At 44.1% G+C, this 42,867-nt stretch carries 38 protein-coding genes and 4 pseudogenes; 17 read left to right on the forward strand and 25 right to left on the reverse strand.

Annotation, left to right across the window (positions count from 1 at the left end; all coding sequences use genetic code 11):
* Positions 1-64: 64 nt before the first annotated feature.
* Positions 65-457, reverse strand: coding sequence for a helix-turn-helix domain-containing protein (locus tag F6K63_RS29175; protein ID WP_287313887.1), 393 nt, complete (start codon positions 455-457; stop codon positions 65-67).
* A 62-nt stretch (positions 458-519) separates the two neighbouring features.
* On the opposite strand from F6K63_RS29175, the gene F6K63_RS29180 reads away from it, so the two are divergent.
* Positions 520-702 (forward strand): hypothetical protein, encoded by a 183-nt coding sequence (locus F6K63_RS29180; protein ID WP_071106270.1) that lies wholly within the window; start codon positions 520-522, stop codon positions 700-702.
* A gap of 83 nt (positions 703-785) precedes the next feature.
* Here the strand turns inward: F6K63_RS29180 and F6K63_RS29185 are convergent, their stop codons facing one another.
* Both F6K63_RS29185 and F6K63_RS29190 read right to left on the reverse strand, forming a co-directional pair.
* Positions 786-1,052: a hypothetical protein gene (locus F6K63_RS29185; protein WP_271968897.1), complete on the reverse strand. Its 267-nt coding sequence runs from the start codon at positions 1,050-1,052 to the stop codon at positions 786-788.
* A gap of 289 nt (positions 1,053-1,341) precedes the next feature.
* On the reverse strand, positions 1,342-1,992 hold the full coding sequence (locus F6K63_RS29190; protein ID WP_071106268.1) for a Uma2 family endonuclease: 651 nt from the start codon (positions 1,990-1,992) through the stop codon (positions 1,342-1,344).
* A gap of 84 nt (positions 1,993-2,076) precedes the next feature.
* Here F6K63_RS29190 and F6K63_RS29195 point away from each other — a divergent pair, with 84 nt between their 5' ends.
* Positions 2,077-2,364 (forward strand): type II toxin-antitoxin system TacA family antitoxin, encoded by a 288-nt coding sequence (locus F6K63_RS29195; RefSeq protein ID WP_287313891.1) that lies wholly within the window; start codon positions 2,077-2,079, stop codon positions 2,362-2,364.
* A gap of 98 nt (positions 2,365-2,462) precedes the next feature.
* Here the strand turns inward: F6K63_RS29195 and F6K63_RS29200 are convergent, their stop codons facing one another.
* The 4 genes from F6K63_RS29200 to F6K63_RS29215 all read right to left on the reverse strand — a co-directional run bounded on the left by F6K63_RS29200 (position 2,463) and on the right by F6K63_RS29215 (position 5,987).
* Positions 2,463-4,007, reverse strand: coding sequence for a flavin monoamine oxidase family protein (locus F6K63_RS29200; RefSeq protein WP_287313893.1), 1,545 nt, complete (start codon positions 4,005-4,007; stop codon positions 2,463-2,465).
* Positions 4,008-4,312: 305 nt separating this feature from the next.
* Positions 4,313-5,059 carry a F0F1 ATP synthase subunit B gene (locus tag F6K63_RS29205; protein WP_287313895.1) on the reverse strand — a complete coding sequence of 249 codons (747 nt, stop codon included), beginning with the start codon at positions 5,057-5,059 and terminating at the stop codon, positions 4,313-4,315.
* On the reverse strand, positions 4,966-5,520 hold the full coding sequence (coaD, locus tag F6K63_RS29210; RefSeq protein WP_287313897.1) for a pantetheine-phosphate adenylyltransferase: 555 nt from the start codon (positions 5,518-5,520) through the stop codon (positions 4,966-4,968). Before coaD ends, F6K63_RS29205 begins: the two co-directional genes overlap by 94 nt.
* Before the next feature lie 233 nt (positions 5,521-5,753).
* Positions 5,754-5,987, reverse strand: a complete 234-nt coding sequence (locus F6K63_RS29215) for a hypothetical protein (protein ID WP_287313916.1) — start codon at positions 5,985-5,987, stop codon at positions 5,754-5,756.
* On the opposite strand from F6K63_RS29215, the gene smc reads away from it, so the two are divergent.
* Positions 5,884-9,987, forward strand: coding sequence for a chromosome segregation protein SMC (gene smc / locus F6K63_RS29220; RefSeq protein ID WP_287313914.1), 4,104 nt, complete (start codon positions 5,884-5,886; stop codon positions 9,985-9,987). The genes F6K63_RS29215 and smc overlap by 104 nt on opposite strands.
* A 321-nt stretch (positions 9,988-10,308) precedes the next feature.
* On the forward strand, positions 10,309-11,307 hold the full coding sequence (locus tag F6K63_RS29225) for a PRC-barrel domain-containing protein (RefSeq protein ID WP_071106263.1): 999 nt from the start codon (positions 10,309-10,311) through the stop codon (positions 11,305-11,307).
* A 1,160-nt stretch (positions 11,308-12,467) separates the two neighbouring features.
* Here the strand turns inward: F6K63_RS29225 and F6K63_RS29230 are convergent.
* Positions 12,468-13,052: a PAP/fibrillin family protein gene (locus F6K63_RS29230; protein WP_008188169.1), complete on the reverse strand. Its 585-nt coding sequence runs from the start codon at positions 13,050-13,052 to the stop codon at positions 12,468-12,470.
* Between the two features lie 73 nt (positions 13,053-13,125).
* On the opposite strand from F6K63_RS29230, the gene F6K63_RS29235 reads away from it, so the two are divergent.
* On the forward strand, positions 13,126-13,347 hold the full coding sequence (locus F6K63_RS29235; protein WP_008188170.1) for a DUF3134 domain-containing protein: 222 nt from the start codon (positions 13,126-13,128) through the stop codon (positions 13,345-13,347).
* Between the two features lie 481 nt (positions 13,348-13,828).
* On the opposite strand, the pseudogene F6K63_RS38075 reads toward F6K63_RS29235, so the two are convergent.
* The 6 genes and pseudogenes from F6K63_RS38075 to F6K63_RS29260 all read right to left on the reverse strand — a co-directional run.
* Positions 13,829-13,942, reverse strand: a pseudogene (locus tag F6K63_RS38075) (IS200/IS605 family transposase); the annotation flags it as partial.
* 124 nt (positions 13,943-14,066) lie between these two features.
* A pseudogene (locus F6K63_RS38080) lies at positions 14,067-14,300 on the reverse strand (type II toxin-antitoxin system HicB family antitoxin); the annotation flags it as partial.
* Positions 14,301-14,877: 577 nt separating this feature from the next.
* The gene (locus F6K63_RS29245; protein WP_008188172.1) at positions 14,878-15,624 is read right to left on the reverse strand and encodes a hypothetical protein; all 747 of its coding nucleotides are present in this window, start codon (positions 15,622-15,624) and stop codon (positions 14,878-14,880) included.
* Between the two features lie 153 nt (positions 15,625-15,777).
* Positions 15,778-16,515, reverse strand: a complete 738-nt coding sequence (locus F6K63_RS29250; protein ID WP_008188173.1) for a DUF3598 family protein — start codon at positions 16,513-16,515, stop codon at positions 15,778-15,780.
* 93 nt (positions 16,516-16,608) lie between these two features.
* On the reverse strand, positions 16,609-17,412 hold the full coding sequence (locus F6K63_RS29255; RefSeq protein ID WP_008188174.1) for a DUF3598 family protein: 804 nt from the start codon (positions 17,410-17,412) through the stop codon (positions 16,609-16,611).
* Positions 17,413-17,415: 3 nt separating this feature from the next.
* Positions 17,416-18,483, reverse strand: coding sequence for a VOC family protein (locus F6K63_RS29260; protein WP_287313900.1), 1,068 nt, complete (start codon positions 18,481-18,483; stop codon positions 17,416-17,418).
* An 823-nt stretch (positions 18,484-19,306) separates the two neighbouring features.
* Here F6K63_RS29260 and F6K63_RS29265 point away from each other — a divergent pair.
* On the forward strand, positions 19,307-19,588 hold the full coding sequence (locus F6K63_RS29265; protein WP_287313901.1) for a YiaA/YiaB family inner membrane protein: 282 nt from the start codon (positions 19,307-19,309) through the stop codon (positions 19,586-19,588).
* Between the two features lie 428 nt (positions 19,589-20,016).
* Here F6K63_RS29265 and F6K63_RS29270 read toward each other — a convergent pair whose 3' ends face one another.
* Positions 20,017-20,436, reverse strand: a complete 420-nt coding sequence (locus F6K63_RS29270; RefSeq protein ID WP_008188178.1) for a helix-turn-helix domain-containing protein — start codon at positions 20,434-20,436, stop codon at positions 20,017-20,019.
* Positions 20,437-20,714: 278 nt separating this feature from the next.
* Between F6K63_RS29270 and F6K63_RS29275 the strand changes: the two genes are divergently transcribed.
* A complete protein-coding gene (locus F6K63_RS29275; protein ID WP_287250309.1) occupies positions 20,715-20,981 on the forward strand; it encodes a hypothetical protein in 267 nt (88 codons plus the stop codon).
* Between the two features lie 171 nt (positions 20,982-21,152).
* Here F6K63_RS29275 and F6K63_RS29280 read toward each other — a convergent pair whose 3' ends face one another.
* A complete protein-coding gene (locus F6K63_RS29280; protein ID WP_287313902.1) occupies positions 21,153-21,410 on the reverse strand; it encodes a hypothetical protein in 258 nt (85 codons plus the stop codon).
* Positions 21,411-21,950: 540 nt separating this feature from the next.
* On the opposite strand from F6K63_RS29280, the gene F6K63_RS29285 reads away from it, so the two are divergent.
* The 3 genes from F6K63_RS29285 (at position 21,951) to F6K63_RS29295 (ending at position 26,791) form a co-directional block, all read left to right on the forward strand.
* Complete coding sequence (locus tag F6K63_RS29285; protein WP_287313903.1) at positions 21,951-22,334, forward strand: endonuclease domain-containing protein; 384 nt, start codon at positions 21,951-21,953, stop codon at positions 22,332-22,334.
* 1,002 nt (positions 22,335-23,336) lie between these two features.
* On the forward strand, positions 23,337-26,555 hold the full coding sequence (locus F6K63_RS29290) for an NACHT domain-containing protein (protein WP_287313904.1): 3,219 nt from the start codon (positions 23,337-23,339) through the stop codon (positions 26,553-26,555).
* Positions 26,528-26,791: a hypothetical protein gene (locus F6K63_RS29295; protein ID WP_287313905.1), complete on the forward strand. Its 264-nt coding sequence runs from the start codon at positions 26,528-26,530 to the stop codon at positions 26,789-26,791. Before F6K63_RS29290 ends, F6K63_RS29295 begins: the two co-directional genes overlap by 28 nt.
* A 113-nt stretch (positions 26,792-26,904) precedes the next feature.
* Here F6K63_RS29295 and F6K63_RS29300 read toward each other — a convergent pair whose 3' ends face one another.
* From F6K63_RS29300 to F6K63_RS29310, 3 genes are read right to left on the reverse strand one after another with little or no spacing between them, the layout of a single operon-like run.
* Positions 26,905-27,351 (reverse strand): ferredoxin, encoded by a 447-nt coding sequence (locus F6K63_RS29300; RefSeq protein ID WP_287313906.1) that lies wholly within the window; start codon positions 27,349-27,351, stop codon positions 26,905-26,907.
* Positions 27,351-27,737: a DUF1257 domain-containing protein gene (locus tag F6K63_RS29305; protein WP_287313908.1), complete on the reverse strand. Its 387-nt coding sequence runs from the start codon at positions 27,735-27,737 to the stop codon at positions 27,351-27,353. Before F6K63_RS29305 ends, F6K63_RS29300 begins: the two co-directional genes overlap by 1 nt.
* A gap of 39 nt (positions 27,738-27,776) precedes the next feature.
* Entirely contained in the window at positions 27,777-27,986 is a 210-nt protein-coding gene (locus F6K63_RS29310; RefSeq protein ID WP_287313915.1) for a DUF2997 domain-containing protein, read from the reverse strand.
* A 681-nt stretch (positions 27,987-28,667) separates the two neighbouring features.
* Here F6K63_RS29310 and bioU point away from each other — a divergent pair.
* Positions 28,668-29,708: a (S)-8-amino-7-oxononanoate synthase BioU gene (bioU, locus tag F6K63_RS29315; RefSeq protein WP_287313910.1), complete on the forward strand. Its 1,041-nt coding sequence runs from the start codon at positions 28,668-28,670 to the stop codon at positions 29,706-29,708.
* On the opposite strand, the gene F6K63_RS29320 is transcribed toward bioU, so the two are convergent.
* The 5 genes from F6K63_RS29320 to F6K63_RS29340 form a co-directional block, all read right to left on the reverse strand.
* Positions 29,701-29,823 carry a hypothetical protein gene (locus tag F6K63_RS29320; RefSeq protein ID WP_287313911.1) on the reverse strand — a complete coding sequence of 41 codons (123 nt, stop codon included), beginning with the start codon at positions 29,821-29,823 and terminating at the stop codon, positions 29,701-29,703. The genes bioU and F6K63_RS29320 overlap by 8 nt on opposite strands.
* A 183-nt stretch (positions 29,824-30,006) precedes the next feature.
* A complete protein-coding gene (locus tag F6K63_RS29325) occupies positions 30,007-30,603 on the reverse strand; it encodes a hypothetical protein (protein WP_287313912.1) in 597 nt (198 codons plus the stop codon).
* A gap of 135 nt (positions 30,604-30,738) precedes the next feature.
* Entirely contained in the window at positions 30,739-31,956 is a 1,218-nt protein-coding gene (locus tag F6K63_RS29330) for a type II secretion system F family protein (protein ID WP_287313913.1), read from the reverse strand.
* A gap of 255 nt (positions 31,957-32,211) precedes the next feature.
* On the reverse strand, positions 32,212-33,330 hold the full coding sequence (locus F6K63_RS29335; RefSeq protein WP_009149225.1) for a type IV pilus twitching motility protein PilT: 1,119 nt from the start codon (positions 33,328-33,330) through the stop codon (positions 32,212-32,214).
* A 98-nt stretch (positions 33,331-33,428) separates the two neighbouring features.
* Positions 33,429-35,435 (reverse strand): GspE/PulE family protein, encoded by a 2,007-nt coding sequence (locus F6K63_RS29340; protein WP_009149227.1) that lies wholly within the window; start codon positions 35,433-35,435, stop codon positions 33,429-33,431.
* Between the two features lie 588 nt (positions 35,436-36,023).
* Between F6K63_RS29340 and grpE the strand changes: the two genes are divergently transcribed.
* The 6 genes and pseudogenes from grpE to iscB form a co-directional block, all read left to right on the forward strand.
* A complete protein-coding gene (grpE, locus tag F6K63_RS29345; RefSeq protein ID WP_009149230.1) occupies positions 36,024-36,821 on the forward strand; it encodes a nucleotide exchange factor GrpE in 798 nt (265 codons plus the stop codon).
* 148 nt (positions 36,822-36,969) lie between these two features.
* Entirely contained in the window at positions 36,970-38,982 is a 2,013-nt protein-coding gene (gene dnaK, locus F6K63_RS29350) for a molecular chaperone DnaK (protein ID WP_009149231.1), read from the forward strand.
* Positions 38,983-39,471: 489 nt separating this feature from the next.
* Entirely contained in the window at positions 39,472-40,596 is a 1,125-nt protein-coding gene (gene dnaJ / locus F6K63_RS29355) for a molecular chaperone DnaJ (RefSeq protein WP_009149232.1), read from the forward strand.
* Positions 40,593-40,868, forward strand: a complete 276-nt coding sequence (locus F6K63_RS29360) for a sulfurtransferase TusA family protein (protein ID WP_009149233.1) — start codon at positions 40,593-40,595, stop codon at positions 40,866-40,868. The genes dnaJ and F6K63_RS29360 overlap by 4 nt, the downstream gene beginning before the upstream one ends.
* Positions 40,861-41,988 (forward strand): small ribosomal subunit biogenesis GTPase RsgA, encoded by a 1,128-nt coding sequence (rsgA, locus tag F6K63_RS29365; RefSeq protein ID WP_009149234.1) that lies wholly within the window; start codon positions 40,861-40,863, stop codon positions 41,986-41,988. Before F6K63_RS29360 ends, rsgA begins: the two co-directional genes overlap by 8 nt.
* A 250-nt stretch (positions 41,989-42,238) precedes the next feature.
* A pseudogene (gene iscB, locus F6K63_RS29370) lies at positions 42,239-42,643 on the forward strand (RNA-guided endonuclease IscB); the annotation flags it as partial.
* 18 nt (positions 42,644-42,661) lie between these two features.
* Here iscB and F6K63_RS29375 read toward each other — a convergent pair.
* Positions 42,662-42,867, reverse strand: a pseudogene (locus F6K63_RS29375) (IS4 family transposase); the annotation flags it as partial.

Raw genomic sequence — 42,867 nt, forward strand, 5'->3', positions numbered from 1 at the left:
TGTCGCTCGGATTTCACGAGGGTTGGTATTTCACCAACATGGTTATCAAGTTGTCAAGGTTCTGTTACCTTGCGGCTAATCCCCCATACCTTTTATTAGGTAAGGTTTCTAGCCAACGAGTCGCACGAATTTTTTTATACCAAGGACGTTGCTTCTTTAGCACAGGAAGAGCTGAGCTTTGAATCTCGTAAGCATTACGCCTAGGATTTTTCTGGCTCTTTTTCCATGGATAGCCAACAGAGCTCGATTTGCTTACCGAACAAGTAAGCGGGCACGCTTCTCCATCACTCCTGAGATCGCAGAAATTCCCCAGTTTTGGAGATCTGGCTTGCTCATAGGAATCATTCCTGTCTCTCAACAAATAATTATATTGAGCTAACAACATGTCTAGCCATTCAACCATGGTGGCTTTTTGCTGAGGACTAGGCTTGAGTTTGTAGACATAACCCAGTTGCATAGAATCGACCTCTTGGCTGTGCTATCTTAATTATATATTACCTAAATTAAGATGACAATAAAATGGTAAAACAAAAATCTAGAATAGTAGGACGTCCCTGTCTTTATGAGGAACCAAAAACAACACACACCATCAAGGCAACAAATACAGCTTGGAACGGATTAAAGCAGTTAGCAGCTAAAGCAGACTTGAGTTTGTCTGAGTATCTAGAATCACTTGGGAGAACCGGTGTATTACCTGGTTGATAAATTGTAGCTTACGCCATTTGAGAAGGAAAATTCATCCCGGAGACAAAACCTTAGGATAGTGGAGCCTTAATCAAAAAGTTTTAACCAAAGGTGCGCTTTCCGTTCGCCGTAGGCGACGCTTTCGGCAAAGCCGACGCTGCGCTTTCCGTAGGCGAATTTAATTCGCCTACGGAAAACGCACCATTACGGTCTTGGGGCTTTCCCCCATGAGCAACTGCATCAAGACAATGATCTTGCTCAGGATCGAAGAATTTATAGACTTTGATATCTTCATTTGCTAGCTTAACCAGACTATGCTTTTCCAATATTTCCTGAATCATAAGACGATACTGAATTAACTTATCCACTGCAAAATTACCTCCTGATTTGGATCATATAGCAATAGGTGTATTTGAGATTCTTGAATCGTTTTTTGTGCGAAAGCTTGAGATGAATGCTGCGTAAGTATTCAGCCGTCAGCCGTCAGCCGTCAGCAGTGAACTTATTTTATTCAAAAGCACCTCGAGTAGCACCATCTGTAGCGCATAAAATGTTGGCCTAGCCTGACCTACGGCCAATAGCTGATAGCTGATAGCTGATAGCTGATAGCTGATAGCTGATAGCTGAATGCTTACAATGCTGCTGGCTAACGTTTTCCTACAAAGCCAGGTTGAAAATCTGCTGTGCGGATAACTTGAACTGGGGAAAAGTCGGGGAAACAATGGGAGTATTTCCCGTAAAGGGCGTCATCTGATATTCGTCGTCAACCAAACTACAAACAAAAAATGTGGGTTGCTTGGGGTTGCCGATAAACTTTCTCGCCCCCAATGCGGCATAATCTATAATCCAATATTCTTCGATCCCCATCTCTTCTCTTCGAGACGCTACGCGAACATAATCTCTAAGTTTATTGTAGTAATCGTCACGCCAATTAGTTGAAACAACCTCGACGATTAATTTGACGGAATCAGGATTTTGAATAATTGATTCGCTTTCCCACCGAGATTCCGCCCCCATAACGTCTTGGTTCAAAACGATGATGTCCGGTTCATAACCTGAGTTTTCCCGTTTTGGTTTAACAATTGACTCTCTAGGAATAGTCCAAATGCCTCCTTTGCCTATCTGCCTGATAACTATCAATAGTTGCTCGATCAGGGAACCAGTTAGATTTGAATGTTTCCCCTTTGGCTTGGGCATTTCGATAATTACTCCATCATATAGTTCGTACCGGACTTCTGAGTTTTCGGGATACCAGCTGATAAATTCATCAAAGCTGTATAATTTGGCTTCGGCTTTGGCTTGACTCATATATCGTTCTTCTTGAAGCTGAAATCTCTGGTGACAAAATGACACCATTCTGTTATAGTGAAAGAAAGTGAGGAATAAATTCAGATGGCAAGTACCACCCCTAATGATACTCGCGTGACAGCTAGGCTTCCTGCATCGGTCAAAGATACTTTACAAAAGGCTGCGGATTTAACGGGGGCAACCTTAAATCAATTTATGGTTCAGGCTCAGGTTAAAGAAGCCCAAAAAGTGATTAATACAGAACAGGTGATTCACTTATCACCCCAAGATGCGGATAGAATTTTTAGTCTGATTGAAAATCCGCCTGCCCCTAATAAGCATTTACAAGAAGCTATCCAACGTCATCAGGCTTTTTTCAGTGAAAAAGATTGAAATTATCGCTTATTATGAGCGATACGGATTTGAAGGAACTAAAAATCATCCATTATTGTTGTTTTTACCTTTATCTAGTTTAGATAGTGCTTGAGAAGCTAAATCTCAAAAATAGAACTTTCCAGAAGATCGATAACTGCTGAAACCGCTGTTTGCACCGCTCCTTGAACTGAAGCATGATTAATTGCCAAGTGTTCCCCTGCAAAGAAAACACGAGGATTATCTACTGGATAAGCTTGACCGAGTAATGGTTGATATTTCTCCCGATCCCCTGGAGCAAAATAGGCATAAGAACCAGAACCAGACTGATTATCTTCATCCCAGATACTATGAATACTATCATCAGTATATTGTTTAATCTCAGGATGCAGTTGGGAAACTTCCTCTAAGGTTAAATCAGTTTTAGCTGTTTCCTCTAAAATCCTAAATTTACTGGAATTATCTTCCCAGCGATAAGCAGCAGTTAAAACTGATGGCTGATAAGAAATATCCTTATCTTTAGCAATAAAGTGAGGTTGAGAAAGCTTTGTTGAGTCTAATTGAGCATTATCAGAAGGATACCAACACTTTTCTATATTTAAATCCGTAAAGCTACCACCCCCATAGACATGATCGGCAAATTCCCAAGGACGAGCGGTACAGTGTAATAGAGTTTTACTGGCACTGTAATACCCCAAATTGTTAATCGCTTGCCGTTGTTGATTGGGTAAACTAGGGTCAAAATCAATCTGAGCGAGAGCAGTAGCAGGAATAGTACAGATAATATAGTCAAATTCTGCCATTTGTTGCTTATCCAGCTTATTCCAGACCAGCCGAACCCCTCTATCGGTCATTTCTATAGTTGTTACTCTGGCTTCAGTCTGGATTATGCCCGATATGCTTTTAACCAAAGCCTTAATTAACGTTTCCAGTCCTCCGATTAGTTCATATTGCTCTACTCGATGCCAAGCAAAGAAATCAATTAAACCATTTAACAGAGAGACTTTGTCGTAATGAATTGCTCCAGTAGCATGACCGAGTAACTCAAAAGCATCGGCAGAAAGATGACTGCGAAAATAGTCGGTAACCGTTAGGGTATCCCATTTTCTAACTTGGTCACTGGTAAAAGTGGGCGCAAATAACTCCCATTTCTCTTTTTCAGTCAAAGAATCGATTAATTCTTCCAATAACTGGTCGTAAATTACCCCAGGGTCTTGTTGCTCATCAGGGGTTAAATTGTAAACAGCAAACAACTCTTGGTAATTATCTAAACGAGTTTTATTACCCCGTAGATAATAAAAAGCGGCGGGATTGTAATTAATAAAAGGTCTTTTTGGTAAATTAAATTTATCGATATAGTGTAAAGTGCAGCCATGACTAGTAGGAATTCGCATTGCGCCTAATTCCCCATAAGTGCCATCACTAAAATAATGAGTCTTAATTCTTCCTCCGAGGCGAGAATCAGCTTCTAATACAGTAACTTGATGGTTGAGTTGACTCAGTTCGTAAGCACTTACGAGTCCTGCAATTCCTCCACCGATAATCCCAATTCGTTTACGAGTACCACCCTGATCGTAGGGACTAAGGGAACCAGGATGACGATACAGGCGCTCAAAGGAAAAAGGTCGCTCTAACTCTTGTGTATGACGGTAAGGGTTAAACATCGAGGGTTATTCTAAATTAGCTCTTAAAGTGATTCTCCCTCAAAAATGCGTTCGCGTAGCGTGACCTACGGTCAATCGCTTTTAGCGTGGCCTACGGCCAATCCCGTAGCGGCTCTTTAACAACCGAATAAATTAAATATGGCAATTATAATAACGATTATCGAAAATTATTATCCTTTTAATGCAAAAGGCAAAAGGCAATATAAAAGAGGGTTTTCAGGTAATAAGCGTCAAAAAAGACTGTACCTAATAAGTGCTATAAATGCCCTTAGTTCTTAGTTAATCCTTAATCCTTAATCCTTCGTTCATCCTTTTTTTGACTTCGATGGCATTTTAAGTGAGCGTGAACCCCCCTTAGCATTGTCTTTCTTACCATTGTCTTTCTTACCATTGTCTTTCTTGCCAGAGTTTTGGGGTTTGACAGGAGCATTGAGTTGCTGACGTCCGTTGCGAATTACTCTAAGCATGTCACTGAGGTGCTGCTCAATATTGTAGAGCACTCCGTCAGCGTAGGCATCTGCCCCATTTTGAATTTCCTCACACTCCGCTAGGGTCATTTGGCGCATTTGCTCCAGTTCCTGCTGGGCTTTGCGGCGCATCTGCTCAAGCTCCGATGCCGTTTGCTTGTGCATCGCCTCACACTCTTTTTGAACTTGTTGGCTGATTTGTTGGGCTTCGTGTTCTGCTTGCTGAATAATACCTAGTTCATCTAATATCATTTCAGCACGCCGCTGAGCTGTCTCAATGATTTCTTGAGCATACTGTTCAGCTTGCTGGATAATTGCATCGTGTTCTTCAATTATTCTAGTAGCTTGTTGAAAAGCTAAGGGCAAATTTTCCCGCACCAAGTCGAGTTGAGCTAGCAACAGTTCTTCATCAATCAGGGTGCGCCGGGTAAAGGGGATGTGGGGGCTATCGAAGATTATGTCCTCGATATAGTTAAATTGCCCCTGAATATCTATGTCTCCTGATCCAGGATTAAAGGATTCAGTAGGGTTTGGGGGTTTGTTTTGCTCGGGTGGGTCGTACCGGGATGATTCTTGGCGTAACATCGGTATATATCTAAGGCAACCTGTTGGGGGACAAGATGATCGACGGAGCCGCCAAATTTGGCAATCTCTTTGACTACGCTACTACTCAAGAAACTATATTCGTTAGAGGTGGCGAGAAAAACCGTTTCGATTTCATCCCAGAGGGTATGATTGGTATGAGCCATCTGGAGTTCCTTCTCAAAGTCAGAAAGCACCCTTAACCCTCGCAAAAGTACTTGAGCTTTCTTCAGTTTGGCATATTCCACAGTTAAACCAGTAAAACTGTCCACTTCAACATTAGGTAAGTCTTGGGTGCAAAGTTTAATCTGCTCGACTCGCTCAAGCACTGTAAACAAGGGAGATTTATTTGGATTGCGCAGCACCGTGACAATCACCTTATCAAAGAGTCTACAGCCACGCTGGATGATGTCAAGGTGTCCTAGGGTAATGGGATCGAAGCTGCCTGGATAGATTGCAATCACGACGCAAGTATTACCAATTGGTTCAAGGAGTGATTATATAGGTTGTTTAATGGCCATGACATACTCAACTAATAGTTAAGCAATGAGTTGTTAACTCATTGGTGATTAGTCCCTAGTCATTAGTTATTGGTGATTAGTTTTTTTTGATATAGTATATAGCATTTTAATTCCAGCCCCACACTGTCCCCCCTCCGTCCCCCCATCAATTCCATCTGTTAACCCATTTATATCTTTTAACCCATCCGTTGCGCCATCTGCCTATTGCCCATGCTACGCTGATCAGCAATGTGTTCACTACGCACACTCTGTGTGACCACCCGGTTAACCTCAACCGATGAAACGCCTATGGTACACATCAAGCGAGTGGAACTCTCGCGGTTCAAATCCTTCGGCGGCACTACAAAAATCCCCCTCCTGGAAGGATTTACCGTAATTTCTGGGCCAAACGGGTCAGGCAAATCCAACATCCTTGATGCTCTTCTATTTTGTCTTGGTATCGCCAGTTCCAAAGGAATGCGAGCTGAACGCCTTCCTGATTTAGTTAACCACAATAAAGAACATCGAGGCACTGTCGAAGCGAGTGTCACAGTTACCTTTGACTTATCTGACTTCAATAACTACGACGAGTTACAGGTTAGCAAGTTGGACGAACCGTTACAGGTTAGCAAGTTGGACGAACCGTTACAGGTTAGCAAGTTGGACGAACCGTTACAGGTTAGCAAGTTACAGGTTGTTCGCGAAGCGTGGCCTTTTGGCCAAGGTTCAGAAAATAACCTTCAACCCAATAACCTTCAACCCAATAACCTTCAACCCAATAACCTTCAACCCAATAACCTTCAACCAGATAACCTTCAACCCAATAACCTTCAACCCAATAACCTTCAACCCAATAACCTTCAACCAGATAACCTTCAACCCAATAACCTTCAACCCAATAACCTTCAACCCAATAACCTTCAACCCAATAACCTTCAACCCAATAACCTTCAACCCAATAACCTTCAACCAGATAACCTTCAACCCAATAACCTTCAACCAAATAACCTTCAACCAGATAACCTTCAACCCAATAACCTTCAACCAGATAACCTTCAACCCAATAACCTTCAACCCAATAACCTTCAACCGTCAACTGATCTAGAATGGAGTGTGACCCGACGGCTGCGAGTCACTAAACAAGGTAATTACAGTTCCCAGTACTACATCAATGGTGAACCCTCTACTGTTACTAAACTTCATGAACAACTCAACCGCCTGCGGGTTTACCCAGAAGGCTACAATGTTGTCCAGCAAGGAGACGTCACTAGCATTATTTCAATGAAATCCCGAGAAAGGCGGGAGATTATTGACGAATTAGCTGGAGTTGCTGCCTTTGACCGCAAAATTACCCAAACTAAACAAACCCTTGCCACTGTCAAAGAGCGAGAAGAACGCTGCCGAATTATTGAACAAGAACTGACGGCTCAACGCGATCGCTTAGCTGCTGACCGTGCTAAAGCTGAGAAATATCAAAAACTCCGTGCTGAACTCCAACAAAAGCAACAGTGGGAAATTGTTCTAAAATGGCGATTGCTCCAGAAGCAAGTATCCCAACTCCAACAGCAAATTGATGCTGATAATACAAAAAAAGCCCAGCTTATTGCTCAGATTACTAGCATTGAGGAACAAATCAACCAAACTACCACTGAACTTGACCAACTCAATGCTCGGGTCAAAGCCTTAGGAGAAGAAGAGCAAATTGCGATCGCATCCACCCTTGCCACTCAACAAGCCGAACAACGTCAATTACAAACCCGACAGCAGGAACTAACTGAGAACCTACAAAATGCTGCTGTCAATCTCCAACATACACAACAGACAATTCAACAAGTCGAGCAAACCCTGCAACAGTTGATCGCAGAAAAAACTGATCTAGAGATATTGTCTAAAACCTCCTTACAAGTGGCAAGGGATGAGGCCCAAGCTGCTCTCAACCAAAGCCGAGAACAAGCCAATGCGATCGCAGCCGCTAGTGATGCCTGGGTACAACAACAAACCACCCTCACCAAGCAGATCGATACCCTACTCAAAACCATCAACCCCCAACGCACCGAGCAAGCTCAACTCCAAGAGCGTCAGAATCAGCTAAATCGGCAAATCGAAGAGCAAACCCAGCAACTGCAAACCTTAGAACCAGAAATCGCCACCAAGCAAACCCAAGCTTTGGGATTAGACACCCAATTAAGCACTTATTCCCAACAAGTCCAGTCTCTCGCCCAATCCCTAGGGAATACCGAACAACAACTACAAATCCAACAACAAACCCAAACTCGCCTGGTCGGGGAACAACGGCAAAAACAACGGCAACTCGATAAACTAGAAGCCCAAGCCCAAGCTCAACAAGAAGCCCAAGGGACTTATGCTACTAAAGTTATCCTAGAAAGTAGCATAGTGGGGGTTTGTGGATTAGTCGCCCAATTGGGTAGAGTTGAACCCCGCTATCAGCTAGCCCTAGAAATTGCTGCTGGCGCACGCCTCGGGAATTTAGTGGTAGAAGATGATAGTGTCGCAGCGGCTGGGATCGAACTCCTCAAACAAAAACGCGCTGGCAGAGCTACCTTCTTACCTCTGACCAAAATCCAACCTAGGCAATTTAGCGAAACGGTTGTGCTACGGTATGCTAAGGGCTTTGTTGACTACGCCATTAGGCTAATTGATTGCGACCCCCGTTACCAAAAAGTCTTTGCCTATATATTTGGGTCTACAGTAGTCTTTGAAACTCTCAATGATGCCCGTACCTACTTGGGTAAACACCGCATCGTTACCCTAGATGGTGAAATCTTGGAAATAAGCGGTGCCATGACTGGTGGTAGCATCAGTCACCGTTCGGGATTGCACTTTGGGACCAGTGACAGTATGGAGTCTGCTGAAATCCGTAGCTTACGAACCCGATTAGCGGAAATTGAACAGATTTTACACCATTGCGAGGCATTGATTACTACCGAATCTGCCTCGGTCAAACAAATTACCCAGGAATTGACAGAAACTAGGGCAAAACACTCGGAAACCAAATTACGTTTGGAACAGTTACAAAGGGAGATTGAGCAATCTCAGACCAATCAAGCCCAAATGCGATCGCATCTGGGTAAAAACAACCAAGAACTCTCAGCCGCTACTCAACGACTAGAAAAAATAGCGATAGAGTTACCCCAACAAGAATCCCAACTTGCCGACTTACGGCAACAACTCGCTCAACTCGAGGAGTCTCAAACTCATAACGAGTGGCAAGAGATTCAGAACACCATTAAAACCCAAGAAGCTCAGTTGCGTGAGTGTGAACAAGCCTTGAGAAATACCGAGAAACAGCTACAACACAAGGAGAATCAGCAGCAGCGCCTCAGGGATAAACTTACCGAAGGCCACCGCCAAATAACAGACTATCAAACCCAAATCGAATCTTGGCAACAGCAGCAATCAGCAATTAACACTCAGTTAGAGACACTCACCGAGCAAATTACCCAAACTACAGTTGCCTTACGCCAGTTAGAGGAGAAATTGGGGCAAGAGAAACAAAAACGCGATCGCACCGAGCAACACCTACAGAGACTGCGCCAACAACACCAAGAAACCTCTTGGCAACAGCAAAAACTCCAAGAAACCCAGTCTGCTAGAGCAGAAAAACTTGCTAGTCTCCAAACTCAACTCCAAGACCAAGCTGCTGAATTACCAGACCCAATACCAGAAATACCTCAAATTGTCAAAAAAAATTCCCCCTCTAGTGATAAAAAAAGCTCAGAGGTAATTACCTTGGACTCCCTAGCTGCTCAACTAGAACAACTACAAAAGGAACTGCGCAACGGACAGAAACGTCTACAGGCTATGGAACCCGTGAATATGCTGGCCTTAGAAGAATATGACCGAACTCAAACTCGCCTCCAGGAACTGTCTGAGAAACTGGAAACCATAGCTGGTGAACGGACTGAACTGTTGCTAAGGATAGAAAACTTTACCACCTTGAGATACCGTGCTTTCAAAGAAGCCTTTGATGCAGTCAATGAAAATTTTCAAGCCATCTTTGCTGAACTGTCCGATGGGGATGGTTATTTACAACTCGATGATCCAGAGGACCCCTTTAGCGGTGGACTCAACCTGGTGGCGCACCCCAAAGGTAAACCGGTGCGGCGGCTAGCATCTATGTCAGGAGGAGAAAAATCCCTCACAGCCCTTAGCTTTATCTTTGCCCTACAACGTTACCGCCCCTCGCCATTTTATGCTTTTGATGAAGTCGATATGTTTTTGGACGGGGCAAATGTCCAGCGATTAGCTAAAATGATCAAACAACAGGCTAAACTTGCGCAATTTATTGTAGTAAGCTTACGCCGTCCTATGATTGAGTCTGCTCAACGCACCATTGGTGTTACCCAAGCCAGGGGAGCATACACTCAAGTATTGGGTTTAAAACTATCACCCAAAAGTACGGTTAACTAGATAAAATCCCATTCATCAAATCCATTATTATTGTAAGCATTCAGCCCAAGGCTCATCAGCTATAAGCCGTTCATGATTGATTTTGGAGAGAACCGACCCACGAACCCCTCGTCCGAAGGGCGTCCTGTACGAAAAAAAAACCGATGTTCAGAAGTTGTATATAACCTCTGTAGTCTGTTGATCAACCTAAGGGTTGCATAACCAATGCTGAAAGCTGAAAGCTGATAGCTGAATGCTCAGGTATTAATGCTCAGGTATTAATGCTCAGGTATTATTTATTTTTAATCCATCAGGAGTATAGCTCAGGAAAAGCGAGATATAATGACAACGGAACAAATTCGTCCACGCTCCGATATCTTAAATACTCAGGTAATTACCCGTGACAATGGTAAGCGCCTCGGAGTCGTCAAGGAACTGTTGGTAGATATAGACAGACGGCAGGTTGTGGCACTGGGTCTGCGAGATAACCTCCTGGCAGTAGCCGGTATGCCAAAGTACATGCTCCTGAGCAGCATTCGGCAATTTGGTGATGTCATCCTGGTAGATGATCAAGACGTTATCGAAGATATTGATGTCGATGCCTATAGTACCCTGATTAACAGCGAAGTGATCACCGAAACCGGTGAACTCTTAGGTCGGGTTAGAGGCTTCAAGTTCAATGTTGAAGATGGCACCGTTTCCGCCCTAATCATTGCATCAATAGGGTTACCCCAAATACCCGACCAGGTGATTAGTACTTATGAGCTACCCATTGATGAAATTGTCAGCAGTGGTCCAGACCGATTAATTGTATTTGAGGAAGCTCAAGAGCATCTGGTCCAGTTAACCGTCGGGGTCTTAGAACGTATGGGGATTGGCAGACCCCCTTGGGAAAAGGACACAGAAGACCCCTACTATACCCCAACGGCTAGACCAGAAAATCAACTGGGAACGGGGATTCCAATACGTACTCCTATCTCTCAGACAGTAGAGAATGCCAACCGAGCCCAAGATGCCTGGGATGACGATTGGCAAGAGCCAGAACTAGAGCCGATCAGACGAGAAGCACCAGTCCCGAAGAAGTATGTCGAAGCCAGATTAGAAGAAGATAACTGGAGCGATGAACGGGAAGAGTCCCCTCAGCCAGTGCGCTACGAGCAGCCAGTCTATAGCTCACCTGAGCCTTCCTATGGTAAAACCAACACCCAGGACTATGACAAGTACGAAGTGGAGGGTGATGCCTGGGATGATGACCGCTCCCCAGAGCCTTACAAAGCACCGCGAGTCAATATTCCTGAGAAAAAGAAAGCTCCAGAATACGAAGAAGAGGCTGGTTACTAGAGGACGCACAAGTCGAAAGCCCCGCGTTTTTAAACCGGGTCAGAAGTTACCGCAAGAATAGGGCAGCCTTTACGATTGGTCGGCTATGAGCAAAAGGGTTAAAACTTTATAATTAAGGCTGCCCTATTCTAAGGTTTCGTCTCCGGGATGAAGACTCGCAGCGACTTTAGTCGCCAAAAGGTTGACGATACGTTAGCGCCATAGTAAAATCTAAATATGGGTACAGGCTGAAAAACCGAGGCACAACCGGGTCAGAGACCCGCAATTGTTTGACCTTAAAGTAGTAATGCCCGGAGGGCAGGGAAAATCCTCCTTAAAAACCCAATCATCAACTACCAATTGGTGTGTGAACCCAGCAAGATCACAACTTCAGAAAATAATGGTACGGCGGGGCACGCCGAAACCAAGTGAAACAGAGGAGCAACGGACTCTATAAGGCACTTCTCAAAAAAGTAGCTAAACGCCTAAGGAGACTAGCCCGCTGGGTCTTTCGTGAACTGAACTAAGATTTTAGTCTTGACGGGATTTCGGTTTAGATATTGCCATTTGGACACGGAGGTTTAAGGCCGGTCGTAGATCTAGGAATCCCCGTCTTTTTAAAGCGGGGAGTGTCAATAATTAATGACCATAGTTGAGGGTTGTTTGTTGAGGGTTGTTTGTTGAGGGTTGTTTGTTGACTGTTCATGCTTAATCGTAGATTTGAGCACCCAGTGGATAACTCGTTGACGGTCAACCCTGGCCTTTCGGCCACGCGATCGCTGAAAGCGGGACTTCGTCCATCGCGTTCAACCCTGGCCTTTCGGCCACGCTACGCGAACAACTCGCTTCAATTCAAAATTATCAATTCAAAATTAAAAAATACCCCACGAATGAATTCGGGGGCTTGTATCCGTTGAAACAATTAAAAATTAGAAAGCTATTCATTTTGAATTTTGAATTTTTCATTTTGAATTCAAAAATGGTCAGTCGATACAGGCAAAGGTAGTTGTTGTTAGAAAATAGGTCTATCCTTGATCAATAAAGAACTAGAGAATTCCGATTTGGCTTTTGTTTCAGGATTTTGACAGAAGAGGGATATAGCGTTTCTCCTAGTTATGAGGTACAGTCAATTTTCGCAACCCCTACTCCCTACTCCCTACTCCCTACTCCCTACTCCCTACTCATTTCTTGGTTAACACAAACAAACTCCCCTGATTCCCCCGTCCAATGCGCAGGTCATCATCAAGATAGGTGATCTCTAACCAACCCTGTTGATTGTCCCTATTGATGGGAAAGTCAATAGCTGGAAACCTTTTGCCAGCTTCGATTTGCTCAATGAAATCATTGGCAGAGCTATAACTCAGGAAGCTTTGTAGACCAATGATAGACCTCTCGAAGCTAACATTAACCCGGCATTGAGATACTGGCTCGAAACTAGCACAAACACTGACAACACCTTCGAGATAAGGAATACCAGATAATTCAGCTATGTTGTAAATTTTAGTATCTGAAGTACGAACACATTGGTAGATTTGACCCAGTTGTACCAAGGGAAATCCGTCAAGATTCAAAAGTTCTTGACTCGTAGTATATAGCAGACGCCAGTTACCATCTAGCAAGTCTTGCGCCTCAAGGGGTCGAGGGGTAGGGTTTCTCCCTTCCAGTTGAGTAACTGCTGCGAGTATTGCTGTTTTATCGGTTTTGCTTGCTAATAGACCACGATTCTTTCCTGCGATCGCTTCTAAGAGTTCCGCCTTGCCAATCATAATATTTCCTCTAGCTGACTGCTAGACTCAAAGTTAAAGGTTTTCACCTCGTCCATATTAGCTGAAGAAGTCTATGTACAATCCTGCTCTACGTGAAATACATCGTGATCAACTCGCTGAGGTTATTCCCCTTAAGCAAGAAACTTCCCTTTTAGATTGGTTAGAGTCTAATAATCGCCTGATCCCACGGGAGAATTTAGAGGAAGAAAATCCCCTAGGTGATGACGTAGAAATCTCTGAACTGATGGGGGTAGAGGACAGTAACTACGAGGAGGAAGAAGAAAATTTGGGTTAACACTAACTAGTTTTTCGTAAGCATTCAGCTGTCAGCTATCAGCTAATGCGCTACAGATGGTACTACTTGAGGTGCTAGCAGGCGATTTAACTGCACGGGGTCGGATGAGTAAAACGAGCAGGGATTTTCAAGCAGCCGTACCAGCACCCCCTATGCTTGTTTACTACCTCCCGTTGATTAGCATGATACCATTAGGCTGATAGCTGAATGCTTACAGTTTTACCCAATATTTTTAGCCCAATTGCAATCAGAAATGATTCAGAATGAGACCGTTGCTGAATCATTTCTGAAATCCTAAAAATCTAGGTAGCAGGAAACCCCGCGTCTTTAGACCGGGTCAGAAGTTACCGTAAGAAGAGTGGAGCCTTATTTCATGAGTTTTAACCCTTCAATGCAACCGCCTGTCGCCTATAAAGGCTCCACTCTTCTGAGGTTTCGTCTCCGGGAGGAATGCTCCACAGTGGCTAAAGCCACTTAGGGTTCAACCATGGTGAGGGTCGGTAATATATCTCTGGATAGTTTCAGTGCTGACTTTTCCCGCTGTCGAAAAAAAGTAGGGCAGTTCCTGTAGGGTGGGCAGTGCTTGAAACAGATACATTTGCTGGCAAAGGGCAAAAAAGGTAAGCACTGCCCACCCTACGATTAATCTTGAAAGCAGTTCCTGTAGGGTGGGCAGTGCTTGAAACAGATACATTTGCTGGCAAAGGGCAAAGGTAAGCACTGCCCACCCTACGATTAATCTTGAAAGGCTTTTCCGGTTCTATCCCTTTGAGTTGACAAAGCTCTAGGTAATCATCCACTGCTTCGTGAAAACTGGCGCGAAGAGATTCAACATCCTGACCTTCATAACTGATTAGCCTACGAATATACTCTACTTTCCCGTATAAAATCTCATCTTGGTCGTTGTAATTGACTGAGCCAAGGTATTCCTTGTATTTCACCAAGTTATTCATTTATTTAAAATGTAAACATAGATCTTGTCGGGTGGGCAAATGGGCATCATCGCTGATGAAATTATCAAATTCTCAAAATTTGCCCACCCTACCCCTACCTGATACATCTTGATACCAAGTTGCGGTCAAACGTACAACTTTATCTTCCCCCAATCTCCCTATCTCCCAATCTCCCTATCTCCCAATATCCCTATCTCCTTATCCAACCAATCTACTATCTTTGAATGCAACTCGGTATGAGTCACAATCTCGGTACATTCATCCCAAAAACTCACCCATGAGCGTACAAACCAATGTATAGCAGAAGTCAGAAGTCAGAAGTCAGAAGTCAAACTCTTGCGCTTCTTGATGCAGTCGCTCATGGGGGAAACCCCCAAGACCGCGCTGCATCGCTTACTTAGGTTTGAGACTTTTCTCATGTCCTAACTGCCCTGGCGACTGCTATAAAAACTGGACGGTGCGCGCCTCCAAGGCCGTGAGGGATTGCTCACGGCCTTGGGTCGCACCGCTATGTCTTCGCTCTTTTCCCTTGGCTTATTTCACAGGACCGATGTACTTTTGTATTCCTTAATCTAGATTAACTTTTTTTGTTGCTAATATCTGCTGCTTCATTAAACGTATAATTATCCCAAACATTTGTGCCATCAGCTCCAGGTTTTTGAAAGACATAGGGGCGGTTAGGCATCGATTTAAAATAGTCTTTCTCAAACCAATAACCTTTTTGTTTAGCTTCTTGAATTTGGATAGCCCCAGTATTTTCATCAATTACAATTAAGTGTCCAGTGAGTCCATAAATTACTTTTTCTGGAAAAATATTACGACGAGAAACTGTATGATATGGCGGTTTCATAATCCCACGATAAAATTGATCCCGTTGTTGAGGTGGAATACCTGCCATTGCGTCTTTTAATGCTCTTTCTGTGGAATCAGTTCGATATAAATCAGCTAATTTAATCGGATCTGTTTCAGCTTCATGATGATTTCTTTTTTGATTTTCTAAGACAATCTCCCAAGGCACAAATATGGTTTCTATTTCACAAATATGGGTTTGTAATTGTTTGAGAATTTCTGCTTCATTATTTCCAGGGGGATCATTGAGCAGCTTTAACATTATTAAAACAATCCGCTCTCCTTTATTAATTGTCTCACTGTTTTTGATTTTATCAAAAATTTTTTGTATTCTTTCTTTGCTAGCTGAAGGAATATTTTGTTGTAACCCATCCCAATCAACATTACTATCCAAGGAAAGGTAACGTTCTTCCAGCATAGTTGCTATTTTCATCCAAATATCATATCGGGGATCGACAAACTTATTTAAATTCATTAACTCAATAAACCTCTAGTAAAGGTAACAGAGAGTAGGGAACAAAAATTATCACAATTCATTTAGTATCCCTATTTTATTTTTCTTCAAAAACATTCAGGATGATGCCTAAATAATGCCACATCCAAATCCTTAGATATTATTCTCTATAGTTTAAAGGTGAAATAGTTCGAGCGTCAAGCCAGAAAAGGCTCCATAATTATCATAGTTAACCCTAAGTTGTTGCAGTTGGGAATCTGTCACTAGCCAATTTGCAGCAATGTTAAAGGAGGTACCAATATTCACTTGTTCAGGACAACTCAGAGAAATACCATCAGGAAAAAAGAACATTTTATTTCCTGCCAAAGGCCAGTGCAGTTGAGTTGCTATTGGCTCAGAAACCTTTAAATCTGGGGTCATGGTAACAGCAGTTCCTTGCCAGTTACCACTCAGATTTCTCTCAGGTAAGAGATTGATTTCCTTTGACCAATATTTACTGGGAAAACCGGCTGCATCTTCACGGATACTTACTGCCCTCATCAAACTGCCATTACTATCATAAATAAGGGCAACACTATGTCTTATATCTTCATGTTTTAATAACAATTCGTGTGGCAATACCGCACCTGATTCTAACTGTTTACCTGACAATACAGCTGCACCTTGTTCAAAGAAAAATCCTCTCATTGACTGTTTATCATACTGCCAATTTTTTTCTTCTATCCTGCCGTCAGCATATATATAACGATTAGTGTGATAAATTTCTGTTTGTTCTGGATTACTGCGGAAGCTTCTCAAACTTTGAAATGATTCTTTTACCTCTCCTTCAGGAGAATACCTTGTCCAAATACCATGCCAATCCCGCAAATGGTTTACCGTGAAATTTTTCCAGTTTTGCTCTTTTAAATCCATATCATTTACCAAAAAAAATCTTGATTATTTGCTCATTATATCTAGACAGCCTGATCTCAGATGAATAATCTTTATGAAGTATTGGAAAATATCTTAGGGATTCCCTCCAGCATCCGACAGGTAAAATTCTTCCAAAGTCAAGCTATACAAAGCTCCAGATTCATCATACTTGACCCTTAGTTGTTGTAAATCAGAGGGGGTAATCAGCCAATTTGCCGCAATGTTAAAGGAGGTACCAATATTCACTTGTTCAGGACAACTCAGAGAAATACCATCAGGAAAAAAGAACATTTTATTTCCTGCCAAAGGCCAGTGCAGTTGAGTTGCTATTGGCTCAGAAACCTTTAAATCTGGGGTCATGGTAACAGAAGTTCCTTGCCAGTTACCACTCAGATTTCTCTCAGGTAAGAGATTGATTTCCTTTGACCAATATTTACTGGGAAAACCGGCTGCATCTTCACGGATACTCACTGTCCGCATCAAACTGCCATTACTATCATAAAGAATGGCAACACTATGTCTTATATCTTCATGTTTTAAGAACAATTCAGCCGGTTGAAACACCGAACCAGGTTCTAACTGTTTAGCTGACCATGTAGCTGCACCTTGTTCAAAGAAAAATGATCTCATTGACGGAAATGCTGGGTGAACAATTCCATCAGGTAACACCTTATCCTGTTTATTGGAGTGCCATTTTTTTTCTTCTATCCTACCGTCAGCGTATATATAACGATTAGTGTGATAAATTTCTGTTTGTTCTGGATTGCTGCGGAAGCTTCTCAGACTTTGAAATGATTCTATTATCTCTCCTTCAGGAGAATACCTTGTCCAAATACCATGCCAGTCACGCAAATGGTTGGCCGTGAAATTTTTCCAGTTTTGTTCTTTTAAATCCATTTTTTATCCCTCCACTAAAGTCCAAAAATAGCCATCAGGTGCAATAAATGAGAAACTTTTATCACCAAATTCGTTCTCAGATACCTGTGTTACCTCAGTTGCTTCGCTAGTACTAACACGCTGGTAATATCCCTCAATATCGCTTACATTCATGGTATATAAACAAACTCCTAAAGAGCCAGGACGAGAGTAAGCAAGTTTGTTTATTAAACTACCTTCAAACCGCAAAAATTCAAAGTTTCCAGAACGATTTTGGGTTTTATCTTTAGTATAATTCCGAGGAGCATTAAAGTAATACTTCAGCATCCGTTCCCCATTTTCTGGTCCTTTTAGCTCCAGGATGCGGCGAGAAGCTTCAACATATTTACTTTCAGAATTATTCGTACTACGACGCAAACCAAGCACTTGGTCGTAAAAATCTAACTTTTCATGCTCGCAGTCAACAATCAGTCCCGCGTGAACGAACTCCGAAGCTTTGAAGTGAGAATCAGGATTGACAATGCCCGAATTGGGGCGAGTATAATCATGGCGCTCAAAAAGAACTTGTCGGGTTAACGGCTGGATGAGAACCATTTCATGTACACAAGGATTAGCTTGTATAAACGGCTGGAATGACTCGGGACGATAAATCAAATTTCTCTGGGGTGGAACATAGTATACAGGTAAGCCAGCAGCGATCGCATCTTCGGCATGATTGGCAATATTAAACACATCTAAAGATAAACTAGTTCCCCAACGGCTACCCACCGCTTTTAAAGGAGTCAGTCCCAATCCTTCGTTAACTGGTTTGTCCCACACCATTAAGCGGAGCAAACTTCTATCTGTAACTTGATTATGAAGGCGATGCGATCGCAAACTGGAATTGACACCATATAACCGATTTGCTTCCGTTGCACTGAGAGTACCAGATTGTCCTACACTAAAGCCAAACTGTTGCCAATATTCGATCAGAGCTGCTTCATCCTCTGCTGTTGCACCGATGGCGAGTTCGTATAAACCACTAATGGATGGAGCGTCTTCTTCTGCTGTTGGTAATGATTCATTAGCCATGTTACTTTGAGGGTTTTCCATCTTTTTCTAGGTTATGTGATGAAAGTCAAAGGGCGAAAAGTGAGAAAATTTCTCCCCCTTGTTATAGTGGCCGATTCCGCTAATAATTGGCCAGGCTAAACCCATGGAATTTTCTTTGACAAATTATCTTTTGTATGTATCTTAGCTCAAAGGGGGTTCGCGAAGCGGCTCTTTTGGAGCATCGCATCTACCATCAGCTTACCTTCAGTCCCACCCAAAGAATCCGTTGCGCACTCCACACTGTTAATGCGATTCGGGCAAAGCCCGACGCTGCGCGAACGCATCTACAAGCTTACTCAAGGATCCCACTGACAGAAATCCGTTGCGCAGTCCACTCTGTTTCACTAAAATTCTCCAAGACCGATAATGTCTGCTCGTCAGCCGTCAGCGGTCAGCATATTTTATTCAAAAGCACCTCAACTAGCCTCGCCTACGGCCAATGGCTGATAGCTGATCGCACCTCAAGTAGCGTGCCCGTAGCCCATAGGCTGATAGCTGAACGCGCACGCGTGCGCGTAGCGCATATGCTGACATAACCTCTTTTATTCTACTAGGTACGCTTACCGAAAAGCTGAATAAGTGAAGGTTTTACGAGATTTTGCTAATATTTACTCCATTTTAAGCACTACTTTAGTATGCCGAGCCAAAAACTGTCATTGCTCTCAACAACGTTTTCCAGAGCTTTACTATTAGTTACTCCATTTCAACCTCTACTCTAGTATGCAGATCCAAAAACTGTCATTGCTCTCAACTTACCAGATAATAGGCTTTGTATCATCAAAATTAAATTAATTACTATTATCCCATTTAAAGGTTGAGTAAAATGCAAGAACGATTTAGTAACCAAACCCATAGTACAGGTTGGATAATTCAGTCTTGGGCGTCTTTCGTTATTTCCATTTTTGCTATGGCTATTGGCATTGCCAATTTGCCAGCAGATAACTGGATCAAAGGCTACTTAGGTATCGGTTTACTTTTCTCTGTTGGCTCTAGCATCAACATCGCGAAAACTACAAGAGATATCCATGAATCCAAAAAACTAACCTCGAAAGTTGAAGAAGCTAGAGTTGAAAAACTACTGACTGACCACAACTCTCTGCACTAATATCAAGTGCATCAGCTATCAGCTATCAGCTATCAGTTATTACCTATAAGCTATCAGTCATTAATCGTAGGGTGGGCAGTGCCTACCAACGTGGTTTGCAAGCTTCATTATCTGTCTGCTGCACTGCCCACCCTACATGAACCTATCAGTAGGGTGGGCAGTGCCTACCAACGTGGTTTGCAAGCTTCATTATCTGTCTGCTGCACTGCCCACCCTACATGAACCTATCAGCTATCAGCTATCAGCTATCAGCTATCAGCTATCAGTTATCGGCTATTGGCCGTAGGCTAAGCTACACCGAACAGCTTTTGAATAAAATAAGCTGACCACTGATGGCTGACCACTGATGGCTGACCACTGATGGCTGACCGCTGACCGCTAACCGCTGACCACTGACCACTGACCACTGACCACTGACCGCTGACCGCTTAAGCGATTACCTTAAAATCAGAAATCGTCTCAATCCATACCCGTGCTCCACACTTTAGGGGATCATCTGGGCGATACATGACCCGACAAGGGCCATTGACTTCGACAGTATGACCGTAAGTATTGTTAGAGCCTCGTTTTACCGTAATCACTGGATTGCGTTCGCCGCTGTTGTGATTTTGGCGAATCACTTTCTGATTAACGTGGATGACGGCCTTCGTGTAATTTGTACGCTTTGACCAATTCCGCTTCGGTCCGCGAGTACCAGGGGTAACCACGGGCATGCCATCAAATAAAGGAATCACCCAAGTTCTACCGACTTTATAAGCTCCTTTAACTCTGCCCTTGCTCAACAGGAAACGGACGCGAGTGGCAGAGATACCTAGTAATTCAGCAGCTTGTGCGGTAGAAATCATCATGGCGGTAAAACCATTGCTTTAAAGATATTATTTATATTAACACGATGTTTTAGAAGATGCAAGGGAGTGGAGAGGGTGCAAAGGGTTGTAAGCGTGGAAGGTCAGAAAAACTATTGCATTGTTATAACGGGTGATATGGGCTATGTAGTTGATGTGGGAGGTTAGAAAAAACTATTGCAGCGATGCAATTAACTTTGATCCGGTGGGTGGAATGGGCAGCAGGGGTGTAAAATGTATTAAGTGTTTACAATGTATTAAGGGTGGAATAGGTATCAGGGGTGGAATGGGCATCTTGCCCGTTTCATTTCCGGGCGGGCTGTCCCAAGAATGGCTACGAGGCGGTCAGAGCGGATCCTTGGGTGGTGCGTTACGGGGCGACTTCAGGGGCGAAGAGGTTGAACATGAGGACAAGCCCGCCCCTAACACACCCTACGCAACTGCCCGATTCCCGATTCCCGATTCCCGATTCCCGATTCCCTACTCCCTGTTCCCTGTTCCCTGTTCCCTGTTCCCTCAACAAAAAAATTCGGTCAAGTTTTGGTTAATTCCAATGCTTGACCGAATTATTTTTTGTAATAGTCAACAACCCTAGAGTCCTTGACTATGTGTTCACCAAATCAACAACATACAAACTTAGGTCTTAGACTTCAGACTTCGTAATTTCTCCTGAGTTTTGACCTGTAGCCAGGGATGCAAATCCCTGGCAATTTGCTATCTTAATCTACCAACAGATGTCGAATCAAAATACTGATCACCTCACCAGGATTTCCGGTAGGTTGAGGAGTGCTCCACTCATGAACTTGGGCGTAGCCACGGCTATAAAGATTATAGATTGTGACCCGCACGGTTTTGGGAGAACCGATCAATATATGTTTGATTTGCTCCCGTCCTGGCTGGGGTTGGCCAGATAATTCAGGGAGATTAGGATTGTTGGGATTATACTCAAAATTTGGTAGAAAGTTTTCGATGTCCATAATGTTTTTTGCTGTTGTATTTGCGACATTTTTATATTAATAAATAATTTTTAATTTTGTCAAGTATTTTTAAGTATTTTTTATAAAGGGGGTATAAAGATGAAATTTTTAATTAGTTTTTTTTTGTTTTTTTTGGTTAATTAAAAATAGCGATCGCATTAAAATTGAGACCGTAATCATGCGATCGCTTAGCGGCTGATATCATCGCCTTTTTTTAGGGATTATGAATTAGGGATTATGAATTAGAGTAATGGTGTTAGATTGGGGGAGTCCTTTCCCGTAGTGCCTCCTACATACCATCGCTTTCCATAGCATTTCTTTACCAAGGGGGAAAGTGCGGAAATCGATCTAGAAAGTCCCCCTTATTAAGGGGGATAATGGGGGATCTAAACCCGGAAGCAGATCCGAAAAGCTCGATCCTCCCAGCCCGCCGTGATCATTGGGTAAAGTCGGAAAATCGATCTAGAAAGTCCCCCTTATTAAGGGGGATAATGGGGGATCTAAACCCATGCAAAAAACCACAAAATCGATTAGTTTTAAATGTGCGATCGCCAACAAAGACAATTCCATATTCCTTATAATTACAAGTTAGTAAGCAGAGCTAGAGAATTAAGGAAAACTATGACACCAGCCGAGAAAAAGCTGTGGTCTTGCTATTTGAAAAATTTTCAGTTTAGAGTCTTGCGACAAAGACCAATAGCGAATTTTATTGTTGACTTTTATTGTGCTGCTTTAAAATTAGTTATTGAAGTTGATGGGGATTCTCATTATACAGAATCTGGCCAAGCTTATGACGAAGAAAGAACTCACATTCTTGAAGGTTATGGATTAAAAGTAATTCGATTTACCAATGATGAAGTATTGCATAATTTTGAAGCAGTGTGCGATCGGATCAGCAGTGAGCTTCCCCCTAGCACAACCTAGAGCTGTTTCAAAATTCAATAAGTTGCGGCTCTTTGGTGAGTATCAAATTTTTTTAGGGATTAGGATAATAGAGTTAGATTGGGGGAGTGGAATCGCGCTTTTTATACCATTTTCTAGTGCGATCCCCCCCTGCCCCCCTTATTAAGGGGGGAGTCCGGAAATCGATCTAGTTTGTGCCCCTTCCGCCCAAATAACCAAAGGGGGGAGTAAGCTCTTTCTCTCCCATTTCCTCACTCGATCCCCCCCTGCCCCCCTTATTAAGGGGGGAGTCCGGAAATCGATCTAGTTTCTCTCCCTTCCGCCCAAATAACTAAGGGCGGAGTAAACTCTTTCTCTCCCATTTCCTCACTCGATCCCCCCCTGCCCCCCTTAATAAGGGGGGAGTCCGGAAATCGATCTAGTTTCTCTCCCTTCCGCCCAAATAACTAAGGGCGGAGTAAACTCAAAGAGTTCCCTTTCCTAACTCGATCCCCCCCTGCCCCCCTTATTAAGGGGGGAGTCCGGAAATCGATCTAGTTTCTCTCCCTTCCGCCCAAATAACTAAGGGCGGAGTAAACTCAAAGAGTTCCCTTTCCTAACTCGATCCCCCCCTGCCCCCCTTATTAAGGGGGGAGTCCGGAAATCGATCTAGTTTGTGCCCCTTATTAAGGCAGACCAAGGGCGGAGTAAACTCTTTCTCTCCCATTTCCTAACTCGATCCCCCCCTGCCCCCCTTAATAAGGGGGGAGTCCGGAAATCGATCTAGTTTCTCTCCCTTCCGCCCAAATAACTAAGGGCGGAGTAAACTCAAAGAGTTCCCTTTCCTAACTCGATCCCCCCCTGCCCCCCTTATTAAGGGGGGAGTCCGGAAATCGATCTAGAAAGTCCCCCTTCCGCCCAAAGAACTAAGGGGGGAGTCCGGAAATTGATCTAGAAAGTCCCCCTTATTAAGGGGGATTTAGGGGGATCAAATCTCCCTAAATTGCTATAATTAAACTAATCGAACATAACTACCTATAAATTATGGCAGCATTGTCCCTTTTGGCTAGTTTAGAACTATCGAAAATCGTGTCACCGTTGTTAGGTATTATTGCGGGACAAGCAGGGAAGCATATAATTAAATCTCTGACTAAAAGCGATATCGAAAAAGCCATCAAAGCGGGAGCAGAAGCCGTTGATCAATGGGACAAACAACTGGATAGTCAACAGCGCTTATTTTTTCACGCTCCCCCGGATGGCTGGAATGGAGTTAATCGGTTTTTGAACGACTATTTTACTCATTCTGCTGTTGTGGCGGAATTACAGAAACCCTTACTTAATCAAGGTAAGCCAGACCGGGATATTTTAAGCACCGTATTTCAACAACAAGCTGAAGCCAAGACTATTAAACTAAATCAAGACAGTCTCAAGCCTTGGATAGAGACATTTATTAATGCTTATTTTCAGCACACGGATACTTATCTTAAATTTCAGGTAGCTAAACAGGATTATTGTGAGCAGTTAGCCAACTGGTTTGATGATGTCAAATTTGCTGGCATTGCTGTGCCTGGGCAAGAAGTAGAAAAATCGGAGAAGTTAGCCCAGATTTTCGTAATGCCAGATGTCGTGGAAGACGTATCAACTGCTGGCGCTTGGGAGCGGGAGTTGTTAGCAGCCGGTAGTGGGGAAAAGCCAGAAAGGCTGCTATTGGAAAAGACAACTGGCCGGAAATTCTTGGCTCAGCAGTTATTGAGCCAAAGTCAGTCGAGAAGAGTGGTAATCCTGGGTGCGCCAGGCTCTGGTAAAACCACCTTGATGAGCTATTTTGCGGTAATATTAGCTCAGCAAAATCCTGACATTTTGGGATTAGATGGTGATACCGACTGGCTACCGATTTTAATCAGGATGCGAGATTTTGCCAGACATCTCGATAAAAGCCTGATCGACTATGCTCGGATATTTGCGGAAAACACCATGTCAGTGAAACCGTTACCAGTGGGATTTTTCGAGCATTGGTTATCTGATGGTAGAGCCTTGATATTGCTGGATGGTTTGGATGAAGTAGCAGAAGAGGCTAAACGCCATGATGTAGTCAAGCGCATCGAGAATTTTTTAGGACAGTTTAACAGAAATCGCGCTATTATTACATCTAGACCGGCTGGTTATCGGCGCGACTTTTTCCGCACTGAGGAATTTCCCCACTATCAAATCCAACCCTTTGATGACCAAAAGATTTCGGCATTTATTGAGAACTGGTATAACAGTCGCTTTCAAGACCAAGCAGAAGCCAAAAGGCGCAAGGAGAGTTTAGGAAAGGCGCTGAATGATAATGACCGGATTACCTTGTTGGCACGGAATCCCTTATTGTTGACAATTATTGCATTAATCCATCGGTATCAAGCGGTATTGCCCAAAGAACGGTTTGAGCTTTATAATTGTGCAGTCAAAACCTTGTTAACCTCTTGGGATGCTAACAAAGAAATTAGCAATAAGGGACTATTTAAGTATCTAGATTTGTATGATTTGCGCCGATTGATGGAATTGCTGGCTTATTGGATTCATAGCCAAGGAAATAGTGAAGATAACGAAGTCGGCACCATTCTTAATAAAGATGATTTGATTGCTCAGTTGAGTAAACAGATTAAAATATTGAAGCAGGTGCAGTTATATCAAGCAAAGGAAGAAGCAGAAGCATTTGTAACCTTGATTCGCGATCGCACCGGTTTATTGAATGAGCAGGGGCAAGATTGTTATGCTTTTGTCCATAAGACATTTCAGGAATATTTGTGTGCTCAAGAGATTAACTATCAAGCAGAGGATGAGTATGATTTTAGTATTATTTTGAATCATATTCGGGAGCATTTACATGACTCCCACTGGCGCGAAGTGTTATTATTGCTAATAGCACAACAAAAACCGAAAAATGCCGCGAGGGCGATTCGAGCGGTTTTGAATAATAATAGTAACTATAAGGATTGGTTACAGCGTGATTTGTTGTTTGCTGGTAAATGTTTGGCGGAAAACCCTAAGAATTTGCGTAGTGCTGACGGTGAGTTAGTGCAAGAGATTTTAGAGGGGTTGCTTGAGTTAGAGGTGAGTAGTGAGGAGCGGGTTGGCGATAAGATTCGCGAGCAGGTTTATCAGATAATTTGTAGTTTGTATGACACGGATTTTCAAGCACAAGCTCTGGAGATGTTGAAGGAGCGAACAGATTTAATTGATGAGACACGATTGCTGAAGTATCGACACGAGTTAGGGGAAAAGGATCAGGTAATTACAATATTGTTGGCGCGACTAAAGGATGCAAATTCTATTGTTCGTCGGGAGGCCGCCGATGCCTTGGGTCAATTGGGCAACAACTCAGAAACAGTAGTCAACGCTCTCCTAACACGGCATCAGGATCCCGATATTGATGTCCGTCAGAAGACAGCCATAGCTTTGGGGAATTTGGGCAACAGTTCAGAAACGGTAGTCAACGCCCTACTACCGCTGCTTCAGGATGATGGTTCTCTTGTACGTGGGTGGGTAGCCGTGTTCTTAGGCCAATTGGGCAACAGTTCAGAAACGGTAGTCAATGTTCTACTACCACTGCTTCAGGATCACGATTCTGCTGTACGTAGTGGCGTAGCCTTTGCCTTGGGGAATTTGGGCAACAGCTCAAAAACGGTAGTCAACGCCCTCCTACCACTGCTTCAGGATCACGATTATCATGTGCGTGGGTGGGCAGCCAATGCCTTGGGAAAATTGGGCAACAACTCAGAAACGGTAGTCAATGCCCTAATAGCACTGCTTCAGGATTATGAGTCTTATGTGCGTAGCAAGGCAGCCAATGCCTTGGTTGAATTAGCCAACAGCTCAGAAACCCTAGTCAACGCCCTACTAGTACAGCTTCAGGATCCCGAGTCTTCTGTGCGTTCGTGGGGAGCCAATGCCTTGGGAAAATTGGGCAACAACTCAGAAACTGTAATAAACGCCCTCATAGCAAAGCTTCAGGATGAGCATTCTGATGTACGTGGGTGGGCAGCTGATGCCTTGAGCAGATTGGGCAACAGCTCAGAAACCGTAGTCAACACCCTCCTAGCAAGGCTTCAGGATGAGGATTCTTATGTGCGTGGGAAGGCAGCCGAAGCCTTGGGCAACTTGGGCAAAACATCCAATCATATCCTCCCTACTATCATGGAATGGATTGAACAACATCAGGATTCCGACTATGTGGGCAGTGGTATTGATGCGCTGTGGGATTTGGTCGTAGGAAGGGAGTAGGGAGTCGGGAGTCGGGAGTAGTAAGAAAGAGAGCCAAAGAGTTTTTGATATTATTAGAAATAAAGATCTGTTTATGCTATAATTTAATATTGTGCATTTTTATGGTATTGTTGTTGTTGGATGCGATCAAGGATGCGATCGCATTTCGCAATTCCCAATTCCCAATTCCCAATTCCCGATTCCCGATTCCCGATTCCCGATTCCCGATTCCCGATTCCCGATTCCCGATTCCCTAAAATCCAACCATTGCGATAAAACAACACAAAACCCCCAACGGCACTAAGCCATCGAGGATTAATTACTATTAAAAGCGATTGACCCTAGGCCACGCTACGCGATCGCATTAAGCCTAGGTTCGTTTTTTCCTACGCTTTCTTGCCAGCTTCCTCTCCTTAATTTTGGCAGCAACAATACTGCGGTCAATGGGCAATCCCGCTCTAGGAATTACCTGATATTGTCGCTCGTCTTCTAGATTTTTAAGCTTAGTGTAATCAACCCAGTGGATACAATCTACTGGACAAGTGTCTATCGCTTCTTGTATCACGTCTTCTGGGTCGCCATCTTGCCGAAAAACCCGGGATCTACCGTAGTCGGCTTCCATGTAAAATGTGTTGCGAGCGACGTGGGCGCAGTGTTTACAGCCAATGCAGGTAATTTCATCAACGTAAACACCTTTTTGTCGCAGAATACCCCCTAGCTCTGGCTCAAAACCAGAACGCTCTGGAGCATCTCGAAAGACACCCCCTAACTCTGGTTCCAAACCCGAACGCTCTGGCGTCGGTGAGAACTCAGACATTACGCACTCCAGCGTTGTACGACTAAACGAATTGAACCATCTTTATTATCTTGTTGCTCAGCAACCTCAAAGCCTTGCTTAGCAGTTTCCTTAATTACTGTGTTGTAAGCGTAACGCTGGGTTACCCGTTGTAGGAAACCATCTACAGACCAAGGCTGTTGCCAATACTGAAAATCAGCAACTAGTTCGTAGGCGTTACCATTCCAACTAAAACCGATGTCGTAGTCATTCTCTTGCTCAATCACTACTTCAGCAGTGCGAGTTTGACCTTTATAACCGCGCACAGGGCTAGGACCAGATTCCCAATCAATCCCTAAGTCATTTAAAGCAGTTTCTAAGGATGAACGGTTACGGATTTGGGTTTTGATAGTGCTGAAATGAGACATTTTTGGTAATAAAACGAATTTACTAACTGGAACACAAATTTACCAATGGCTAACCGTAGCTTGAGCTGTGGCTGTTGCCGATAGTTCAAGCTTTTGGTCGAAGTAATCTGATGTTTGCTCAACAGATACGACTCGTCCTAGCTGAGCTTCAATAGCAGCTGTTACCTCTGCGCAAGATGCTCCGATGATCCCAGTGACTTTTTCCTGGACTCGACCATCTGGATAAATGACAAACTCTAATGTTTCCATAGTCGCCTTAGTGCTCGGTTTATCCCTATTTGCAGGTTGTGGCACCGGTTGTTGCACCAGTCCAGGAGTATCTAAATCCTGGATTGATATCACTGATCACTGACCAGTGCTATAGCTGGTTACTAATCAAATGATAATAATTCAGATCATGGCGCAAACAACATTAACATAAGTTTATAGTAAATCGAGTGTTTACTTTAATATTTTGTTAGTTTCTCGTAACTTTAGGTAATAGTCAAGGGGTGTTATAACCCAAAAATGGTTTGTTAACACAAATATAGGGGTTTTTAATTAAGGAACTTCTCAGCAGGGACTAAAGCCCTGGGCCACGCTAGGCGAACGGGAGCAGTGAAGTTAGAAGAGGAACCCACCCCTAACCCCTTCCAGGAGGGGAAGTGAGGGAAGTTGGAAAAAATCCTGTGTACCTCATTAAGCTATAAACGGCTATATATAAACCTAGGGGACTAGGCCAGGGTAAGCCAAAAAAAATTGAGCCAAATGTGATACTGGTCAAGGATTATGACTATATAACGCCAAGATTTTTCAGCACTATTGCATGATTATATCAATAATATTGATAATAATTCCTCTTTATTGATTTTTGCCCTTACCTTGGGGACTGGGCAAAGTATGAAGTATGAAGTATGAATTATTAAAGTTCGGCTAAACAGTCTAAAAGTTATGAGTGAAACGCAAGTCAGAGGTGTAAATAACCCCAAAACCGCCAATCCCAATGGATTAGAGCGAATACGAGTAGGGGTTTTAGGCTTTGGGGGATTAGGTCAAGCCGCTACCAGAGTCTTAGCTCCTAAGGGAGAAATGCTTTGGGTCGCAGCAGCTGACCGGAAAGGTTATGTTTATGACGCGGCTGGCTTAAATCCTGAGCGTTGTATCCAGACCTACCAATCCCAAGGTTCATTAGGTTATGTAGAACCAGGTGGCACCTTAAGTAGCAACAGTATCGAAGAGTTAATCCAAAACGCGACAGTAGATGGATATTTCCTAGCACTGCCAAATTTACCGAATACCTTTATGGCATCGGTAGTTAAGCAATTTATTCAATCGGGTTGGCAGGGAGTGTTAGTAGATGCTCTCAAGCGCACTAGTGCTGTAGAACAACTGTTGCAACTCCAAGATGAATTGCAAGCTGCTGGAATTACCTATATGACTGGCTGCGGTGCTACACCAGGACTATTGACCGCTGCTGCTGCGATCGCATCTCAAAGCTATGCCGAGATTCACAGTGTCAAGATTACCTTTGGGGTAGGGATTGCTAACTGGGAAGCCTATCGAGCAACAATTCGAGAAGATATTGCTCACCTTCCTGGTTACGATGTAGAACGAGCCAAAGCCATGAGTGATGCTGAAGTCGAAGCCTTATTAGATCAAACCGATGGCATCCTCAGCCTAGAGAATATGGAACATGCTGATGATGTGATGCTTGAACTAGCAGGGATTTGCTCACGCGATCGCGTTTCTGTTGGTGGTGTCGTTGATACCCGCAATCCTAAAAAACCCCTCAGTACGAATGTCCAAATCACAGGTCGCACCTTTGAGGGTAAGATTTCCACTCACACCTTTACCCTTGGTGATGAAACCAGCATGGCTGCTAATGTCTGTGGTCCCGCCTTTGGCTATCTAAAAGCAGGAGTTTCCCTACATCACAAAGGGATTTATGGTCTATTGACTGCTGCTGAAGTCATGCCGCAGTTTGTCAAATAGTCATTGGTTTTAGGGAATCGGGAATCGGGAGTCGGGAGTCGGGAATCGGGAATCGGGAATCGGGAGTCGGGAGTCGGGAATAGTGCGTAGGGTGCGTTAGGGGCGGACTTGCCATGATTTTCCGCTTCTTCGCCCGGGTTGGGATAGTCCGCCCCGTAACGCACCACCTTTGGGCGAGCCCTCTTCTGTCTATAGCTCTAAAAAACGCTATACTGAAATAATTTCCTGATAATTACCCTTAATAAATATCTCCCCATCTCCCAAACTCCCCACCTCCCTATCTCCCCAAATTATTAAACTAAGCTGGTGGACTTTTGCTGGAGCAGCTGTCTGATGTTTCCTCCTGTTCCAGACTAATAGCATCGGTCGTTTGCAGCACAAATGGTAGACTAGCCCCTAGTAAGCCTCGCTGAATCCGTTGGGGTGTCTCTGGAAAAACCACAAACAAAGGATAGATACGATTTACGCCATCACTGAGAATGTGTTGATAGCCAGGAGGCATTAGCCATTCATAGTCTTTGTCTAGTAACACTTGGGTCTGACGCCAGCGACTGAGCAAATCAGAAAAGTCTTCATGGGGGCGATGGATAAATAGAACAATCTCGATCTCCATCTTGACTTTCCATTCGGGATCACACATTACCATAGCTAGATCACAGGGTAAACCTACGGCTTCGGTGATCGTGCCATGGCTAACGCTTTTATGCCCTAAGGAGGATGGCGAGTGACGAATTCTCACCACTGGCAAGGGAATGGTGATCACACACTCATTAGGTCGGCGCATACTAGGAATCATTTCCAGGTAAGGTCGATAGGATTTAAGGAGTGCGATCGCACCATCATGGTTACTATACTCTGCTAGCCAAGCTTCGTAATCAGATTTCTGAACAGGCATCGAATTAAGCTGTTGCGCATTTAAATTGGATATTATTCAGTTACAAAAAAACCGTCAAACCCTATCCCATTCTCCTATTCCCCCCTTAATAAGGGGGGTTAGGGGGGATCCCTAAGAATTTAAATGAAGACCAGCTTAGCCCATAGTTTCAAACACTTTAAACATTGGTAAATACATAGATACCAAGATCACACCAACCATGCCTCCCAAAACCACAATCATAATTGGTTCCAAGATACTAGTTAGTGCTTTAACCGCTTGCTCCACTTCATCTTCATAGAAGTCAGCAACTTTCATCACCATAGAATCCAACTCACCCGTCTCTTCTCCAATACTAATCATTTGAATTGCTAAAGGAGGAAAAATGTTTTCTCGTTGTAAAGCCAGGCTAATCATCCCACCCTGTTGAATCTCATTTTTAGCTGAGTTAATAGCATTAGAAATTACCTGGTTACCCGCTGTATCTCTTACAATATCTAAGGAATTCAGGATCGGAACTCCCGAACGAGTTAATGAGCCAAACACTCGGCAAAAGCGAGCTACAGAGCCTTTTTCATTCAACTCACCAAACAGAGGTATTTTCAACTGCAATGCATCAATCTGTAACTTACCCATGGGGGTTTTATAGTAATATTTAAAAGCTGTAACTAATACAATTATAACAGCAATGGGAATCAATACTTTCCAACTTCTGAGGATGCCGCTCAACCATAACATAAACTTAGTTAAAGCTGGCAATTCCGTTCCTAAATCTTGAAATATCCCAGCAAAGATTGGGATCAGAAACATCGTCATTGCCAGAAAAACCAGTAGAGCTAAGAATCCTACCACACTAGGGTAAGCCATAGCTGATTTGATTTGGTTTTGCAGCCGATTCATATCTTCCAGCAGCTTAGCTAATCGGTTGAGCACTTCATCAAGGACACCCCCAACCTCCCCAGCTTGAACCATACTCACGTAAAGATTATCAAAACAATCTGGATGCTTACGCATAGCATCCGATAGATTAGTTCCTTGTTGTACCTCAGCACTGATGTTCATCAAAGCCTTTTTCAGCTTAGGATTAGAACACTGTTCCCCTAATACCCCAAGACAGCGGACGATAGCCACACCAGCATTAACCATAGCGGCAAACTGACGAGAAAAGACCGCTTTGTCTTTGATCGTGACATTGGTAAATTTTTCGGAAAGGTCTGAGAGGCTAAAGCTAACATCTAAGCTTTTCTTGACGCTGCCAACAGCAGAATACCGATTTTCTAGGATGCTGCGGGCTTGTTCAGGAGTAGCAGCTTCAATTTTTTGTTTTTTGGATTTGCCTGATTTGTCCCGAACTTGAGCAATAAAAGTAGGCATGGCTTTTTTCTAGATTAAGTCTAATCGCAAATTTTATCGATCCAGTCCCTGCTTTCTCTAGACTAGCGGTAAGCCGTTGGCCGTTGGCCACGCTTCGCGAACAGCCCTCAGCCGTCAGCTTAAAATAAACATCGATTGGGATAATTTAATATTAAGAGATTTTAGAGAATTGAAAGTCTGGGGAAAAGCCGATCAAAGCCTATGCTGATACGCGACACGCTGATACGCGACACGCTGATAGCTGATAGCTTACGACTAGCGGGTTGCCTTTGCTCTAGCGCCCTTAGCATTCATCCCTCCAGAACCAGCAAGGATACGTTGCAATTCGTCTGGTTTAGAACTTTTGCCAACTGCTGCTTCCAAAGAGATCAAGCCAGATTTCACCTGATAAGCTAAAGCTTGTTCCAGGGTCTGCATTCCCAATTTCATACCGGTTTGGATAGCAGAGTACACTTGAGACGTTTTTCCTTCCCGGATCAGGTTAGAAATAGCAGGTGTCACTACCATGATTTCCTGAGCCATCGTCCGACCAAACTCACCGGGTTTAGGGTTTTTCTTCGGTACTAGACATTGACTAAAGACTGCAATCAAAGAGTTAGACAGCTGAGCTCGGATTTGAGCTTGCTGTCCAGATGGGAACACATCAATGATCCTGTCTACAGTTTGAGCAGCTGAGTTAGTGTGTAGCGTTGCAAATACCAAGTGACCGGTTTCAGCTGCGGAAATAGCAAGAGCAATTGTTTCCATATCCCGCATTTCACCCACCAAAATCACATCCGGGTCTTCCCGCAGTGCCCCCTTCAGGGCATTGGCAAAGCTCTTGGTATCTTCACCTTTTTGACGTTGGTGAATCAAGCTCTTGATGTTAGGAAACACATATTCTATCGGGTCTTCCACTGTCAGAATATGTTCTGCCCGAGTGCGGTTAATTAAGTCAATCATGGCTGCTAGGGTAGTGGTTTTCCCAGAACCCGTGGGTCCGGTGACCAATACCATTCCCCTTGGTCGTTCACTCATCGAGCGCACCACATCCGGTAAACCCAATTTGTCAAAGTTAGGAATCTTGGAAGACAACGCCCTCAAGCAAGCCGCATAGCAACCCCGTTCTTTGTAAACATTGACACGGAAGCGAGCCAACCCCTTGACACCATAGGAACAATCAAGTTCCCAGTTTTGCTCCAATTCCTTACGCTGTGAATTGTTAAGCATACTGAAAATCAATCGCTGACAGGCTTGAGGGTTCAGGGATTCGTCATCAATGGGTTGGAGTTTACCACTGACGCGGAAGTAGACTGGCGCACCCGCTTGGATGTGCATATCTGACCCCCCCATCTCAATCATCTGCTCCATCAAGTCTTCAATCATCAGTTCCATAATCTTCTCTGCCTTAAAAACGTCAGTAGTCGTTAGTGATTAGTCATTACTCAAAATAAAATAGCCAATTGTTCATTAACAATGGACTAATAACTAAATTAATTTTGAAAACGGGGTGTCATACAGTAAGGACAGTCTAGCCACTCCGCCTGTAATTGAGCTGAGCAAGTGCCACAGGTCAGAGAACTCTTGCGTTTAGCTTTAATTTCTGTCTCTAAGCCGGAATCAGTAAAGGTTACTCGTTCGACTTCTTCAAAGGTGGTGTAACCTTCCTGTACCAAATTCAAGCTATAGGCTAATATGGTGATCATCCCTTCCTCTACAGCAGCTTCCTTAATCCTTTCCGTGGGGGCACCTTGGTTGATTAAGGCTTGCAGGTTCTCAGAGACGCGCATAACTTCATAAACACCAACCCTTCCTTTGTAACCAATACCATTACAGGTTTGACACAGTGTACCAAGTGCCCTAGCTTCAACGATTTGCTCTGGTGTCAGGGTATTGGCGCGATAGATGGTAATCTCCCCATCCCTAGAGGCGGACAGACCATAGCGCGCTAGTTCTGCCGAACTTGGTTGGTAAGAAATGCGGCAATTGGAACAAACACGCCGCATCAATCGTTGAGCCAACACTCCCAGCAAGGCACCGGAAACCATGAAGGGTTCAACACCCATTTCATCTAAACGAGCGATCGCACCAGCCGCATCATTAGTGTGTAGAGTAGTCAAGACTAAGTGACCAGTCAAAGCTGCTTCAATCGCCGTTTTGGCTGTTTCTTTGTCTCGGGTCTCACCCACCAGAATCACGTCCGGGTCTTGGCGCAGAAAGGCTCGTAGAATTGAGGCAAAATCCATGCCTTTTTCCCGGATAACTTGCACTTGGGTAATCCCAGGTAACGAATACTCAATCGGGTCTTCTGCAGTACTGATATTCACCCCAGGGTCATTACGTTCTGCCAGAATTGAATACAAGGTGGTTGATTTCCCCGATCCCGTTGGACCCGTCACCAAGATTAATCCAAAGGGACGCTTAGCCATTTCCCTGACCAATTCTAAGGTGTCTGGGTCTGTGATCAACTTATCCAACCCCAACTGGGTGGATTCGTTATCTAGGATCCGCAGAACCACCTTTTCCCCATAACGACTGGGCAAGGTATTGACCCTAAAGTCAACTTTTCGCCCCTGGAACATACGCCGAATTTTACCGTCTTGGGGTAAGCGTCTTTCCGCAATGTCGAGATCTGCCATGATTTTGAAACGAGCCGCCACCGCTGTATGTATTCGCTGTGGTAAGGCATCAAAGGCTTGACGCAGTACCCCATCTTTGCGATAGCGCACCCGCAACTGCTCCTCTTGGGGTTCGATGTGAATGTCAGAAACCCCTTCTTGTAAAGCCTTAGCCAGGATTTTGTTAACCAAGTTGATGATCGGAGCCCCACCTGCCTCATTCAAAGAAGAATCTAGGTCTGCTTCCGCTTCCTCTGGGGCATCCTGTAAAGTATCGAATGAGCCTAAATTCTCTAAATCCTCCTTTACATCTACGGATTTTTGTTGATCTAGTTGCTTTTGCCGTGCCAACTGATCGTCAAGATACTGACTAATGATTTGCTGATAGTCTTCCTTAGTGATGACCATCCGTTGCAACTTGATTCCCTGAGGTCGTAGAATCCGATTCAAATCATCCTGGGCTTCTAGATCATCAGGAGAAACCATTGCCACCAAAACCGATGGCGGCTCAGTTTCATGCTTAGATATGGGGAGCAGGTGATAGCGACGGCAAATATCAATGGGAATCAGGGTTTCGATCAAGCCACCGACTTGCTGAGTGGAAATATCACTAATTTCCGGATCTAGAGACTCAACACCAAAAAGAACTTTTAGTTCAAACAACTGCTGCTTCTTGTATTGACGGATCAAGTCCGGTGGTAACTGACGTCCGGTCATTGCTTCGACGACTTCCGTCAGTGGTCTTCCGGACTTGCGAGTTTCCAGCATTGCTTGCTGCATCTGGTCAGCATTAACGTAACCAGCCTGAATCAGTTTATTGCCAAATGGAGAAAAATCGTTACGGACTACTAGGGCGCGTCGTTGAGATGAGGAGTAAGTCATGACGGAATAGGAGCTCTCCTTACTTTACACAGTATTCCCAAAAGCCTTATGTTAACTAACATAGGAGTGGCTGCCACTCTGGTTATTTTTACCTTTTAGTTAGATTGACGGACTAGAATAATTTGTCGCAGTTAAATATTGCATTATACATCATAATAAAAACTCAGTCAAGTCATTGGCTGTATAATTATTATCAACCCCTAATCCATCAAGGTGGTTCACAATCTCAGATGCTAGATTTTGATTAATGACTGATTTAGCCACAACATTCAACTATGCAACAAGACCAGCCAAAGTATGCAACAAGACCAGCCAACGGAAGTAGCGCCATCAAGGACAGTGGTAAGGGTACAGGCCATAAGGATCTGATCGGCTACACTTCCAACAGCAGCATTCTTGCTGACGGAGGTGTGGAAGACCACACAGTTGAGGTAAGTTTACGGTCGGAGTAACTCTCAATCAGGTTAGAAACCAATGCTATAGTCGTTAGACTGAACGTGGTTAGTTTACAAAATTTGCTGGAAAATTGGTTGGCTAGTAAGAAATTATAGATAAACTAGCACTTTATTGAATTGGGATGAGTGGAGCATGATTGACGAAGCAAAACAGTCAGATAACACTTCGCAGCAGACAAACGAAGAGTCCACCACGGTACTCGAAGACAATCATGAGGCGGAAGCGGTAGCCGTAGCATCTGACTCAGATGTCAACCCTGAAGCAGCACAACCAACTGAATCCCCTGCTGCTGAAGCATCTGAGTCAGGGCTCAACGACCAAGAAGCCCAGACCGATGTAGCTGCAACAGCTACTACCGATGAATCACCTACCGAGGACGATGCCAAGATTCTAGAAACAATCAAGCAGGAAAATCAAGCCCTGAAAGCTCAACTAGAAGAGCGAACTCAGCAATGTGACTCCTTTAAATCTCAATACATCCGGATTGCGGCAGATTTTGAGAACTTCCGCAAACGGTCAACTAAAGAGAAAGAAGACTTGGAACATCAAGTTAAAGGAAACACGATCACTGAGTTATTGTCAGTAGTAGATAATTTTGAACGGGCGCGTACCCAAATTAAGCCTCAAAATGATGGGGAAATGTCGATTCACAAAAGCTATCAAGGTGTTTATAAACAGCTGGTAGACAGTCTCAAGCGCCTTGGGGTTGCTGCGATGCGACCAGAAGGGCAAGAGTTTGACCCCAATCTCCACGAAGCGGTGATGCGAGAACCAACGGATGACTATCCAGAAGGAGTGGTCATAGAACAGCTAATGCGGGGTTATTTACTTGGGGAGCGGGTGCTGCGTCACGCTATGGTGAAAGTAGCTGCGGCGGCAGAACCACAGGAAACCTCGGAAGGTCAGAAGTCTGCTGAGGCGGAAAATTAGCTGCCATTGATTGGTTAACCTTCCTTTGGTGTCAGCCTCTGATCATCCTACCAAAAGGGATGTAGCACCAAGGGAAGTTCTATTATTTTGAGCAACTCAACAAAAAATCAAACTAAAATAACTTTACTAACCGTTAAGCTGCAACCCTATGGGAAAAGTTATTGGCATCGACCTAGGCACAACCAATAGTTGTGTTGCTGTCTTAGAAGGAGGTAAACCCATAGTCATTTCCAGCTCGGAAGGTGGGCGAACCACACCGAGTATTGTGGGATTTGGCAAGTCAGGGGAGCACCTAGTGGGTCAACTGGCCAAGCGTCAAGCAGTGACCAATGCGGAAAACAGTGTCTACAGTATCAAGCGCTTTATCGGACGTCGTTGGGATGAAACCGCTACAGAGCGTTCCCGTGTTCCCTATACCTGTGTTAAGGGTCGTGATGAGACGGTAGATGTAAAGATTCGGCATCGCGAGTACACCCCTCAGGAAATATCGGCCATGATCTTACAAAAGCTCAAGGCTGATGCTGAAACCTTTCTTGGGGAACCAGTGACTCAATCCGTGATCACAGTTCCGGCCTACTTTACCGATGCGCAACGACAAGCCACCAAGGATGGGGGTACCATTGCTGGATTGGAAGTGTTGCGCATTATAAATGAACCCACTGCTGCTGCTCTTGCCTATGGCTTAGATAAGTTGGATCAAGACCAAGTTATATTGGTGTTTGACTTGGGGGGTGGTACCTTTGATGTATCAGTTCTGCAACTGGGTAATGGGGTCTTTGAAGTAAAGGCAACGTCTGGTAACAATCACTTGGGGGGAGATGACTTCGATAACGTGATTGTCCGCTGGATGGTGGAAAACTTTAAAGCCAAAGAGGGCATCAATCTCACCCAAGACAAAATGGCTCTTCAGCGTTTGCGAGAGGCGGCGGAAAAGGCAAAAATTGAACTGTCTAGCATGGTAGCCACCCCCATCAACTTGCCCTTCATTACTGCTGATGAAACAGGACCAAAACACTTAGAGATGGAGTTGTCCCGGGCTAAGTTTGAAGAACTATCCAGGGACTTGATTAACGCAACTATAGAACCGGTAAAGCAGGCGCTCAAAGATAGTGACCTCAAGCCAGAGGACATTGACCGCATTTTGCTGGTAGGGGGTTCGACCCGTATCCCGGCGGTGCAGGATGCTATTAAAAGGTTTTTTAATGGTAAGGCTACCGATCGTTCGGTGAACCCCGATGAAGCTGTGGCATTGGGAGCAGCAATTCAGGCTGGTGTTTTGGGTGGGGAAGTCGAAGATGTCCTGCTACTGGATGTTACTCCCCTGTCCCTGGGTATAGAAACCTTAGGGGAAGTGTTCACCAAAATTATCGAGCGCAACACGACTATTCCTACCAGTAAGTCCCAGGTATTTTCCACCGCTACCGATGGACAAACCTCCGTAGAAATCCACGTATTGCAGGGGGAGCGGGCAATGGCTAGAGATAACAAAAGCCTGGGAAAATTCCTGCTGACTGGTATTCCCCCAGCTCCCCGTGGTGTCCCTCAAATTGAAGTCACCTTTGAAATCGATGTCAACGGCATTCTTAAAGTCGCTGCCACTGATCGAGGCACTGGGAAAGAGCAAAGTATTGTGATTACCAATACGGGGGGATTAAGTCCAGCGGAGGTGGAACGGATGCGCCGTGAGGCAGAAGACTATGCTGACCAAGACCGCCGTCGCATGGAATTGGTGCAACTCAAAAACCAAGCCGATAGCTTACTATATAACTATGAATCTACCATCAAAGACCATGGGGAATTGATTAGCGCTAACCTTCAGGCTCACGGATTAAAGGAGCAAGCAGATCAACAAAAGCAGCACCTAGACACCATAATGACAGACCCCTCAATTGAGGTCGAGGAGGTGAAAGAAGCTATTGAAACTTTGCAGAAAACTGTCTTGGAAATTGGGGGTATCATTTACGCCAGTGCCAGCTTTGGGTCAGACCCGGAATTTATCACCTCTGACGAAACAGTTCAAGATTCAAATTCCAACGACTCCAGCCAAAGAGAACCGGATGCTCTAGGAGAATTTGTGGTTGATTTTGAGGATGAAACCTTAGAGGTGAATGTTGACTACGAAGCAGTTGATTACGGCAACAGCTCTCTAACAGATAGATAATTTAATTCGCTGCTTTGACTAGCTCAAGCTGACCGCGAGAGTATGCTAACTCCAGCAGGTGGCAATCAGCTGATTTTTTTGATAGACAATGATATAGGATGCAGGTAATGCTGGAATGCGCTCTTTGTGCTTTTATAGCAATAACCTGAGGTTAGTAAACAGCTAGAGAAAATGTCGCAGAGTCTACCAAAAACTCTTATTATTTGTTAGACTTAAATTAGGGTAACACCGACAGGGATTATTATGTAACTTAAATTAAAGCCGAAAACCAAGGGTTTAATAGTTGCGCTCTCTATCCCGGTGGACCAACTTTGTTGACATTTTTATGGCGCTCGCGGGATATTCCGTCAGAGCTTTGGGAGATACCCCCTGGATGTGAAAGCATCTTGCATTAGCGGGCCAAGGTCTATTTTGGTAGACTTTGGTAGCTAAAAAGTATCGGAATAACAATAGCCCCCACTATGTAAATGGAAGACCGATCAGCGCTCTATGGCTGACTATTATGATCTGCTTGGTGTCTCTCGTGATGCCGACAAAGATGAAATTAAACGTGCTTACCGTCGCTTGGCACGGAAGTACCACCCAGATGTTAACAAAGAACCAGGAGCTGAAGAGCGCTTTAAGGAAATTAACCGGGCTTACGAAGTCCTCTCAGAACCAGAAACTCGAGCAAGATATGACCGTTTTGGGGAAGCTGGTGTTTCCTCAGGTGCGGGAGCAGCCTACTCAGATTTTGGGGATATGGGCTTTGCTGATATTTTTGAAAGCTTCTTCAGCGGCTTTGCTGGTGGTATGGGTCAGCAAACTGGTCGTCGGCGTAGTGGCCCGGTGCGTGGTGACGACCTGCGACTAGACTTGAAGCTGGCTTTCAAGGAAGCTATATTCGGTGGTGAAAAGGAAATCCGCATTCCTCACCTAGAAACTTGTAAAGTCTGTAACGGCACAGGGGCAAAGCCAGGAACTCGACCCCGCACTTGCCCAACGTGTAACGGTTCAGGTCAAGTACGGCGTGCTACTCGTACCCCTTTTGGTAGTTTCACCCAAGTCTCAGTCTGTCCTACCTGTAACGGTGAAGGTCAAATCATTGAGGATAAGTGTGAAGCCTGTGGTGGTGCTGGTCGTAAACAAGAAACCAAAAAACTGAAAATCACCATTCCAGCAGGGGTGGATAATGGCACCAGGCTACGGGTTTCTAAAGAAGGGGATGCTGGATTACGTGCTGGTCCACCAGGAGACCTATACGTTTATCTATTTGTAAACGAAGACAGCCAGTTTCAGCGGGATGGCATTAACATTCTGTCTGAAATGAAAATTAGCTATTTACAAGCCATTTTAGGCTGTCTTATCGAAGCAGAGACAGTAGACGGTCCAGTGGAATTAACTATTCCACCCGGTACTCAACCCAATACTGTATTAACTTTAGAGAATCACGGTGTCCCCAAATTGGGCAACCCAGTCAGTCGGGGCGATCACCTAATCACGATTTTGGTAGATATCCCCACTCGAATTACCGCTGAGGAAAGGGAATTGCTAGAGAAGCTAGCGAAAATTAAGGGTGAGCGCACTGGTAAAGGTGGTATAGAAGGATTCTTGGGAGGGTTGTTTGGCTCATGAGTACACTAGCCTCCTCCCAGATCAGTTCATTACCTGATGATCAGCTGGATCTGCGGGGTACCCCTTGCCCGATTAACTTTGTTCGCACTAAACTATATCTAGAGAAAATGGCTCCAGGTGCCCTATTAGAAGTGTGGCTCGACCCAGGAGAACCCATTGAACAGGTTCCTGATAGTCTGACTATGGAGGGTTACCCGATAGAGGGCGTTGAAGAACGCGATCGCTATTTTGCTCTGAAGGTGCGTCGTCCACACCAGCATCTTCATGATTGAATTAGAATACACTAATTCATCAAACTTGTCAACCCCTTGGCTGGGTACCGTGCTGGCGGTTCAGGCAAATTTCTATCAGGTGCGTTTAGATCAGTTGAAGGTTGACAAGTTGGAGGTTGTAGGTTACGAAGATAACCTTCAAGCAAATAACCTACAACCTTCAAACCTCTTATGTACCCGTAGAGCCCGGTTGAAAAAAATTGGCCAGCAAGTCATGGTGGGAGACCGGGTTCTAGTAGAGGAACCTGACTGGGCTGGTGGACGAGGGGTGATTGCGGAAGTGCTGCCCCGGACAAGCCAGCTCGACCGCCCACCAATCGCCAATGCTCAGCAAATTCTGGTGGTTTTTGCTCTGGAAGAACCGACCCTGGATGCTTATCAGCTGAGTCGGTTTTTGGTGAAAGCAGAATCTACTGGTTTCAAGGTATGTTTGTGTCTGAATAAACTTGATTTAGTAACACAACAGCAACAGCAGGATTGGCAACAGCGTCTGGAAGCATGGGGTTATCAGCCAGTCTTGATCAGCGTTCATAATGGTACTTGTTTAGCACAACTGACTGACCTGTTGAGTCAGACAATCAGCGTTATGGCTGGTCTTTCCGGTGTCGGTAAATCGAGTCTAATTAATTATCTGATTCCAGCAACAAGGGTCCGGGTGGCAGCAGTGACTGGTAAACTGGGTCGAGGACGCCACACCACTCGCCATGTAGAATTATTTGAGTTGCCTAAAGGTGGTTTTTTGGCAGATACCCCCGGATTCAATCAGCCTGACTTGACTTGTTCTCCTGAGGATTTAATCTATTACTTTCCAGAAGCAAGAGAGCGTTTAGCCCAACACCGCTGTCAATTCAGTAATTGCCTACATCGGGATGAGCCAAACTGTGCTGTGCGAGGAGACTGGGAACGGTACCAGCATTATCTGGATTTTTTAGCAGAAGTGATCGCACGACAAGAGGCTTTGAAGCAAAAAGCTGATATCGAATCCAGTATGAAGTTAAAAATTAAAGCTTCTGGTCGGCGTCAATACGAACCTAAGCTAGAAACAAAAAAATACCGCCGTCGCTCCCGCCGTACTCAGCACCAGAACCTAGATGAACTCTATGACGATATGAGTCAATAACTCACCGCTAAGTCCTATGGGACTATAGCGGGAGCTTGTTAAAAGCTCGTAGTTGACCAGTCTAAGTTCTATAAGAACTACGTTATTCCTAAGTGTTAAAGTTCCTACCTGAGGATGCGTAGCTAGTCTTCAGCTCTAGAACCCGGTCGTTAAACAGGTGTATTTGGGTTAAGCCAGTGCGACTAGGAAAGTACCGAGGAATAACATTGACTAAGCTAACTTAACCCTAGTAATAGGAGTAAACACAATTATGCGTGTCTTTGTACTCAACAAGAACCGACAACCTTTAGATCCGTGTAAACCTGTAAGAGCTAGGATTTTACTTTCGTCAGGAAAAGCGAAGGTCTATCGTCGTTACCCATTTACCATAATTTTGACGGAGGAAATAAAACAGCCAATAACTCATAATCACCAGCTCAAAATAGACCCTGGAGCAAAAACAAGCGGTTTAGCTATTATTCAAGGAAAGCGAGTAATTTGGGGAGCAGAACTCACCCATAGAGGTTTTCAAATACGAGATTCTTTGATCTCTCGCAGGCAGTTAAGACGCAGTAGACGGAATCGTAAGACTCGATACCGCAAGCCCAGATTTCTTAATAGAACCAGACCAGAAGGTTGGCTAGCTCCTAGCTTAATGTCTAGAGTTCAAAACCTGGGGGGGCGACGAAAATAGTTATAAAGCAGACAGGACAAGCGATTTAGCTCTCATTCCTCGTAAATAATACTTCCATTTATTACGATTAAGTCTCATGAATTCTCGTACTAAATTAATACACTCATCGCTAAAACTGACCCAATTTTGAGCATATAATCCTATATAAAAACTACTGTGTCGTCGTTGTGAACGGCCATCTTCTTTTACTCTGCCGATATATTTTT

This window comes from Moorena sp. SIO1G6, assembly GCF_010672795.1.
In the GTDB taxonomy this organism is placed as follows: Bacteria; Cyanobacteriota; Cyanobacteriia; order Cyanobacteriales; family Coleofasciculaceae; genus Moorena; species Moorena producens.

Bases quoted from the DNA above. Each gene is read 5' to 3' on its own strand.
- F6K63_RS29205 (WP_287313895.1), bottom strand. From the start codon at position 5,059: ATGTTACGCCAAGAATCATCCCGGTACGACCCACCCGAGCAAAACAAA.
- F6K63_RS29300 (WP_287313906.1), bottom strand. From the start codon at position 27,351: ATGTCTGAGTTCTCACCGACGCCAGAGCGTTCGGGTTTGGAACCAGAG.
- dnaJ (WP_009149232.1), top strand. From the start codon at position 39,472: ATGGCTGACTATTATGATCTGCTTGGTGTCTCTCGTGATGCCGACAAA.
- F6K63_RS29255 (WP_008188174.1), bottom strand. From the start codon at position 17,412: ATGGATTTAAAAGAACAAAACTGGAAAAATTTCACGGCCAACCATTTG.
- F6K63_RS29330 (WP_287313913.1), bottom strand. From the start codon at position 31,956: ATGCCTACTTTTATTGCTCAAGTTCGGGACAAATCAGGCAAATCCAAA.
- F6K63_RS29270 (WP_008188178.1), bottom strand. From the start codon at position 20,436: ATGATGATTTCTACCGCACAAGCTGCTGAATTACTAGGTATCTCTGCC.
- F6K63_RS29340 (WP_009149227.1), bottom strand. From the start codon at position 35,435: ATGACTTACTCCTCATCTCAACGACGCGCCCTAGTAGTCCGTAACGAT.
- F6K63_RS29265 (WP_287313901.1), top strand. From the start codon at position 19,307: ATGCAAGAACGATTTAGTAACCAAACCCATAGTACAGGTTGGATAATT.
- F6K63_RS29200 (WP_287313893.1), bottom strand. From the start codon at position 4,007: ATGTTTAACCCTTACCGTCATACACAAGAGTTAGAGCGACCTTTTTCC.
- rsgA (WP_009149234.1), top strand. From the start codon at position 40,861: ATGATTGAATTAGAATACACTAATTCATCAAACTTGTCAACCCCTTGG.
- F6K63_RS29250 (WP_008188173.1), bottom strand. From the start codon at position 16,515: ATGGATTTAAAAGAGCAAAACTGGAAAAATTTCACGGTAAACCATTTG.
- F6K63_RS29285 (WP_287313903.1), top strand. From the start codon at position 21,951: ATGTGCGATCGCCAACAAAGACAATTCCATATTCCTTATAATTACAAG.
- grpE (WP_009149230.1), top strand. From the start codon at position 36,024: ATGATTGACGAAGCAAAACAGTCAGATAACACTTCGCAGCAGACAAAC.
- F6K63_RS29360 (WP_009149233.1), top strand. From the start codon at position 40,593: ATGAGTACACTAGCCTCCTCCCAGATCAGTTCATTACCTGATGATCAG.
- F6K63_RS29260 (WP_287313900.1), bottom strand. From the start codon at position 18,483: ATGGAAAACCCTCAAAGTAACATGGCTAATGAATCATTACCAACAGCA.
- F6K63_RS29175 (WP_287313887.1), bottom strand. From the start codon at position 457: ATGCAACTGGGTTATGTCTACAAACTCAAGCCTAGTCCTCAGCAAAAA.
- F6K63_RS29190 (WP_071106268.1), bottom strand. From the start codon at position 1,992: ATGAGTCAAGCCAAAGCCGAAGCCAAATTATACAGCTTTGATGAATTT.
- F6K63_RS29310 (WP_287313915.1), bottom strand. From the start codon at position 27,986: ATGGAAACATTAGAGTTTGTCATTTATCCAGATGGTCGAGTCCAGGAA.
- F6K63_RS29180 (WP_071106270.1), top strand. From the start codon at position 520: ATGGTAAAACAAAAATCTAGAATAGTAGGACGTCCCTGTCTTTATGAG.
- F6K63_RS29280 (WP_287313902.1), bottom strand. From the start codon at position 21,410: ATGGACATCGAAAACTTTCTACCAAATTTTGAGTATAATCCCAACAAT.
- F6K63_RS29335 (WP_009149225.1), bottom strand. From the start codon at position 33,330: ATGGAACTGATGATTGAAGACTTGATGGAGCAGATGATTGAGATGGGG.
- F6K63_RS29305 (WP_287313908.1), bottom strand. From the start codon at position 27,737: ATGTCTCATTTCAGCACTATCAAAACCCAAATCCGTAACCGTTCATCC.
- F6K63_RS29235 (WP_008188170.1), top strand. From the start codon at position 13,126: ATGTACAATCCTGCTCTACGTGAAATACATCGTGATCAACTCGCTGAG.
- F6K63_RS29215 (WP_287313916.1), bottom strand. From the start codon at position 5,987: ATGTTGGATTTGCCTGACCCGTTTGGCCCAGAAATTACGGTAAATCCT.
- F6K63_RS29320 (WP_287313911.1), bottom strand. From the start codon at position 29,823: ATGGCAAGTCCGCCCCTAACGCACCCTACGCACTATTCCCGACTCCCG.
- F6K63_RS29245 (WP_008188172.1), bottom strand. From the start codon at position 15,624: ATGAATTTAAATAAGTTTGTCGATCCCCGATATGATATTTGGATGAAA.
- F6K63_RS29290 (WP_287313904.1), top strand. From the start codon at position 23,337: ATGGCAGCATTGTCCCTTTTGGCTAGTTTAGAACTATCGAAAATCGTG.
- F6K63_RS29230 (WP_008188169.1), bottom strand. From the start codon at position 13,052: ATGATTGGCAAGGCGGAACTCTTAGAAGCGATCGCAGGAAAGAATCGT.
- F6K63_RS29195 (WP_287313891.1), top strand. From the start codon at position 2,077: ATGGCAAGTACCACCCCTAATGATACTCGCGTGACAGCTAGGCTTCCT.
- dnaK (WP_009149231.1), top strand. From the start codon at position 36,970: ATGGGAAAAGTTATTGGCATCGACCTAGGCACAACCAATAGTTGTGTT.
- F6K63_RS29325 (WP_287313912.1), bottom strand. From the start codon at position 30,603: ATGCCTGTTCAGAAATCTGATTACGAAGCTTGGCTAGCAGAGTATAGT.
- F6K63_RS29225 (WP_071106263.1), top strand. From the start codon at position 10,309: ATGACAACGGAACAAATTCGTCCACGCTCCGATATCTTAAATACTCAG.
- bioU (WP_287313910.1), top strand. From the start codon at position 28,668: ATGAGTGAAACGCAAGTCAGAGGTGTAAATAACCCCAAAACCGCCAAT.